Below are 48602 nucleotides of genomic sequence, written 5' to 3'. Positions count from 1 at the left end.
GTGTTTCACGTGAAACACGCTCGCCCGCGGTGGCGGCGGAACAGTCCGACGGCGGTGTTTCACGTGAAACACCGCCGTCGGGGACCGGTCAGGTGACGCTCAGAGGTTCTCCGCGCCCATCTGGTCGATGATGCGCGCCAGGTCCTCGGGCGTCGCGAACTCCACCACGATCTTGCCCTTCTTCCGGCCCATCTGGACCTTGACCGTGGTGTCGAAGCGGTCGGAGAGACGCGTCGCCCACTCGTCCACCTGGGGCGAGTTGGCGATCCGCTCCGAGGCGCGGCGGGGGCGGTCGTCGTCCGGCGTCTCCCGGAGCGCGACCATCTCCTCCAACGAGCGGACCGAGATCCCCTCCTGGACGACACGGCCCGCGAGCCGGTCCTGCAGCTCGGGGTCGTCCACGCCCAGCAGCGCACGCGCGTGCCCCGCGCTCAGTACGCCGGCGGCCACACGCGTCTGCACCTTGCCGGGGAGGTTCAGCAGACGCAGCGTGTTGGTGATGTGCGAGCGCGACTTGCCGACCTGGTGGGCAAGCTCCGCCTGCGTGGTGCCGAAGTCGTCCAGCATCTGCTGGTACGCGGCCGCCTCCTCCAGGGGGTTGAGCTGCTGCCGGTGGAGGTTCTCCAGGAGCGCCTCCCGGAGGAGTTCGTCGTCGTCCGTCCTGCGGACGATCGCCGGGATGCGCTCGAGTCCCGCGAGCTTGCTCGCCCGGAAACGCCGCTCCCCCATGATCAGCTCGAAACCGACCTCCGAGCCGACCGGCAGTTTGCGGACGACCACCGGCTGGAGCAGGCCGACCTCGACGATCGACTCCCGCAACTCCTCCAGGGCCTCGTCGTCGAAGTACTTCCGGGGCTGGCGGGGGTTGGGCCGTACGTCGGAGAGTTTGACCTCCTCCAGGTACGTCCCGTCCGGCATCTCCACCGGACCGGGCACCGCGGTCGTGGTGCTCGCCTCCACCGGCTCCGGCGCGGGCGGCGGTGTCGTCTCCCGCTCTCTCTCCACCGGGGCGGGGGCGGGCGGCCCCTGCGGGATCAGCGCCCCCAGTCCCTTGCCCAGACCGCGCCGCTGCTGGCTCACCGGCAACTCCCTCCACACTTCTTGTGATTCCGCCCGGCCCCACCGGGCGGGCGGTGACCGTGTTTCACGTGAAACATCCGGCGTCAGCCGGTGATCCCCCGCGCCCGGTGGGCGATCTCCCGGGCGGCCTCCAGATAGGCGACCGCCCCGGTGGACGCCGGGTCGTAGGTCATCACCGACTGGCCGTAGCTCGGCGCCTCGGACACCCGGACACTCCTGGGAATCAGCGTGTCCAGGACGGTGTCCTTGAAGTGCGAGCGCACCTCGTCGGCGACCTGCTGCGAGAGTCGGGTCCGGCCGTCGTACATCGTCAGCAGGATCGTGCTGACGGCCAGCCCGGGATTCAGGTGGGACTGGACGAGCTCCACGTTGCGGAGCAGCTGCCCGAGACCCTCCAGGGCGTAGTACTCGCACTGGATCGGGATCATCACCTCGTCGCACGCCACCATCGCGTTGACCGTGAGGAGGCCGAGAGACGGAGGGCAGTCGATGAGGATGTAGTCCAGGTCCTCGGTGTCGTACGCGGCGAAGGCCCGCTTGAGCCGGGCCTCGCGCGCGACGAGGGAGACCAGTTCGATCTCCGCGCCCGCCAGGTCGATGGTGGCCGGGGCGCACCACAGGTTGGGGATGCCCGGAACCGGCTGGGCCAGCTTGCGGATCTCCTCGTCCTCGACCAGGCAGTGGTAGATGGAGCGCGTCTGCGTGTCGCGCTCCATCCCGAGTGCAGTGGACGCGTTGCCCTGGGGGTCGAGGTCGACCACGAGGACCCGCTGTCCGTGCATCGCCAGGGCAGCGGCGATGTTCACCGTCGTGGTCGTCTTGCCGACGCCGCCCTTCTGGTTGGCGACGCCGATCACCCGGCAGGACGCGGGACGGGGCCAGGCCTCGTCGTGCCCGCGGACCGCCATGGCCGCATGGGCCGCACGGGCGAGGGGGGTGTCGGGGACGCCGTAGTCGGTCTCGGTCGGTGTTTCACGTGAATCACCGAGCAGATCTCCATAGGCGCCCGGGGATGTTTCACGTGAAACATCGGCGTTGTCGGCTTGGTTCTGGGGCACGAATGAGTTCACCTCTTCCGTCCGCGCTTCTTCTTGCCGCCCCGCGTCTTCTGGGAACCTGCTGACGCGGGCGGACCACCGTCGGATGTCACCGTGACGCGAACGACCGTGGTAGCGGGATCGACTTTACCCCGCCCCACCCTGATCACATCGCTAACGCTAGGCCGCATTTGGGAAACGTCTTCCCGGCCGGCGGCCAGTTCGGCCTCCGCCTGCTCCCCCTTCAGCGCCAACAGGCTGCCGCCCTTGCGCAGAAGCGGGAGCGCCCACCCCGCCAACCGGGGCAGGGGCGCGACCGCGCGAGCCGTCACGAAATCGGTCAGCAGCTCCCCGTGCGCCTCCTCGGCCCTCCCCCGGCGCACCACCACGTTGGGCAGGTCCAGGAGCTCGACCGCCTCGTCGAGGAAGACCGTCCTGCGCAGCAGCGGCTCCAGGAGGACCATGCGGATGTCGGGGCGCATCAGTCCGAGCACCAGACCGGGGAGCCCGGCACCCGAGCCGATGTCCACGACCTCGGCGCCCTCGGGGATCAGTTCCTCCACGACGGCGCAGTTGATGAGGTGGCGTTCCCAGAGGCGCGGCACCTCCCGCGGGCCGATCAGACCACGGCGCACCCCGTCGTCGGCGAGCAGTTCGGCGTAGCGCCGCGCCTTCGGCAGGGAGTCACCGAAGACCGCCTCCGCCTGCACGGGGGCAGCGGGTAGCGCGGCACCGGGGTCCTCAACATCCGAGGTCATCGGTCACCCACCTGTCGGAACTCGTCCATCGTCACTTCCATACTCGGTCCGCCGCACCCGGGACTCCGCGCGCGGCGCGGCTTCGGTCGGCGAGGGAGATCCGCGCTGCGGATCGCTGTTCCGCGCGCATGAGAAAAGATCCTTCATGATCCTACGTGCGGGCGGCACCAGGGTTTCACGCGGAGCCGCCCCCGTGCGCGTGTCGCGGCGCGCCCCCACTCTCCCGCGGCGCCCCTGATGGCGCGTGTTTCACGTGAAACATTCTCGTTGCCCCGACCTGCCTCCCCCACCGTTTCACGTGAAACGTCGACACGCCGACGTGGCGACACCGCGACCGGGCGACGTGTCGACAAGCCGACCCGCCCCGGGGACGCCCGCCCCGAGGACGCCCGCCCCGGGGGGACGACACCTCCACCGCGGCGCCCATCGGGACACTGGACGGCGGCCGGCCCCGGAGCACACGTCCGCGCCGACGGAGGCGCCCGAGGGCCCCTCCGTCGCACTGAGGACTCCCGGGGGCGGTACCGCGGACAGGCCTCGGACGCACGGAACCGACCGCACAAAAGAAGGGGGTGACGGTGTTTCACGTGAAACACCGTCACCCCCCACGGGGGAAGCTCCCCTACGAGGCGGGATGCACCACGACGTAGCGGTTGGGCTCCTCGCCCTCCGACTCGCTGCGCAGCCCGGCGGCGGCGACGGCGTCGTGCACGACCTTGCGCTCGAACGGCGTCATGGGCTCCAGCGGGTAGATCTCGCCGGACTCCTTGACCTTGTCGGCAGCCTCGGTTCCGATCTGGAAGAGCACCTTGCGGCGGCCCTCGCGGTAGCCGCCGATGTCCAGCATCAGCCGGCTGCGCTCACCCGTCGCGCGGTGGACGGCCAGACGGGTCAGCTCCTGGAGGGCCTCCAGGACCTCGCCGTCCTCACCGATCAGCTCGTCGAGGGTGGACCCCACCACGGAGACCATCGCACGGTCCCCCTCGACGTCCATGTCGATGTCGCCGTCGAAGTCCCCGATGTCGAGGAGTCCCTCGATGTAGTCCGCGGCGATGTCGCCCTCGTTCTCCAGGGCCTCGACATCGACTCCGGTCTCAGGCGCCTCAGCCACCGCTACTCCACCGTTCTCTTCCTCGCTACTGCCCACAGCGATCCCGTCTCCTCATCCATCACGCCCTGGCCGTCGTACGCCTCAGGGGCATTGTCGCCTGCGCACTCGAAAGTCTCCGCAACCGACGCGAAGCAGGGAGGACCCTACTGGGATCCGCCACCGGAGCGCTTGGAACGCGACTGCTTCTTCGGCTGCTTGCGTTCGATCTTAGGCTGTTCCTCCGGCTCAGGAGCGGATTCGGCGGCCTTCTTTCGGCCGAGCATCCCCTTCGCCGAGCCGCTGGGCGCGGAGCCGCCCTTGGCCTTGTCGTCGGCCTGTCCGGGGAGGGGCTGCTTCCGGTAGAGGAAGTGCTGCTGGACCATCGTCCAGACGTTGGAGGTCACCCAGTAGACGAGCACACCCACGGGCATCGCCAGACCGAAGAGCCCGAAGAGGGGCGCCATGTACATCATGATCTTCTGGGTCTGCATCATGGGGTTGTCAGGCATCTGCGAGATGCTGCGCTTCATGCTCTGACGCATGGTGAGGAAGGTCGTCGTCCCCATCAGCACACAGGCGATGGCGATGATGATCTTGGCCATGATCGGGTTGGTGGCGCCCAGGGCCATCAGCTCTTCGGGGGAGCTGTTGAACTGCGCGGCGATCGGCGCGGAGAAGATCAGCGCCTGGCGGGCGCTCTCCACCAGCTCCGGCGTGAAGTTGTACTGGACGTTGCCCTCGGCGACGCTCCGCAGCACGCTGAAGAGCGCGAAGAAGACCGGCATCTGGAGGAGGAGCGGGAGGCAACCCATGATCGGGTTGGTACCGCTCTCCTGGTACAGCTTCATGGACTCCTGCTGGAGCCGCTGCTGGTCGTGCTTGTAGCGCTCCCGCAGCTTCATGATCTTCGGCTGGATGTCCTGCATCTTCCGCTGCGTGTTCATCTGCTTGACGAACAGCGGGACGAGCAGGAGCCGCATGAGAACGGTGAGCAGCACGATGGACAGGCCCCAGGCCCAACCGCTGTCTGTGTCGAGGCCGACGAAGGTCAGACCCGCGTGGATCTGGACCAAGATCCAGCCGACGATGTTGTAAAGCCAGTCCAGCACCGGCCAACTCCTATTTGCTTCGGTTCAGCTACTGGTCCCCGGGAGCGGTTCCGGCGTGACCGGCCTCGCCCGTAGACTCCTCGGACTCCTCGCTCCGACGCCCTCTGGGCGGCGGAACCGGATCAAGACCCCCCGGGTGGAAGGGGTGGCAACGGCCGATCCGCCTGATCGCCAGCCACGACCCGTAGAGGGCTCCGTGCACGCGCAGCGCCTGGACGGCGTACGTACTGCACGAAGGGTAGAAACGGCAGACCGGGGGGAAGAGCGGGCTGATGAAGCGTTGGTAGCCCCGGATGGGCAGGATCAGCACACGCGCGAACGCCGTCGGTCTGTGCTCGGTCATCGGCTCGCCCACCGTTCTCCACCCTCGTCCGGGCGGCGGTTCCCTGCTGTTTCGCTCTTCACCGGGTCCGCCTCGGGCGGCCGGGGTCCACCGCGGCCGCGCCGACGACGCGACGACGATCCACGGGAACGCATCACCGCGGCGATCGCGCTGTCGAGTTGCGAGGCCAGGTCCCCCTGCCGCAGGGAGGCGGCGACGGGCTTGGCACGCACTACCAGCAGGCTACCGTTTGGCAGAACAGCCAAGAGAGGCCGCATGGCGTGGCGCAGCCTGCGCTGGACGCGCTTGCGCACCACCGCTCCCCCGACCGCCTTGCTCACGACGAAACCGACGCGCGGCGGGTCCGCGGGAGCCGCCGGATCGGCGGCGCCGGGCGGGGGCGGAAGGTAGGCGACGCCCACGGCGTCGCGCGAGGAGCGCCGACCGGAGCGCATGACGGAGGCGAACTCGGCGCTGTGGCGCATCCGGTTTCTCGGCGACAGCATCCGCGCTCCTCCGGGTGTCGGGACTTCTCCCCACGAAAAAGGGACCGGCCGGCGAGAAGGCCGGACCGGTCCCGAAGAACTTGGGGCTGAGCGTGGCCTAGTGGCTCACGGTCAGCGCCGCGCGCCCCTTACGACGACGCGAGGCGATGATGGCGCGACCGGCGCGCGTACGCATGCGCAGCCGGAAGCCGTGGACCTTCGCGCGACGCCGGTTGTTCGGCTGGTACGTACGCTTGCTCACTACTGGCTCCAGGGGCGTGTCAGGAAAGTACTACGACGGACCCCCAGGATATGCGGGGTCTCAGGGTGCATGAACCGCAGCCGCGCGACCGTGATGACAGGTGCGCAGGCAGATGATCGGCATAAGCATAAAGAAGATATGACCTGGTGCGGTCGCGGTCAAATCAGACCTGTCGGCGGGCCGTCCGGGCGGTCTCCGGGGCGACGGCCGCCCCGCTCCCCCGCGCGACGCCCCGCACGCCACCAGCCTGTGGACAACTTGTTGTCCACAGGCGCCTCCGGCTTCCACACACCCCCGCCCCTGTGGATAACCTCAGCCTGTGGATAACTTCCGGCGCCGCCGCCCCCCGCGACGGCCGACCCCGGGCCCGACGCGCGTACACATCCCCTGACCTGCTGATTGTGGATAACTCTGCACTGTGCACAGAGATCTGCCATCCTGTGGATAAACCTGTGGACAACTTGTGGACAACGCCCCGGATCTGTGGATACCCCGTCGTGGCCGTCCTCGCGGCGACTCCCTGGCAGTGAGGTTGTCCACAAGCACAAACCACACCGAAACGCCTACGCCACCGCGTTCCCCTGCCCCGGCACTACCCCGGGGGGAGGACAATGGGAAGTCGCTCCCCGAGGCCTCCGGCCCCCGCGGGTGCATGACCGACGGCACTCCGCAGGCTCCCCGATCGCCCGTCCCCTCCCGCTCCACCCGCACCGCACAGATCCGCACCGAAGGGACAGCACCCATGGCAGGTCACCTTGGCTGACGCACAGGTCAACCTCGCAATGGTCTGGTCCAGCGTGTTGGACGGGATCGACAACGACTCCCTGCCAGCGCACCAGAGGGCATGGCTGCCGCAGACCCGTCCACTGGGCCTGATCGAGGACACCGCGCTGATCGCGGCGCCCAACGAGTTCACCAAGAAGGTGCTGGAGACGCGCCTCTACCCCGCCATCAGCAAGGCGCTCTCCGCCCACCTGGGCCGGGACATCCGGGTCGCGGTGACGGTCGACCCGACCGCCGTGCCGACCCCGCCGCCCACCCCGGTGGCCCCGGCGTCCTACGGTCACCCTGCCGCGCGAGGCGTGGAGTCGGAGCGCGCGCACACCTTCTCCCCCGGCACCCCCGGACTGGCCTCGGCCGGGTCGTCCTCGCCGACGGCCCCCGCGGAGCCCCACGGGTCGGCCCCGCAAGCACGGCCCGGGCCGCCCAGGGGCCAGCACGCGCGCCCCGCCGCGCCGCAGCCGGGCGGGCTCCCGGAGGGCGTGAACCCGCCGTCCGGACCGGGAACCGGGGACGCCGCCGCGGGAGCGGGCGCCCACCACACCCCTGCGCCGCAGGCCGCCCACCAGCCGTGGCCCGCCGGACCGACGGGGGAGGCCGCACGAGCCGACCTGCTCGGCCCCACCCCGCCCGCGGACGCCTACCCGCGCGACGGCGGCGCCGGCCCCCGGCCCCACCCGGCCGGGCAGGCCCCCGACCACGGCGCCCCGCACCCGGACCACGGCGCCGCAGAGGACGGCCAGGGGGCCCAGGCGTACACGGCCCAGGACATTCCGGCGCCCTGGGTCCAGCAGACGTTCGCGACCCCGCAGGAGACGCCGACCTCCCCCCTGTGGGAGCAGCCCTCCGCCAGGGAGCGCCACCGGGAGCCGGAGTCGTGGCAGCAGCAGAGCTGGAGCGGCCCCGGTTGGGACCAGCCCAACCGCTGGGAGACCCCGCGGGGCCCGGCCGTCGAGCCCGAGCGGTTCGCGGCGCCCGAGGACGGGGCGCACCAGGCCCCCGCCGCCCCGGAGCCCGCCCCCGAGCAGCGGCCCCAGCCGGTCCGGGCGTCGGCGCGGCCGAACCCGCCCTCCCCGTCACCGCCCCCCGGGCGCTCGCCGGAGGTCCCGCCGGGCGAGCACGCGCGGCTGAACCCCAAGTACACCTTCGACACCTTCGTCATAGGCTCCAGCAACCGCTTCGCGCACGCCGCGTCGGTCGCGGCGGCCGAGGCGCCCGCCAAGGCCTACAACCCCCTGTTCATCCACGGGGGCTCCGGGCTCGGCAAGACCCACCTGCTGCACGCCATCGGGCACTACACGCACCGCCTCTACGAGGGCTCGCGCGTGCGGTACGTCAGCTCCGAGGAGTTCACCAACGAGTTCATCAACTCGATCCGGGACGGCAAGGCGGACGGCTTCCGCCGCCGCTACCGGGACATCGACGTGCTCCTGGTGGACGACATCCAGTTCCTGGAGAACAAGGAGCAGACGCAGGAGGAGTTCTTCCACACCTTCAACACGCTGCACAACTCCGACAAGCAGATCGTCATCTCCAGCGACCGGCCGCCCAAGCAGCTGACCACGCTGGAGGACCGTATGCGCAGCCGGTTCGAGTGGGGCCTGCTCACCGACGTCCAGCCGCCCGAGCTGGAGACGAGGATCGCGATCCTGCGCAAGAAGGCCGCGCAGGAGGGCCTGGCCGCCCCGCCGGAGGTGCTGGAGTTCATCGCCAGCAAGATCTCCACCAACATCCGCGAGCTGGAGGGCGCGCTGATCCGCGTGACCGCCTTCGCGAGCCTGAACCGGCAGTCGGTCGACCTGGACCTCACCAGCCAGGTGCTGCGGGACCTGGTGCCCAGCACGGAGGTGCCTGAGGTCACGGCCGGGGCGATCATGTCCCAGACGGCCGCCTACTTCGGCCTGACGGTCGAGGACCTGTGCGGGACGTCGCGTTCCCGGGTCCTGGTCACAGCCAGGCAGATCGCCATGTACCTGTGCCGGGAGCTGACCGATCTGTCGCTGCCCAAGATCGGCCAGCAGTTCGGTCGCGACCACACCACGGTCATGCACGCCGACCGCAAGGTCCGCGCGCTGATGGCCGAGCGGAGGTCGATCTACAACCAGGTGCACGAGCTCACCAGCCGGATCAAGGACCAGCCCTCGCTGACCTGAGCCGCGTTCCGCGACCGTCGAGGGGCCCACCGGACGGTGGGCCCCTCCGTCGTGCCCGCCCCCGCCGGGCCCGCACGCCGTCCCGCGGACATGTCGCCCTGTCCACAAGGCGATCCGTCCACAAGGCGACGTGGCGACATGTCGGCCTCCAGCGCCCGTCCACGAGCCCCCGGCGGAGTTATCCACAGGCTTGTGTGCGCGAACACCCCTCCTCGGGCGGTTCGCCCCTCCTGGCACCGCGGGCGCGGTTCGTCCGCGACACTCTCCGTTTCCCCTGGTTCCCGGGCCTCGCGGCCCTCTGTTGCCATGCCCACACCGGCGCCCGGCGGTCTCGGATGCCGCTCCGGCCCTGATCACGGGGCATGTCGGGGAGAGTGCCTGTGGAAAAACCTGTGTACAGACTCTTTGTCCGTGTTCGGGAGGTCTGTGGGGGGAGGCGGAAAAAAACTTTGACGGATTCTCGCGGAGGTTATCCACAAGAGGGGGTCGAAATCTGTGGACAACTCTGTGGACAAGCTGTGGACAACCGCGCCGAAGCTGTGGGTAACCCACCCCTTCCCTGTGGACGCCCACGGGGGCCCTCGCGCTTCCACACCCCGCCCGGCTGTGGAGAACCTGGGGAAAACCTGTGGACGAACCTGTGGACGCGGTGTGGACAACCAGAAGGGGCCTCTGGTTGTCCACAGGGACCTTGAGTTACGCACAGGGTTACCCACAGGACCTGTGGACAGAAATTCGCGGTCTGACCTGCAGCAACGATGGTTATCCACACTATCCACAGGCCCTACTACTACTGCGCACCTTCATTAACCAAAGTGTGGCTTCACAACAGCTTCGCGGAAAATCTGTGGACAAAGGCCCGAGACGAGAGCGACGACAGACCGGAGCCGAGCTGTCAGCGGCAGGGGAGGAATCCGGGTAACGTGTGGTCTCGCCCCTGTCCTCCGCCGCCCACATCCGAGCGGTGACCCCTACGGGATCCGAGCCGGCTCCCAGGCGCTGTCCACAGCCCTGTCGACGGAGCACTCCGGCGGACCCACAGACACCCCACGAGCTGCAACGTTGAGGCTTCGACCGGTACGCCGGTCGTGCGGAAAGTGAGTCGGAAAGTGAAGTTCCGGGTCGAACGCGACGTACTGGCTGAGGCAGTCGCCTGGACCGCGCGCACACTGCCGACGCGCCCCTCGGTGCCGGTCCTGGTCGGCATCCTTCTGGAAGCCGGCGAGTTCGAGGGCCGGCAGCAGCTGCGCCTGTCCGGCTTCGACTACGAGGTCTCCACCCAGGCGGCGGTCGACGTCGACGTCGAGGAGCCCGGCCAGGTCCTGGTCACCGGCAAGCTCCTCGCCGAGATCACCCGCAACCTTCCTCCACAGGCTGTGCAGATCGCCACCGACGGGCCCAAGGTCGTCGTCACCGGCGGCAGCGCGAAGTTCACGCTGAACACCATGCCCGTCGAGGACTACCCCACGCTCCCGGAGATGCCCGGCGTGAGCGGGACCATCGGCAGCGACGCCTTCGCCGCCGCCGTCAGCCAGGTGGCCGTGGCCGCCGGCCGTGACGACACCCTGCCGATGCTCACCGGCGTCCGCGTCGAGATCGAGGGCGAGACGATCACGCTCGCCTCCACCGACCGCTACCGCCTGGCCGTGCGCGAGCTGACCTGGAAGCCGGAGAACCCCGACCTCTCCGCGGTCGCGCTGGTCCCGGCCAAGACGCTCCACGACACCGCCAAGTCGCTGACCTCCGGCGCCGAGATCTCCATCGCGCTCGCCAGCAGCGACTCCGGCGAGGGCATGATCGGCTTCGAGGGCGGCGGCCGCCGCACCACCTCGCGCCTGCTGGACGGCGAGTTCCCGAAGTACCGGGCGCTCCTGCCGGACACGTTCAACTCCGTCGCCGAGGTCGGACGCGCCGAGTTCATCGAGGCGGTCAAGCGCGTCTCGCTCGTCGCCGAGCGCAACACCCCTCTGCGACTCTCCTTCACCCAGGGCCAGCTGGTCCTGGAAGCCGGTACCGGCGAGGAGGCCCAGGCCGTCGAGGTCCTGGAGGCCGATCTGGACGGCGACGACATCCAGATCGCGTTCAACTCCGGATTCCTGCTGGACGGGCTCGGCGCCATCGGCACCGACGTCGCCCGCATGAACTTCACCACCTCGACCAAGCCGTCGATCCTCACCGGGAAGCCGGCGGAGGAGGGCTCGGCCCCCGAGTACCGCTACCTGATCATGCCGGTGCGTCAGCCCGGCTGATCCGGACAGGTTCGATTGACTGGCGTCCGCCGACCGGCCCGCGGCTTCCGCCCGGGCCGGTCGGCGTCCATCCACAGGTGGCGAAGGGGAGTACAACCATGCAGCTCGGCATGATCGGTCTCGGCAAGATGGGCGGCAACATGGCCGCCCGGCTCCGGGAGAAGGGCCACGAGGTCGTCGGTTACGACGTCGCCTCCGACGAGCGCGACGTCGACACCCTGGAGGCGCTGGTCGGCCGGCTGGCCGCCCCCCGCACCGTCTGGGTGATGGTCCCCGCGGGCGATCCCACCTCCGCCACGGTCGCCGAGCTCGGCGGTCTCCTGGAGGAGGGCGACCTCGTCATCGAGGGCGGCAACACCCACTACGTGGACGACCGCACCCGCGCGGAGTCACTGGCGGCCAGAGGCATCGGCTACGTCGACGCCGGTGTCAGCGGAGGCGTCTGGGGCCGACAGAACGGCTACGGCATCATGGTCGGCGGCGCGGCGTCCGACATCGAGCGGGCGCGCCCGGTCTTCGACGCGCTCACCCCCGACGAGGGCGGCGGCTTCGTGCACGCCGGCGGCGTCGGTGCGGGCCACTTCGTGAAGATGGTCCACAACGGCATCGAGTACGGCATGATGCAGGCCTTCGCCGAGGGCTACGAGCTCATGGCCGCCTCGGACGTCGTGGACGACGTGCCGGGCACGTTCGAGAGCTGGCGCGAGGGCACGGTCGTGCGGTCGTGGCTGCTCGACCTGCTCTCCCGGGCCCTGGAGCAGGACCCCGACCTGGCTGAGCTGCGCGGCTACGCCCAGGACTCCGGTGAGGGCCGTTGGACGGTCCAGGCCGCCGTGGACCTCGCCGTCCCGGCCCCGGCGATCACCGCGGCGCTCTTCGCCCGGTTCGCGTCCCGCCAGGAGGACAGCCCCTCCATGAAGGTCGTCGCCGCGCTGCGCAACCAGTTCGGCGGGCACGCCGTCACCAAGGCCGGCGCCGCCGACGACCACGACGAGCCCTAGAGCCCGTCCACCCTCCCGCCCCGGTCCCGCGGCGCACGCCCCGGCACGGTCGTGCCGACCGCCGCGCACAGGACCGGTGCCGGGCTGCGGCCCGGGGCGCGACGCGCCCGCACCGCACTCCTCCCCGGGGACGCGCTCCCGTGCCCGGGACCACCGCACCCTTCCCCGCCCGTTGTCCGCGCTCCCGCACCAGGAGGAAGGCCGGATGTACGTATCCCACCTGCAACTGGCCGACTTCCGCTCCTACGAGTCCGCGCTGCTGGAACTCGCGCCGGGCGTGAGCGTGTTCGTCGGCTCGAACGGCCAGGGCAAGACCAACCTCGTCGAGGCGATCGGCTACGTGGCCACCCTGGGGAGCCACCGGGTCTCCTCCGACACCCCGCTGGTCCGCCAGGGCGCGCCCCGGGCGATCGTCCGGGCGAAGGTGGTCCGCGACGACCGGTCCATGGTCGTGGACCTGGAACTCAACCCCGGCCGTGCCAACCGGGCCAGGATCAACCAGGCCGCCGCGGGTCGGCCGCGCGACGTCCTGGGGATCCTGCGCACGGTGCTGTTCGCGCCGGAGGACCTGTCCCTGGTCAAGGGCGACCCCGGTGAGCGGCGCCGTTTCCTGGACGACCTCCTGGTGGCCCGTACGCCCCGCATGGCGGGGGTCCGCTCCGACTACGACCGGGTGCTCAAGCAGCGCAACGCGCTGCTGAAGTCCGCCTCCACCCGCATGTTCAAGCAGCGTGCCGCGCCCGATCTGAGCACGCTGGAGGTCTGGGACGACCACCTGGCCGAGGCGGGTGCGGAGCTGCTGGCCGCGCGTCTGGCCCTGGTGGAGGAGCTGCGTCCGAGGATCGGTGCCGCGTACGCGGGGCTGACCGACTCGGGCGGGCCCGCCGTCCCCCACTACCGGAGTTCCGCGTCGGCGGAGGGAACCGGGCTCCCCGAGGGGCGCCCGCAGCTCGCGGACGTGCTCCGCGCGGCCATGGCGGAGTCGCGCGACAAGGAGCTCCAGCGCGGGATCAGCCTGGTGGGGCCGCACCGCGACGACCTCCACCTCCAGCTCGGGGACCTTCCGGCCAAGGGGTACGCCAGCCAGGGCGAGTCCTGGTCGTACGCCCTGTCGCTCAAGCTCGCCGCGTTCGAGCTGCTGAGGGAGGACGGGGACGACCCGGTGCTGATGCTGGACGACGTGTTCGCCGAACTCGACAGCGAGCGGCGCCGCCGGCTGGCCGAACGGGTGCGCGACGCCGAGCAGGTCCTGGTGACGGCCGCCGTCGCCGACGACATCCCCCAGGAGCTGGACGGCGCGCGGTTCGGAGTGCGCGAGGGGGCCGTCGAGGGTGAGTGACCGCCATCCACAGCCTGTGGACGCGCAGCGCGGATCCCCCGGCTCGGACCCGGGGGCGGGGGTGTCGGCCCTCGGGCAGGGTGTGCTTCGTCCACAGCCTGTGGACGAAGCACGCCACTCCCCCGACCCCGTCCCGGCCGCCCCGGCGGTCCCCGCCGAGCCCACGGCGTCCGGCGCCGACCTCGCGCGGCAGGCGCTCGCGCGGGCCAAGGCCGAGGCGCGGGACCGCGGCGCCGTGCCCCGCGGCTCCCAGCGCTCGCGGCGGCGTGGCCGGTTGCGGTCACGCAACGAGCCCCAGCTGTTCGGCGAGGCTGTCCGGACCTGGCTGATCGAGCACGGGTGGCAGGAGCAGGTGGCGATCGGTGGCGTGTTCGGCCGCTGGTCGGACATCGTGGGCGAGTTCAACGCGGAACACCTGCGCCCCGAGAGCTATGCGGAGGGCGAACTGGTCGTGGTGGCGGATTCGCCCACGATGGCCGCCCACGCGCGGGCGATGGTGAGGGACCTGATGCGCCGCCTCAACGAGGAGCTGGGCGACGGAACCGTGGTCGCGATCAAGGTCAAAGGTCCCGGATTCCGGCGTCGCTGAACCGCCCTCCCCCGCCTCCCGAGGGCGTGGATGCCCTCCCGTCTGTCCACAGGCTGTGGATAGTCGCAGGTGAGCGCGTTCTCCCCGGGGGTGCTGTGCTGCCGGGGGTACGGGGTGCGGGTGCGTGGACCGGTGCGGGTGATGCCGGTCCGGCGCCGTTCCCAACGCCACTGAAGCGCGCCGGGACTTGCGGGAGACCCCTCCCGCGTGTAGGGAGTCGGCTCCCTCCCTGAACGTTCGCTGTGATGCGGCACAGGGCCGCCAATGCCACTTTGTCGTACCGCGCGGGGTATCATGGAGACGGTTCTTCAGACGCCTGTAGCCGGTACCACGCCCCCAGTAGAGGGTGGGCGGACGGCCCATGCGGCTAACGGTGATCCCCCAGGTGTCGCGGCACGTCGACCCTCCGATCCCCGTGTCGCGGGCTTACCGTCGTCCGCTCGGCCACGGTCGGCAGGCGTCCCCAGCAGGAGGGTGTTCCCAGTTGGCCTACGACGCAGGTTCAATCACGGTTCTCGAGGGTCTTGAGGCAGTCCGCAAGCGCCCCGGAATGTACATCGGTTCAACCGGAGAGCGGGGCCTGCACCACCTGGTCTCCGAGGTCGTCGACAACTCCGTCGACGAGGCGATGGCGGGTCACGCCGACGCCATCGAGGTCACTCTGTTGGCCGACGGCGGGGTGAGGGTGGCCGACAACGGCCGCGGCATCCCGATCGATCTCCACCCGGTGGAGAAGCGTCCGGCCGTCGAGGTCGTGCTGACCACGCTCCACGCCGGCGGCAAGTTCGACGACAAGTCCTACGCGGTCTCCGGCGGCCTGCACGGCGTCGGCGTCTCCGTCGTCAACGCGCTGTCCACGGCGCTGGACGTGGAGATCCGCAAGGACGGGTTCGTCTGGCGCCAGCACTACGAGATGACCGCCCCGACGGGCGATGTCATCAAGGGCGAGGCGACCGACGAGACCGGCACCCAGATCACCTTCTGGGCCGACGGCAGCATCTTCGAGACCACCACGTTCTCGTTCGAGACGCTCGCCCGCCGGATGCAGGAGATGGCCTTCCTCAACAAGGGGCTGTCCATCACCATCCGCGACGAGCGGCCCGAGCACACCGACGGCGGCCCGACCGTCAGCACCTTCCACTACGAGGACGGCCTGTCGGACTACGTCCGGCACATCAACGCCAAGAAGGAGCCGGCGCACGCGTCGATCATCTCCTTCGAAGAAGAGGGCGACGGCATCGCGGTCGAGATCGCCATGCAGTGGAACCAGTCGTACACCTCGTCGGTCCACACCTTCGCCAACACGATCAACACGGCTGAGGGCGGCACCCACGAGGAGGGCTTCCGCTCCGCGCTCACCACCCTGGTCAACCGGTACGCCCGCGACCAGAAGCTGCTGCGCGAGAAGGACGACAACCTCACCGGCGACGACATCCGCGAGGGTCTGACCGCGATCATCTCGGTCAAGCTCGCCGACCCGCAGTTCGAGGGCCAGACCAAGACGAAGCTCGGCAACACCGAGGCCAAGTCGTTCGTCCAGAAGGTCACCAACGAGCACCTGCGCGACTGGTTCGAGCGCAACCCGGGCGAGGCCAAGGACGTCGTGTCCAAGGCCAGCCAGGCCGCCCGCGCCCGTGTCGCCGCACGCCAGGCCCGCGACCTGACCCGCCGCAAGACCCTCCTCGAATCCACCTCCCTCCCGGGCAAGCTGTCGGACTGCCAGTCCACCAACCCGGAGGAGTGCGAGGTCTACATCGTCGAGGGCGACTCGGCCGGCGGCTCCGCCAAGGGCGGGCGCAACCCGCACAACCAGGCCATCCTGCCCATCCGCGGCAAGATCCTGAACGTGGAGAAGTCCCGGATCGACCGGATCCTCAAGAACAACGAGGTCCAGGCGATCATTACCGCCCTGGGAACCGGCATCCACGAGGAGTTCGACGCCGAGAAGCTCCGGTACCACAAGGTCATCCTGATGGCCGACGCCGACGTCGACGGCCAGCACATCCGCACGCTGCTGCTCACCCTGCTGTTCCGCTTCATGAAGCCGCTGGTCGAGGCCGGGAACGTGTACCTGGCCGCGCCGCCGCTGTACAAGATCAAGTGGGACCAGAAGGGCAGCGACGCGAGCTACGCCTTCTCCGACGCCGAGCGGGACCGGGTCATCGAGTCCGGGATCGCCCAGGGGAAGAGGGACCCGCGCCCGCGCGACATGGTGCAGCGCTTCAAGGGTCTGGGCGAGATGAACGCCAACGAGCTGTGGGACACCACGATGGACCCGGACCGCCGCGTCCTGCTCCAGGTCAGCCTGGAGGACGCGGCCCAGGCCGACGACATGTTCAGCGTGCTCATGGGGGAGGACGTCGAGTCGCGGCGCGCCTTCATCCAGCGCAACGCCAAGGACGTCCGCTTCCTGGACATCTAGAGGGACCGTGCCCGGGACGCGGTCCCGGGCAGCGAACCACGCTCAACGCAAGCTTCGTAGAAGGGATCGACATCCGTGACGGATGCGAACAACCCGGACGCCCCCGAGGGAGCGGACTCCACCGTTGAGGCCCTCCCGCGCGTGACCGACCGGATCGAGCCGGTCGACATCCAGGTCGAGATGCAGCGCAGCTACCTCGACTACGCGATGTCGGTCATCGTCGGCCGTGCGCTCCCCGACGTCCGGGACGGCCTCAAGCCGGTCCACCAGCGCGTGCTCTACGCGATGTACGACGGCGGCTACCGCCCCGACCGCGGCTACTTCAAGTGCGCCCGCGTCGTCGGCGACGTGATGGGCAACTACCACCCGCACGGCGACAGCGCCATCTACGACACCCTCGTGCGGCTCGCCCAGTGGTGGTCCATGCGGATGCCCCTGGTCGACCCCAACGGCAACTTCGGCTCCCCGGGCAACGACCCGGCCGCCGCCATGCGGTACACCGAGTGCAAGCTCGCCCCGCTGGCCATGGAGATGCTCCGGGACATCGACAAGGAGACCGTCGACTTCCGGCCCAACTACGACGGCCGCTCCTCCGAGCCCGTCGTACTCCCGGCCCGTTTCCCGAACCTGCTGGTCAACGGCTCGTCGGGCATCGCGGTCGGTATGGCGACGAACATCCCGCCGCACAACCTGCGCGAGATCTCCGAAGGCGTCAACTGGTACCTCGACAACCCGGAGACCGAGGACGAGGAGCTGCTCGACGCGCTGATCCAGCGGGTCAAGGGCCCCGACTTCCCGACCCGCGGACTCATCGTCGGCAAGCGCGGCATCGAGGAGGCGTACCGCACCGGTCGCGGCTCCATCACCATGCGCGCCGTGGTCGAGGTGGAGGAGGACCCCCGGGGACGCCAGACCCTGGTCATCACCGAGCTGCCCTACCAGGTCAACCCGGACAACCTCGCCCTGAAGATCGCCGACCTCGTCAAGGACGGCAAGATCACCGGCATCGCCGACGTCCGGGACGAGAGCAGCGGCCGGACCGGCCAGCGTCTGGTCATCGTGCTCAAGCGCGACGCCGTCGCCAAGGTGGTCCTCAACAACCTCTACAAGCACACGCAGCTCCAGGAGACCTTCGGCGCGAACATGCTCGCGCTGGTCGACGGCGTGCCGCGGACCCTGCGCCTGGACCAGATGATCCGGCACTGGGTCAAGCACCAGGTCGAGGTCATCGTCCGGCGCACCAAGTACCTGCTGCGCAAGGCCGAGGAGCGGGCGCACATCCTGCGTGCGCTGCTGCGCGCCATGGACCGCATCGACGAGGTCATCAGCCTCATCCGGGCCAGCGCCTCCGCCGACGAGGCGCGTACCGGCCTGATGAACCTCCTGGAGATCGACGACATCCAGGCCCGCGCGATCCTCGACATGCAGCTGCGCAAGCTCGCCGCGTTGGAGCGCAACGCGCTGACCGCCGAGTACGACGAGCTGATGTCCCAGATCGCCGACTACAACGACATCCTCGCCTCGGACGTCCGCCAGCGGAACATCATCCGCGAGGAGCTCGGGGAGATCGTCGAGAAGTACGGCGACGAGCGGCGCACGCACATCATCCCGTTCGAGGGCGACATGCGCATGGAGGACTTCATCGCCGAGGAGGACGTGGTCGTCACGATCTCCCGCGGTGGATACGCCAAGCGCACCCGCATCGACAACTACCGGGCGCAGAAGCGCGGCGGCAAGGGCGTGCGCGGCGCCCAGCTCAAGCAGGACGACATCGTCCAGCACTTCTTCGTCACCACCACCCACCACTGGATCCTGTGCTTCACGAACCAGGGCCGGGTGTACCGGACGAAGGCGTACGAGCTGCCGGAGGCGGCACGCGACGCGCGCGGCCAGCACGTGGCGAACCTGCTGCCGTTCCAGCCCGGCGAGGAGATCGCGCAGATCATGGCGCTGCGCGACTACGAGGCCGCGCCCTACCTGGTGCTCGCCACCCGTGAGGGCCTGGTCAAGAAGTCCCGTCTGGAGGACTTCGACTCGGCGCGCGCCGCCGGCATCATCGCGATCAACCTCCGCGACGAGGACGAGCTGATCGCCGCCCGCCTGGTGTTCCCCGACGACGACCTGCTGCTGATCTCCAGCGACGCCCAGGCGATCCGCTTCCCGGCGTCCGACGAGTCGCTGCGGCCGATGGGCCGGGCCACCAGCGGTGTGATCGGCATGCGGTTCCTGGAGGGTGACTACCTGCTCAGCATGGACGTCATCCGCCCGGACGACGGTTCGACCGACGTCCTGGTCGCCACGGAGAACGGCTACGCCAAGCGCACCCCGTCCGAGCAGTACCCGGTGCAGAACCGGGGCGGCAAGGGCGTCCTGACGGCCAAGGTCGTCGAGGCCAGGGGCAAGCTGGTCGGCGCGATGATGGTCGACCCCGAGGTGGACGAGATCTTCGCGATCACGTCCGGGGGCGGCGTCATCCGCACCGGGGCCGCGGAGGTCAAGCAGTCGGGCCGCACCACCATGGGCGTCCGCCTGATGAACCTCGACAAGGGCAACAAGATCGTCGCCGTGGCGCGCAACGCCGAGGCGGCGGAGGAGGCCGAGGCGGACGCCGTCGCGGCCGAGGTCGCGGAGGCCGCCGAGGCCGCCGCCGACACCACCGACACGGGCGAGAACACGGTCGACGGGGATCGCAACCCTGAGGCCTAGACTGCGCGTTAAGCCCGATAAGGACCGTGGGGTTCGCTTCGCGAACCCCACGGGGTCCGAGCGCGCCGATAACCCGTTCCCAACGAAAGTCCAGCGGTAACGTTTCTATGTCTGACAACCAGCGGAACACCACCACGAACGAATCCGACTCGGACACGGCAGGAACCGCCGCGGTCGGGGACATGGAGACGGCCGAGAGGGACAAGGTCGAGGCAGAGGCCACCGGAACCGCCGAGACGCCCGCGAGCGAGGGCGTCGAGGAGTCCGGGGAGGAGGCGAAGGCCCCCGCCGAGGCCGAGGCCGAGACCAAGGTCGAGGCCGAGCCGGAGCCCGAGGCCGCTGTCACGGCCGAGGCCGAGGATCCCGTCGTCCCCGTGGCCGCGTCGTCCACGACGTCCGAGCCGTCGGAGGAGGAGCCTGTGGCGGAGAACCGCGCTGAGGCGGGGGGTACGCCAGTGACCGATACGAAGGCCTCGGTGCCCGAGGGCCCGAGCGCCGTGAAGGCGAGCTTGTCCAGTCGCAAGGCCCACCTGACGGTGTCCCGGGTGGAGCCCTGGTCGGTGATGAAGTTCAGCTTCGTCGTCTCGTTGGTCTGTTTCATCATCCTGTTCGTGGCGATCGCCGTCATCTACGCGACGCTGTCGATGCTGGGTGTCTTCGAGGAGCTGACCAGCATGATCGACGCCCTCCTGGAGGGTGACGGCGGTGACGGCGAGCTCGGTCTGAACCCGGCCGCGTGGTTCTCGCCGGGTCGCGTGCTCGGCTACACCGGTGTGGTCGGCGCGCTGAACATCGTGCTGATCACGGCGCTGTCCACCGTGGGCGCGATGGTCTACAACCTGGTCGCCGACCTGGTCGGCGGCGTGGACGTGACGCTGTCCGAGGCCGAGTAGGTCGTTCGTGCGGGCCCGGTCCTCCTTGGGAGGGCCGGGCCCGCACGCGTACCGAGCACTCCGGCACAGGGGTAAAATGGGAGGTGAAGAGGGGCGCGGAATCCGTGTCTCCCTTGGCTTCCGTGCCAGGTATCCGGTTCGCTCCGGGATCGCGGATACGGTAGAGTTCCCTCGGAACAAGGGCGTATAGCTCAGTCGGTTAGAGCGCATCCCTGATAAGGATGAGGCCCCAGGTTCAAGTCCTGGTACGCCCACACAGCTTGTTCACAGCAGAGCCTTGCTTCTCCGGTCGGAGAGCAGGGCTCTTCTTGTTGTGGCCGCCGTTCGGCCGCGGGAGCGCGGGGAATCCCCGGGCCCACGGGGCGCTCCCCCGCGGTGGAGGCGAACCGACTGGTCGACGAGTCGCCGTGTCTACAAGGGGCCGAAGCGCCGTGTCGCCCCGGATCCGGCCGACGTCCCCCGACGGGGCGTGCCCGGGGGCGCCCCGGTGACCATCCGGGCCGGTCCGGCCATGCCGGAGTACGCGACGTCGGCACGCTCCTGAGTTCCAGAAGGAACGTCACCAGCCGGACGGTGTCGTCGGTTCGCAGATGCAGTGGGGATTCGGTGGGGGCGTGCAACCTCCCCGCGGCGGGAGGCGCGGAGAGGCAGTCGAGGTGATGCCTTTCCCGTTGGCACTGACCTCTCGAGGTGTTGTGCGGCCCAAATTCCGGAGGCGTACCCCGTTCGCATACGGCCACCCCATTCCCGCCGTGAATGGCCAGGAATACCACTGCGTATCACTCTTTGTTTGCTGGTGATCACGCTTTGTTGGTGCGTGGCGGTTTTGCGGAGGGTCACAGGGTCATGACAACTCATGCCGCTCCAGGCGGCAGAGGAACCTCATCCTCCTCGTTTCCCCCGGCACTCGAAAGGTGACAGCACCATGGTGGTCTACAACGCGAGGGTCTTCGGCGAACTCGTCATCACCCACGTCGACAACGCCAGCTGGCATTGGGACGACAGGGGCGCGGGCGGGAGGAGGGCCAGCTTCTGGCAGCCCAACCTCCCCCCTGACTACCGTCGGCTCGGCACGATGGTCATCCCGGACAGGGGTACCCACAACCTCCCCTACGACGGACCGGAGAGGACCAAGGAACACACCGTGGCCCTGTGTGTGCGGGAGAACCATCCTGTTCCCCCGGCCGGGCGCAAGCCGGCGCTGGCCGACCCCGTCGACTACGAATGGGTCTGGGACGACTCCGACACCGGTTCCAAGTACGGGGGCGCCCTCTGGCGTCCCACGCCGCCGGAGGGCTATGTGGCCATGGGCCTGGTGGCCTCGGACAACTCCCACGACAAGCCTCCGCTGGACGCCGTGGTCTGCGTTCGCGAGGACCTCACTTTTCCCGCAGTCGCCTCCGACGAGCCGGTCTACGACGACAAGGGAGCCGGCGGCAAGCACACCCTGAGCGTCTGGCGCAACAACGTGCCCCCGACCTACTACGACAACAGCGACAGCACCCGTGTCCTGATAGCGCCCAACACCTACACAGGCCACGCCTCCCACGACAAGCCGACCTTCCTGCCCGAAATGCGCGTGCTGTGCCTGCCGATTCCCTCGGAGAAGTCCGCCAAGCCGCCTAAGCCCTCCCTGGAGGACCGCACCCGCCCGCACGGCAGGACCCCCGAGACGCTCACCAACCTCGTCTGGCTGCCCTTCACCGCGGTTGAGGACAAGCACAGGTCCACCGAGTGGAAGCTGGCCAACTCGCCGTTCTACCGGGTCGAGCGCAAGGTGTCCTGGTCCCTGCTGAGCTTCATCGACAACGACACCAGCACCACTCAGTCCGTCACCGACACCGTCACCACCGGCGTCGAGAAGGAGAGCACCAACACCTTCAGCGTCAACACCGGCCTAGAGATCTCGGCCACCAGCGGTGTGTCGGTCGGGATCATCAACGTCTCGGTCACCAGCACGGTGAGTCTGGAACTGGGTTTCTCCCATGCCCGGTCGGTCAAGGAGCTGGAGTCACACTCCGTGTCCCGCACCCTCCAGGCGCCTGCGGACCACGCCGCGGCCGTGTGGGTCGGTACCCACACGTTGCAGGTCACGCGCGATGACAGGAGCCTCGTCGCGGAACCGGTGACCTTCCACGGCAACAGCTTCCACTACGACCAGTTCCCCGACGCCCCCACGGCGGAGCCCGCGTCCGCGAACACCGCAGCGGCCCCGGCCAAGGCTGCCGAAGTCGGAAGTCCCACCAAGCCCATCGCGGCCGCGGGATCCGGCAAAGCCGCTGCGAACACCAAGCGGTCCTCCCGGACGTAACACCCAGGTGGCCCGATCCCGGGGTGCGGCAGCCGAGTGGGGAAGGGAGTCCGCTGCCACCTGGCCAGGCATGGGACTCGGGTGAGCGGTGCGGTCTCGGAGACCGTCTCTGCGCCGTGTCGCCCCGGATCCGGCCGACGCCCTCCCCCGGCAGGGGCACGCCCGGGGCTCCACGAGCTCTGCTGCGGCTCCCGGGCGGCTCCGCCGGAGTTCGCCCGTACCGCCCGGGTAACCCGCCGTCTCCGGCGAGGTGCGGGGGCGCTCCCCCCCCGCCGTGGTCGCGGCCGCCCCGGCGGGTCCGATCAACGCCCGGACCGCGCCGGCGGGGCCGGAGGGGACGCGCGAACATCCCCGCCGGACCCGCCTCCGCTCACGCAGGGCAGGTCCGACGGGGATGCTCCGCCCTCTCGGACGAGGGCCCGGTCGCCGCTTCGCGCAGCCGACCGCGGGCCCGGCGGTTTCTCAGGCGGCGGCCTGGTCCGTGACGCGCTGGATGGCCTCGACGGCGATCTCGGGCTGGTCGACGTGGATGTAGTGGCCGCTCTCGTCGGCGGTGCTGAGCCGGCTGTTGCTGGAGACCTCCGCCCACTTCTCCTGGCCCTCGGTCCACACGCGCTCCAGGTCGTCCCCGTACTCGGGGATCTCGCCGAGGTACTGGACGCCGTGCTGGATGATCTCCGTCGGGATGTCCCCCGCGGAGCGGACCGCGTCGCTCTCGATGAGGATGCTCTCCGGGTTCTCCCCCTCGAACACCGCGATGTTCTGGGCGCGGACCTCGGCGCCGGCGCCTGTGGCCGACTCGGGGATCACACCGGTGATGTCGTCGAGCATCGTCGGGGATGTGGCGTCCAGCAGAACCAGCCCCCTGACCCTGTCCGTGTGGTCGGGGGCGTAGCGTGCGGCGATCAGACCGCCCAGCGAGTGGCCTGCCAGGACGACCGGGCCGTCACCGGCGACGTCGTCGAGGACTGCGGTCAGGGTCTCCCCGATGTCGGCGATGCTCTGGGGGCCGGCCGGCTGGTCGCTCTCGCCCTCGCCGAACCGGTCGTAGGAGCAGACCCGGTCCGTTTCGCTCAGGGTCTCCTGAAGGTCGGCCAGGGTGTCCAGCCCGTCGCCCATCCCCGCCATCAGGACGATGACCGGCCGGTCGTCCGCCGGGGCGCCGGAGCAGGAGACGTTCACGGAACCGCCGTCGACGGCGAGCATCTTCGTTCCCGTGAACAGTTCCCCTTCGGTCATCACCTCCTCCGCGGCGGTTTCCAGGTCGGTCTGCGCCTCCTGCAGGCCGGACCGCACATCGGAGAGCGCCCCGCATCCGGTGAGCCCTGTGACGGCCAGGGTGCAGCAGAGTGCGGTCAGAGCGGTCGCCCGGACGGTGCGGGACATGAGGGCCTCCAGTGAGGGAAACGGGATGAGGGGCGAACGGAGCCGCGGGGCGGGAGGGGCGTTCTCGTCGGCGACGACCCCGCCGTACGGGCCGCGCGGTCGGCCGGGAGCAGAGGGTGTGGCCCCTGCCCCGCGAACGGAAAGCCGCGCCCGATGAGAACGCTACGGATTCGGCGCTCCGTGGTCATCACCGCACAGTGGACACCTGTGTGTCCCTCTTATGGGGGACAGGCCCCGACCCGCGGGCGGTGCGGGGCCCGCGCCACCCCGGTCCGTAGCGTCCTCTCGCGGGGGGCGCCGCGACAGAGTCGACGGATCGACGGGTCGACGGGTCGACGTGGCGACGAGTCGACATCGGGGCGAGTCGTCATGTCGACCCCGCACGCGCGGGTCAGTCCCGGCCGTCCCGCGCGGCGGCCTCCTTCTTCTCCTCCAGCCCGATCGAGATGCGGCGCATGACGTCGAGCTGGGCCGGGTTGTAGAGGTCCCTCATGGCGGCGACGACGGTCTCCGCGGCGAACCGGGGGTTCTTCGGCGCCATCGTTCGCACGTCGCCCAGAGCAGGGTGCTCCGCGAGGAGGTCGCGGACGGGCTCGATGAACCGTTCCGCCAATGCGCGCCGGGTCTCCTCGTCGGCATCGGCGGGCAGGTGGTTGAACTCGGCCTCTCCGGGGAGCAACTGCTCCTTCTGGATCACCTCCCGGTACTCGTCCAGGGCGGAGGGTTCCAGCAGCCTCGACATGACGACGGCGAGCGAGCGGTCGGCGTCGGGCAGGTTCGTGCCCGCGGGCAGGCCCAACTCGGGAGGAAGGTCGATGGGTGAGGACTTGCGCAGCACCAGGGAGAGTTCGAGGCGCACCCGCTGGAGCCGCTCGATGGTGCCCGCGAGTTCGGCGTCCAGCGCTCGCAGCGCCTCCTCGGGGTGCTCGTCGGCGTCCCCCATCTCCGCGATCTGGGCCAGGGTGAACCCCAGGTCCGCCAGGCGCTTGATCCTCAGGATCCGCACCAGGTGCGCCACGCCGTAGCTCTTGTAGCCGTTGGCCCGCCGCTCCGGCTCGTCCAGCAGGCCCACCTCGTGGTAGTGCCGCACCGCCCGCAGGCTGGTGCCGGCGAGCTCCGCCACCTGACGGGTGCTCCAGGTCATGGTCCCCTCCTCGCGTGTCCGGCGCCGTCGGCACGGGCGTGCCGACACAAGCCATTGGAAACCATGCCGTTACGGCACAGTCAAGTCCTGGCGTCGGGCACGGCCGACCAGGACGGGGTGTCGTGCCCGCCGGAGCGGTGGGGGAACCTCCGCGGTGGCGTGCGTGAGCCGCGGCAGGGGGTCTGCTCAGTCGACCGCGGTCGTGGAGGTCCGGCCCGCTGCGCAGGCGCACTCCGGCTCGCACGCGGGTTCGGAGCACTGTGGGCGGGGAGTGGGCACCGACGAGAGGGGGTCGGCGCTCGTGGTGTCGAGAGGGACCCGGTGGGTGTGCGCGTCCGGTCCGCCCTCGTCCCGGTCGTCCAGGGATCGGAACGCCGGGACGGCGAGAGCGACGACGGCCGTGACGCCGGTGAGCACCGCGAGGACGATCCCGGCGGCGTGGAGCCCCGCCGTGGCGGCCACGGCCGCGAGCGGGGCGGAGGCGAGGGCGGGTGCGGCGAGCATGAGGGAGTTCTGCGCCCCGAGCACGCGGCCGCGCATCGCGTCCGGGGTGGCCTCGATGGTCAGGATGCCCAGGACGGCGCCGACCGGGGCGTTGGTCAGGCCGATCAGCGCCGCTGCTCCGAGGACCACCCAGGGGGAGGACAGGGTGGCGATCGCGGAGAAGCCCAGCAGGAGGCCGACCATGCCGATCACGAACCACGTCCGGCGGCGCACGCGTCCGGTGAAGAGGGCGAAGACGGCGGAGCCGACGATGCTCCCGGCCGCGAGCGCGCTCAGCGTCATGCCCGCGAGGCCGGGGAGGCCCTCGGCGGTGAAGTAGGCGGGCATGAGGGTCGTCTGCAACACGCTGATGGCGGCCACGAACATCGAGATGACGAGCGTGGCGCCGAGGACGATACGGCTGGTGGCCAGGAATCTCCACGCCTGCGCCAGGTCGGTCGCCGCCCGGCGGACCACGCCCGGGGCGGGCGCGGTGCCGTCCGTCGCGGGCTCGGGGAGGGGGACGGTTCCGGCGCGCCTGTCGATGGTCAGTGTGAGCAGTGCGGCGAGGACGTTCGTCGCGGCGGTCGCGTAGAGCACCACGGGGGTCAGGCCGAGCAGCACGACGAGGAGGCCGCCCGCGCCGGGTCCGGCGAGCAGCAGGACGTTGCTCAGGGTCTCGCGGGTGGCGACCAGGCGGTCCAGCGTCCCCCTGCGGTCGCCGTCCAGCCTCGCCATGGCGGGGAGGAGGGTTTCCAGGGCGGTCGTCCCCGGCACCCGGATGACGGCGCCGACGACCGCCACCCCCACGAACCACGCCATGGACAGACCCCAGACGGCGTCCACGACGGGGAGGGTGGCCACGGACCCCGCTGCCAGGAGGTCGGAGGTGGCCGAGAGCCTGCGGCGGTCGACCCGGTCCACGAGCAGGCCGCCGAGGAGCCCCACCACGGCGGAGGTCGCCGTGGTGACCGTGGCGAGGATCCCGGCGGCGAGGACGTCTCCGGTGCGGTCCAGTACGAGCAGGGGCAGTACGGCGGCCGCTATGCCCTTGCCGAGGAGCGACAGCCCGTAGGAACTCAGGTAGATCACGGAATTGCGACGCACGCGGGTGCTCCTCGTCCTGGTTGTCGATGTCGATGCCGGTGCACGGGACCGGGCGGGAGCCGGGTGCGCGGCTCCCGGGGCCGCCCGGCGTCCCTCTGGCGGCGGCGCCGTCGCGGGGACGCGACGGCCGGCCGGGGCCGGGTGTCACCCACCGGCGTTGTGGGGGTGCGGTGGAACCAGCAGAAACGGTGCCCTCGCGGCACACTCAACCCCTGGGCCGGGTGATGGGCGTCACTTTCCGCGGGGCGGTCGGCCGGAGTCGACAACGGGACGAGTCGTCATGTCGATCCGTCGACGGGTCGACCCGCCGGGCCGGCCGGGTCCCGGTCGCGGACGCCCGCCCCCGCGTGGTCCCGACTGTCGGCTCGCGCGCATAGCCTTCCTGCGTCGCCGGGGGCGTGGGCGGTCTGGGCCCGCCTCCGGCCATGACCCCTCTCATATCTAGGAGCCCCATGTCGGAGCACGTGCCCTCACTCGTCTTTCACACAGAACGGCAGCGGACGGGGACAGGGCAGTGGACGTCGGACCACGGACTGGTCGTCGCGTTCGAGGCGGGGAAGGCCGTGCCGCTCGCCCGCCTCGACTGGCGGGACTCCCACGGCGCAGAGGCGGTGATCGGGTTCGATCCCGGGATGGCCGCGTTCGTCGGCCTGCGGATCGCCGCGGACGGCACGACCTACGAGTGGCGGGGCCGGCTCGTGGAGCGGACCCAGGGGCACCCCCACCGGTTCCGGGTCGAGGGAGGTGAGGGGAGACAGGACCTGTTCCTGCTCGTCGAGGACGGCGGGTCCCCGGTGGCACGGCTCGGCTGGGCCGACCGGGAGGGCGGGGGCGGCTCGGTCGTGCTGCGCTCCGTGGACCTGGAGGAGACCGCCACGGCGGGCGAGGTCACCGACCGGGTGCGCGAGGTGCGGGCCGGCAACGAGCACAAGAGGGCGGGAGAGGTCGCCCTCAACCTGCTCGACGCGACGGCCGCCAAGTGGCTGTCCTGGCGTGACGCCGACTGGCTGGAGTTCACTCTGGACGAGCCCGTCCGCGTCCGCCACTACGCCCTGGAGTCCGCCAACGACTTCGCCGACCGCGATCCCCGGGACTGGGAGCTCCAGGGGTCGTCGGACGGCGACACGTGGGTCGTGCTGGACTCCCGCTCGGGGGAGTTCTTCCCGCAGCGGCACCTCTCCCGCGACTTCCAGGTGACGGGCTCCGCGGCGGAGGCGTCCTACCGACACCTGAGGCTGGAGATCACCGGCAACTGCGGCGGGGGCGAGACCCAGCTCTGCCGGGTGCGGTTCTTCTCCGGGGAGCGCTCCTACGAGGCGTTCTCCGGTCACCGGTACGCGGCCGGGGAGGCCCCTGTGCCGTACGCCGGGATCGCCGCCGGCCTCGGGGAGGGCGTGCCGGCCACGGTCGAGGACTGGCGGGCCTTCCTGGCCGAGTACAGCGCCGACATGCTGCGCGTCCTGGAGCGCGGGGAGCTCGACGGCATCACCGAGGAACAGCGTGCCGGATCCTGGCTGGGCTACGACGCGGCACCGGACGAGCGGATCACGGCCCTGGAGGAGAGGCTGGGCGTCCCCCTCCCGCCCAGCTACCGGTCGTTCCTCGCGGCGTCCGACGGCTGGACCACGATGAGCACGTTCATGTACGAGATCCTCTCCACCGCCGAGGCGGACTGGCTGCACAACTGTCCGGACGATCTGCTCGACGAGGAGTACCTGGAGGAAGGCGGGCTGGTCGGCCCGCTCCTCCTGGTCTCCGGTGAGAGCGACGCCCAGTACTGGCTGCTGGACGCGGGGGACGTCTCCCCCGACGGGGAGTGGGCGGCCTACGTGTGGGCGAGCTGGTACCCCGGGCTGGGTGAGCGCCACCGGTCCTTCGCGGACCTGGTGGTCGCCGAGCGGGCCTCGTTCGAGGAGCTGAGCGGGGCGGAGGGGCGCCCGGTGCGCCCGGAGGGCGTCGCGGAGCTCCTCGGCCGCGGGCGCGCGGCGGCGCTGCGCGGCCGGGTGGCCGACGCGATGGACGCCTTCCGGCGGGCCGAGGAGAAGGGGTCGGGCGCCGCCGCCTACCTCAGGGCCGTGCTCTCGGCCTTCCTCGACGTCCACGGCACCCACCACGAGTTGCGCGGCCTCCTGCACCGCCCCCACGTGGTGGCCGAGGTCGGTGTCGAGCAGATCGAGGCGGAGGCCCTGCCGCTCTACCTGTACAGCGCCAGTCTCGACCACCACGGCAGCACGGCCTTCGCGGTCCGCTCCCTGGGCGGGACCTCGACGGGCCTCCGGCTGCCGTCGACCGACGAGGAGCGGGACGCCCTGCTGGCCGAGCGCCGGGCGCCGGAGCCGCCCGCCTTCGAGCTCGCCCTCGACCGGGCGAGGGACCTCGCAGCGCGGGGGGCCGACGACGAGGCCTGGGCCGTCATCGAGGAGGCGCTGGCCTCGTGGTACCCGGTGGCGCCCAACAGGGTCGCGCCGGTGGTGCTGCTCACCGACCCCGCCCTGCGCGGGGTGGTCACGCCCAGCCGTGCCCGCGAGGTGGTGTTCACCCCCCGCGGTTTCCGCGCGGACGAGTAGGGGCGGGCTGCCGCGGTGGGGCCCCCCCCCCCCCGGCGGCCCCCCCCCCCCCCGGCGCCCCGCCGGGGCTCGCGCGCGGCGGCGCGGCCTCCGGCCGGTGCGGCGTTCGGCGGGGTCCGGGGTCAGGCGTCCAGGGGCTCGGTGAGGTCGGGCCAGCGCACCGGCACGGGCAGGCGCAGGCGTTCGGCGGGGAGCGGCGTCCGGGGGCCTGCGGCGAGTCGGGCGAGCAGGAGGTCCGCCGCCTTCCGGCCGAGTTCCGCGCCGTCGACGTCGATGGCCGGTACGCCGCGCATCGCCAGGGACTCCACGACCATGCGCTCCGAACTGACCGTGACGGGGCGTCCGGCGGGTTCGGCGGCGAGCGCGAACATCAGGCCCAGCCCGATGGCGGTCGCGTAGGGCACCACGGCGGTCGCACCGGACTCCCGCACGGCGGAGGCGATCGCCACCCCCGCCGCGAAGGTCGAGGGATGGGGCCCCAGAACGGTCAGCTCGGCCCGGCCGGAGGCCGCGGCGGCGACGGCCGCCGAGCGCTGGCCGTCCTGCCACGATCCGGCCGGCCCGCCGACGTAGACGATCCGGTCGTGGCCGTCGTCCACCAGGCGCGAGACCAGGAAGCCGAAGGCGGTCGCGGTGTCGGCGACGACCGAGGTCATGCCCTCGATCTCGCGGTCGACGAGGACCGCGGGCTTGAGGGAACCCGCCGCGCGGACGCCGTCGTCCGGGCCGCGCGGGGCCACGACGATGAACCCGTCGACCTGGCTGGCGAGCCGGGTGAAGGCCCCCGTGGCGGCCGGGGAGTCCAGGGAGTGCACCGACACGGTGAGTTGGAGGTCGGCCTCCCCCGCCCGCGACTGCGCCCCGTCGATGATGGGTGTGAAGAAGCTGTTGTCCAGGGTGGGCACCACCAGGGCGATGATGCCGGTGCGCCCGCGGGCGAGGTGGCGTGCGGCGCGGTTGGGGACGAAGCCCAGTTGTTCCGCCGCGGCCCTGACCCGGGCAGCGGTCTCCGGGGCCACCAGTTCCTCACGGCTCAGGGCCCGGGACGCGGTCGCCTTCGACACCGCGGCGAGCGCGGCCACGTCGGCCAGAGTGGGCACGGATTCGCCTCCAGGTCTCGTCGGTCAACCCTAGCCCGGATGCGGCGGGGCTCCGCTGTCGCGTTCTCGCAGGTCGTTACACGGTGTTTACACGGATCATGATGCGTGGGCCCGTCTTCGCACCTTAGAGTGTGTGAAACCGGTTGTGCAACCGGTTTCATGACGCCCGAAGGAGGAAGGCCGTGCACTCACGCAAGTCGGCCCTCTTGCTCGTGCCCGGTCTGGCCTTCCTGCTCGTCGGATTCCTCGTTCCGACGCTGCTGATGCTCTTCTCCCCGCCCGGCACGGGAACCCCGGAGATCTTCGCCCGGGTCGGCCAGATGCTCACGGACCCCTACGACCTGCGCATCATCTGGCGCACGGTGCGCCTGGGGCTGATCGTGACAGCGCTCTGCGTCGGGCTCGGCTTCCCGATCGCCTACCTGCTGGCCCGCTCCACCTCCCGGTGGGCGGGCGTCCTGCTCGCCCTCGCGATCTTCCCGCTGCTCCTCAGCAACGTCGTGCGCACCTTCGGATGGCTGGTCATCCTGGGCGCGAACGGCGCCGTGGGGCAGGCCCTCGTCGGGCTGGGCCTCGTGGAGCAGGCGCCGCAGCTGCTCTACACCGAGCTCGCGATCGTCCTCGGCCTCACCCAGCTGTTCCTGCCGCTCGCGGTCATCTCCTGCTACTCGGCCGTCGCCCAGGTCGACCCCGGCCTCGACGAGGCCGCCCGGGGGCTCGGCGCGGGCAGGATCCGCACCTTCTGGAGCGTCGTGGTGCCGCTGTCGTCGCCCGGCATCGTCGTCGCCGCGACGCTCGTCTTCGCCGGCGCCGTCACCGCCTACACCACGCCCTACCTCCTGGGCGGATCGGGCCAGCGCATGCTCGCCACCCAGCTCTACGCCTACTCCAGCGTGACGGTGGACTGGGCGTCGGCCTCCGCCACAGCGCTCGTCATGACGGTGCTCGTCTTCCTCGTCTCCGGCCTGTCCTCCGCCTTCGGCCGCAAGGGGGCCACAGCGTGAACACCCGCCGCCCCGTCGCGGCCGCGCTCGCGGTCGCCGGATACGTCATCATGCTCGTGCCGATCCTGTTCGTGGTCGTCACCGCGTTCACCGCGGGCAGCACGCTCCGCTTCCCGCCGGAGGGCCTCTCCACGCGGTGGTTCGAGGAGGCGCTCGGCTACGAGCCCTTCCTCACCGCCCTCGTGTCGAGCCTCCAGCTGGCGGCGCTGGCCACGGCACTCGCACTGCTGATCGGCGTGCCCGTGGCCGTCGCGATCCACCGGGGCCGGATCCCCGGCAAGGGCCTTGTCGAGGGCATGTTCCTGTCGCCGCTCATCGTCCCGGAGCTGGTGGTGGGGCTCGCCCTCTACCAGCAGCTCATGATCGGGTTCGGGCTCGACAGCCTCTCCGCCCTCACACTCGGGCACACGGCGCTCATGATCCCCTACGCGGTGCGCGTCACGGGGGCCTCGCTGGCGCTGGCCGACCCGCACGTCGAGGAGGCCGCGCGGGGACTCGGCGCCTCTCCCCTGAGGACCTTCGCGACGGTGACCCTCCCGCTGCTGCGCCCCGGGATCTTCTCGGCCGCGCTCCTGAGCTTCGTCACCTCCTTCAACAACGTGCCCCTCTCGCTCCTTCTCCAGACCCGCGAGTTCCGGACCCTGCCCGTCACGATGCTCGACTACGTCCAGCAGAGCTACGACCCCATGGTCGCGGCCATGGCCACGCTCATCCTCGCGGGCACCGTCGTCCTCGCCGTCATCGCCGAACGCACCGTCGGCTTCGCCAAGATCTTCGGAGGTATCAACCGATGACCAGCGCTGCCGAGTTCATCGGCGTCAGCCAGAAGTTCGGCGACTTCACCGCCGTGGACGACCTCAGCCTGACCATCGCCGAGGGGAGGCTCACGACCCTCCTCGGCCCCAGCGGCTGCGGCAAGACCACGAGCCTGCGGATGCTCGCCGGGTACTCCCGGCCCACGGCGGGAACCATCCGCATCGCGGGCCGGGACTGCACGCGCGTCCCGCCGGAACGGCGCGACCTGGGCATGGTCTTCCAGTCCTACGCGCTCTTCCCGCACATGACCGTCGCGGACAACGTCGGCTACGGGCTCAAGCTCCGCCGGGTTCCGAAGGAGGAGCGCCGGAACCGGGTCATGGAGACCCTCGAACTGGTGGGCCTCGCCCATCTGGCCGGGAACAGGCCGAAGAAGCTCTCCGGCGGCCAGCAGCAGCGCGTGGCCCTCGCCCGCGCCATCGCGATCCGCCCCAAGCTCCTGCTGCTCGACGAACCCCTCTCCAACCTGGACGCGCGCCTGCGCGTGCAGATGAGGGCCGAGATCCGTCGCATCCAGGCGGAGACCGGCCTGACCGTCGTCCTGGTCACGCACGACCAGGACGAGGCGCTGGAGATGTCCGACGACATGGTCCTCATGCGCGCGGGGCGGGTCATGCAGCAGGGTCCGCCGCGCGAGGTCTTCCCCGCCCCGGCCAACCGGTTCGTCGCCGAGTTCCTGGGCTACGAGAACTTCCTCGCCGACGCCGACGGCCGGACCCTCACGGTCCGGCCCGAGAACCTCCGCGTCGCCGCGGGGGCCTCCGGCGCCGACGCGCAGAGCGACCCCGACGGGCTGCTCCTGCGCGGCACGGTGGCCCACATCGCCTACCGGGGGGCCGACCTCCTGGTCACGGTGGACACGACCGACGACGCCGGTTCCGCCGCGCGCCTGGTCTGCGACGTGCGCGGACGCGGGGCCGAGGGCCTCTCGCCCGGGGGCGACGTGACCGTGAGCGCCCACGGCGGCGCCCTGGTGCGCCTGCCCGACTGACCCCGATCCCCGCGGGCCGGATCCCCGGCCCGCTCCGACCCGCCCGGATCCGCCGGGCGACCGGTGAGAGGAATCCGCACGCCATGTCCCACGCCATTCGCCGTCCCGGCCCGATCCTGACCGCGGGCGTCGCGGCCGCGGTCGTCCTCACCGGTTGCTCCTCCTCGGACGACGAGAGCGCGAACGCCCTCGTCGTGAGCACCTTCCCCTTCGGGGTCGAGGAGTTCCAGGAGGCCGTCGTCGACCCGTTCACGGAGGAGACCGGGATCGAGGTCGTCCTCGACACGGGCTCGAACTCCGACCGCCTCTCCAAGCTCGACCTCGAGGGCGGGGGCGGGTCCGACGTCGTCCTCATCTCCGACTACTACGCGGCCCTCGGCCAGGAGAGCGGGCTCTTCCAGGAGGTGGACGCCGCACAGGTCCCCCACCTCGCGGAGATCGCGGACTTCGCGGTCGAGGAGGGCTACTCCGGTCCCGCGTACAGCTACCAGCTCAACGGCACGCTCTACAACACTGACGAGCTGGAGGCCGGAGAGGCCGCCGACTGGTCGCTCTACGGCTCCGACGCGCACGCCGGGCGGGTGGCCCTGCCCGACATCTCCGTCACCGCGGGCCAGCTGATGGTCTCCGGCGTGGCCGAGACGTACGGCGACGGCCCCTACGACATCGACACAGCGCTCGACACGCTGGGCGGCTGGGCCCCCGGGGTGCTCCAGTTCTACACGTCGACCACGGAGGTCACCAACCTCCTCGCCCAGGGCGAGATCGTGGCGGCCGACGCGCTGAGCGGCTTCGCGACCGAGATGGTCGCCGCCGGTGAGCCGGTCGCCTGGACCCCGCCGGCCAGCGGGTCCTACATGGCCACCAACCGGGCGATGATCCCCGTCGGCGCCGCCCACGCCGAGGAGGCGCACGCCTTCGTCGACTACCTGCTGTCCCCCGAGGCCCAGACCGCGTCCGCGGAGCTGGTCGGGGACCTGCCGGTCCACCCCGACGCCACCGTGCCCTCCACGATCACCGCCGTGGTGGGAGACGTCGCCGACGACCCGATCGCCGCGGGATACGCGACCCTCGACCCCGCCGAGCTCGTCCCCACGCGCGGCGAGTGGGTGGAGCGCTTCGCCCGCGAGGTCACCGCGGGCTGACGCGGTCCCCGCGGCGCCGCGAGCGCCGCGGGGCCGACCCCGTACCACTCGTTTCCCAACCAGAACGGGAGCCCATGAACACCCCGCACAGCCTTCCGGCCGACTACGTCGCCAGGATGCCGAAGGCGGACCTGCACTGCCACCTGATCGGGACCGTTCGCGCGTCGACCTTCGCCGAGCTGGCCCGGCGCGAGGGGCTCGACCTGCCGACGGAGCCCGAGCGCGTCTACGCCGACATCAACTCGCTGCCGCCCGACCCCGACCTGTACCGGAACACGCGCATCCCCGTTCCCCAGCACAGGTCCCCCGACGAGCCGGACGTGTCCTACTCGCTCTTCCAGGTCTCGCGCTGGGTCACGGAGGTGCTGCGCGACGCGGACGACCTGACCCGTATCGTCTACGAGGCCTTCGAGGCCGCGCACCGCCTCAGCTCCACCCGCCACCTGGAGCTCTTCTTCGACGCGCCGCCCCCGCACCTGGCCGGGCTCGGCTACTCGGGCTGCGTCGAGGCCTACGCCGAGGGCATCCGCATGGCCGAGCGCGACTTCGGCATGAGCGGGTTCCTGATCCAGGGCATCGACCGGAGCCGGAGCGGAGAGGACGCCCTGGCCCTGGTGCGGCAGGTGGTCGACCACCCGCACGAGTACGTCGCCGGGATCGGGCTCGACAACCTGGAGACCGCGGGGCCGCCCGAGCGCTTCGCCGAGGCGTACGCCCTCGCGGGCCGCGCGGGGCTGGGCCGCACCGCCCACTCCTCCGAGCACGCGCCCACCGCCGTCAACACCATCACCTGCCTCGACCTCCTCGGCTGCGACCGCATCGACCACGGGTACTACGTCCTGGAGGACGACGCCGTCGTGGAGCGGCTCCGCGAGCAGGGGGTCGCGTTCACCGTCGCCTCCACCACCTCGCGCCGGTCGTGGCGGCCGTGGCGGCGCGCCTCGATCAGGGCCATGCTCGACGAGGGGCTGAACGTCATCCCGTGCTCCGACGACCCGGGGATGTTCCCGACGAGCCTCGCCGCCGAGTACCGCATCCTGTCCGAGGACATCGGCGCCACCGCGGACCAGCTCCGCGCCATGGCTCTCGGCGGGGTCGACGCGTCCTGGCTCCCCGCGGACCGCAAGGCCGCCCTGCGCGCCCGGTTCGAGAAGGAGTTGGAGGCCCTGGACGCCGAGTTCGGCGTCGCCGGGGCCTGAACCGCACGGCGGATCCGGGCGCACGCGGTCGGCGGCGGATCAGGCCGGACGAGGAGGCGCCGCGCGAAGCGGCGCACACCGCAACGCATGTCGGAGGGGCCCATCGGGAGAACCGATGGGCCCCTTTGACGTGGGCGGACACGGCGCGCCCCGTCCGAACGGTGACGCGCCGACGGCCCCGGGGCCGTCGGCCACGGGGCGGCAGGCAGCGGCGACGACCGGGACCGGAGTCCGTTCCGTACCCGCTCCCTCACCGACCGTTCGGTCAGGAGATGGCCTCTCATCTGCGATAAAGGGGACCCGTTGTCAAAAGTGCACTGTGTCACATGGCATGGTGTTCTAGGGCGCATCATCTGCTCGGGCCGTGCCGTCCTCCGAGGTGACCGCGGAGGACGGGACAGGTGCCCGGGACCGCGCCCCGGACCGGCGGCCGTCCTCCCCGGCCCCGGGGGCAGAGCCCCTCAGCAGAATCCGACCCCCGGTCGGCAGAGAACCTACGGAGCAGCAATGGCACCTTCCGACCCCGCGGCCTCAGCGCCGGCCAACGCCGTCGAGACCAGAGAACGGCGCCGTGTCCTGGCGGGCACCATGGTCGGCACGACCATCGAGTGGTACGACTTCTTCATCTACGCGCAGGCCGCCGGCCTGGTGCTCGCGCCTCTGTTCCTCGCGCCGCTGTCCGAGGCCAACCCGGCGGTGGCCCAGGTCCTGTCGTTCGCCACCATCGGCATCTCGTTCCTCTTCCGACCGCTGGGCGCGATCGTCGCCGGAGCCCTCGGGGACAAGTTCGGCCGCAAGCAGGTGCTCGTCGCCACCCTCGTCATGATGGGGCTGGCCACCTTCCTCATCGGCGCGCTGCCCACCTACGCCCAGATCGGCGTGGCGGCGCCGATCCTCCTGATCTTCCTGCGCATCCTCCAGGGCTTCTCGGCGGGCGGCGAGTGGGGCGGCGCCGCACTGATGTCGGTGGAGCACGCGCCGGTCGAGAAGCGCGGCTACTTCGGCGCCTACCCGCAGATCGGCGTTCCCTGCGGCATGATCCTGGCGACCTTCGTCGTCTGGGCGATCACCATGGTCATCGGCCAGGACGCGTTCCTGGCCTGGGGCTGGCGCATTCCGTTCCTGCTGTCCTTCCTGCTGATCATCGTCGGCCACCTCATCCGCAAGTCCGTGGAGGAGTCCCCGGTCTTCAAGCTGATGCAGGACCGCCGCGCCAAGGCCTCCGCGCCGCTGCGCCAGCTGTTCCGGAGCAACACCAAGGAGGTCGTCCTCTCCGCGCTGATCTTCCTCGCCAACAACGCGGCCGGGTACCTCGTGATCGCGTTCCTCGCGACCTACGCGTCCCGCCCGGTCGAGGAGTTCGGCCTGGGGATGGACCGCGGGCCGGTGCTGCTGGCGACCACGCTCGCCTCGTTCGGCTGGCTGATCTCCACCCTGTACGGCGGCTGGCTGTGCGACCGGATCGGCCGGGTGCGCACCTTCCAGATCGGCTACGCGATGCTGGCCGCCTGGGCCGTGCCGATGTGGTTCATGATCGACACCGGCAGCGTCCTGATGTACTTCGTCGCGGTCTTCGTGTTCACCCTCGGCATGGGCCTCAGCTACGGGCCCCAGTCGGCGCTGTACGCGGAGATGTTCCCCGCCGAGATCCGCTACTCGGGCGTGTCGATCGGCTACGCGCTCGGCGCGATCCTCGGCGGTGCGTTCGCGCCGATGATCGCGGAGCTGCTGCTGACCAGATTCGACGCCTCGTGGACGATCGGCGCCTACATCGTGGTGGCCTGCGCCGTGTCGTTCGTCGCCGTCTCGATGGTCAAGGAGCCCCAGGGCGTCGACCTGCACGTGGACGACTCCGAGCCCACCCCCGCCGCATAGGTCGGGCGCCCGACGGGGCGGAGGACCGGTACGCCGGTCCTCCGCCCCGTCGTCGTGTCAGCTCCGGTCGAGCCATTCGTAGACGGCGCCGGTGGTGCAGGCGTAGACCACGTGGTGCAGCAGGTCCAGCCCGACCTCCCCGGCGCCCCACCGCCAGACGGGGGGAGCCTCGCCGGTGGCGGGGAGGGCGATCTGCTCGCCTCCCCACACCACGGCCAGGTGCGCCGCCGTGGCCGCCGGACCGTGCAGACCGGCGGCGCCGAGCAGCCCCCGGACCGCGCCCCACGAGGTGCCGTAGCCCCAGTGGACGACGGTGCCGAACCGGCTCTTCCCGGAGTTGCCCGTCGGCTGGACGCCGAGCACCTTCCCGGCGGCGTCGGCCGGCGCCGAACTGTTCGCCCGGTGCCGCAGCCGTGCCTCGACCGTGCTCGACACCGTCATGGCGGCGGTTCCGGCCAACCCGGCCAACAGGCCCCGGCCGACGGCCGACGAGACGTGCGAGAGCGTCGTTCCCAGTTCCACGGCGGCGGCCTCAGCGTCCGGTCTCGTGCCGCTGGTCGGGCACACAGTGGGTCATGGTCAGCCCCGCCACGTCGCGGGGCCCGTTCCTGCCCAGTGAGGCCAGACGCCGGCGCTCCTCCTCCGTCAGGGTCTGGCTCCGGAGCGGTCCCAGCTGGGCCACGTCGTCCGGGCCGATGCCCAGCCCCGCGCCGACGCGCAGACCCAGGTCGTCCTCGACCATGAGGAAGTGCCAGACCATGCGCTCCTGGATCGGCCGGTCGCACTGGGAGAGCAGCGTCGTGAAGTTGAGGACGAGGTCGTCGCGCTCCCACTGCTCCATCAGCAGGTAGCGCTGCCCCGCCTGCTCGTAGTCGTTGGTACGGGAGATGCGCATGCGGGTGAGCCTGCCCCGCAGCTCCGGCCCCTGTTCGTCGTGCGTGGGGTACTGCCCCTCGCGCAGGCCGCCGGTGATGGACGGCTCGTAGTTCACGTGCGGGTTCTCCCCGGCGGCGTCCTGGTAGTAGTTCATCAGGCCGTCGCGCTGGTTGGTGCGCACGTTCGCGTTCCTGGCCTGGTTCACCGGGAGCTGGAGGTAGTTGGGCCCCACCCGGTAGCGCTGGGTGTCGCTGTAGGAGAAGGTGCGCCCGACGAGCATCTTGTCGTCGGAGAAGTCCAGGCCGTCCACGAGCACGCCGGTGCCGAAGGAGATCTGCTCGTTCTCGGCGAAGTTGTTGGCGACGTTGCGGTCGAGGACGATCCGCCCCACCGGCTTCGGCGGGAAGTCCTGCTCCGGCCAGGTCTTGGTGTCGTCCAACGGGTCGAAGTCGAGTTCGGGGTGCGCGTCGTCGCTCATCATCTGCACGAGCAGTTCCCACTCGGGGTACTCGCCCCGCTCGATCGCCTCGTGCAGGTCCTTGGTCGCGTGGCCGGTCTCGGTCGCCTGGATGTTGGCGGCGTCGGCCTCGGTCATGCTCCGCACGCCCTGCTTGGGCATCCACGTGTACTTGACGAGGACCGTGTCCCCCGCGGAGTTGGCCCACTTGTAGGTGTTGACGCCGAACCCCTGCTGGTGCCGGTAGTCCGACGGGATGCCGCGCGGGCTGAACAGGTTGACCAGCATGTGCATGCTCTCGGGAGTCTGCGACATGAAGTCGAAGATGCGGTTCGGTTCCTGGCGGAAGGTCACCGGGTCCGGCTTGAGGGCGTGGATCACGTCGGGGAACTTGATGGCGTCGCGGATGAAGAACACCGCGAGGTTGTTGCCCACCAGGTCCCAGTTGCCGTCCTCGGTGTAGAACTTGATGGCGAAGCCGCGCGGGTCGCGGGCGCACTCCGAGGAGTCCCGGCCGCCGATGACGGTCGAGAACCGCAGCGCGACGTCGGTCCGCTTGCCCCTCCCCTGGAAGAGCTTGGCGCGCGTGTAGCGGTCGATCGGCTCGTCGCCCCACGAGCCGTAGGACTCGAAGTAGCCGAACGCGGTCGCGCCGCGCGCGTGCACCACCCGCTCCGGGATGCGCTCCCGGTCGAAGTGGCTGATCTTCTCCAGGAACTGGTAGTTCTCCAGGGTGGCGGGCCCCCGCTCGCCGACCGTGCGCTGGTTCTGGTTGTCGTAGACCGGGTGCCCCTGTCGGTTCGTGAGCACTTCGCGGTCGTCTCCCGGCACGGACCCCTGGCTGGATACGTCGGTCATGTGACTGGTCCCCCACCTGTCGTCATGGTCGCTCCCCCAGCCTCGCACCTGACCACCGCCGAGCCCGGTAACGCGCGGCAAAGGCTTCCTACCGTTCGGGGGCGTGTCGTCATGGTTCCTCCCGGCGGGCGCGCCGGGCCCTGCCCCGCGACGGCCGCGATGTTTCACGTGAAACCCCCGGACGCCCGGCCCTTCGACACGCCCGGGCCAGCCGCACCCCATGTCTGTCCCATGAGCGGCGTGTCATTCCCGCCGCCACCCGCGCCTCGCAGACGGTGGAGACCTGTGCCCGCGGGTCAGCGGGAGAGGTCGACAGGCCCCTGGGGCCGGTTCGGGGGCGAGCATGGGCGTGCGTACGTGGATCGAGTCGTGGCCGGTGTACCGGCAGGCCACCGGCGACGACCGCCTCGGCAGGGGCGCCGCGGCCAGGTCCGGGCGCACCGAGCACCTGAGGCCCCGCACCGCCGACGCCGACCGGGTGGTCAAGTCGGTCTGCCCCTACTGCGCCGTCGGCTGCGGCCAGAACGTCTACGTCAAGGACGAGCGCGTCATCCAGATCGAGGGTGACCCGGACTCCCCGATCAGCCGGGGCCGCCTGTGCCCCAAGGGGTCGGCCAGCCTCCAGCTCACCACGGGGTCCGCCCGCGAGGACAAGGTCCTGTACCGGCGCCCCTACGGGACCGACTGGGAGGAGATCGACCTCGACACCGCGATGACCATGGTCGCCCACCGCGTGGCGCGGACCCGGGACGAGACCTGGGAGGAGGAGTTCGACGGGCGGCGTGTGGCACGCACCCTCGGCATCGCCAGCCTGGGCGGGGCGACGCTGGACAACGAGGAGAACTACCTCATCAAGAAGCTGTTCACGGCGCTCGGGGTCGTCCAGGTGGAGAACCAGGCCCGGGTGTGCCACAGCTCCACGGTCGCGGGGCTCGGCACCTCCTTCGGACGCGGCGGGTCGACCACCTTCCTCCAGGACCTCCAGAACTCCGACTGCATCGTGATCGAGGGGTCCAACTTCGCCGAGGCACACCCGGTCGGCTTCCAGTGGGTGATGGAGGCCAAGGCGCGCGGCGCCGTCGTCATCCACGTCGACCCGCGGTTCAGCCGCACCAGTGCGCTCGCCGACCTGCACGTCCCCCTCCGGGCCGGCACCGACATCGCCTTCCTCGGCGCGATCGTCAACCACGTCCTCACCGAGGAGAAGTACTTCCGCGACTACGTCCTCGAGTTCACGAACGCGGCGACGATCGTCTCCGACGAGTTCCGTGACACCGAGGACCTGGACGGGCTCTTCTCCGGCTTCGACGCCGACGGCAGGTGCTACGACACCTCCACCTGGATGTACGACGGGGCTCCCGTGGCCGCCGCCGCGGGCGACCGCTCGAACTTCGACCGGGTGCACGGCACGGGCCGCCCCGAGCAGCAGGGCTCGGGGGGCGCGGTGATGAGCGGCGTCCCCCGCGAGGACCGCACGCTGACCGACCCCCGGTGCGTGTTCCAGATCCTCCGCAGGCACTACGCGCGCTACACCCCGGAGACCGTCGAGGAGGTGTGCGGGGTGTCCCGGGAGGTGTTCGCCACGGTCTGCGACCACCTCACCCGCAACTCCGGCCGGGACCGCACCAGCGCGTTCTGCTACGCGGTGGGGTGGACCCAGCACACCACCGGCTCCCAGTACATCCGGACCGCGTCCATCCTCCAGCTGCTGCTGGGCAACATCGGCCGGCCGGGCGGCGGCATCATGGCCCTGCGCGGCCACGCCAGCATCCAGGGGTCCAGCGACATCCCCACCCTGTTCGACCTGCTGCCCGGGTACCTGCCGATGCCCCACGTCGCGCACGAGGGGTCCCTGGAGCAGTACGTGAAGACCAACGGCGCCTCCTACAAGGGCTTCTGGACGCACATGGAGGCCTACACCGTCAGCCTGCTCAAGGCCTGGTGGGGAGACCACGCCACCGAGGAGAACGGCTACCGCTTCGGCCACCTGCCGCACCTGACCGGGTCGCACAGCACCTACGACACGGTCATGGCGCAGATCCGGGGGGAGTGCAAGGGCTACTTCCTCATGGGCGAGAACCCGGCCGTGGGCTCCGCCAACAGCCGTGCGCAGCGGATGGGCATGGCCAACCTCGAATGGCTGGTCGTCCGCGACTTCTCCCTCATCGAGAGCGCCACGTGGTGGAAGGACGGACCCGAGGTGGAGTCCGGCGAGCTCCGCACCGAGGAGATCGGCACGGAGGTGTTCTTCTTCCCCGCGGCCTGCCACACAGAGAAGGAGGGCACCTTCACCAACACCAACCGCACGGTCCAGTGGCGGGACCGCGCTGTGCTCCCCCGGGGCGACCAGCGCAGCGACCTGTGGTTCGTCCACCGGCTCGGCGCGATGCTGCGCTCGCTCCTCGCCGACACGGGACTCGACCGGGACCTCCCCCTGCTCGAACTGACCTGGGACTACCCGATCGACGAGCACGGGGACCCCGACGCGGAGGCGGTGCTGGCGGAGATCAACGGCCGCGGCCCGGACGGCGCCCCGCTCGGCTCCTACACCGACCTGAGGGCGGACGGCAGCACGAGCTGCGGCTGCTGGATCTACTGCGGGGTCTACGCCGACGGCGTCAACCAGGCGGCACGCCGCCGGCCCGGGTCGGAGCAGGACTGGGTCGCGTCCGAGTGGGCGTGGAGCTGGCCCTCCAACCGGCGGCTGCTGTACAACCGGGCGTCGGCCGACGCGGACGGCAGGCCCTGGAGCGAGCGCAAGGCCCTGGTGTGGTGGGACGCCGAACGCGGTCGGTGGACCGGCCACGACGTCCCCGACTTCGAGCGGGAGAAGCCGCCGGACTACCGGCCCCCGGAAGGGGCGAGGGGGGTGGAGGCCCTGAGCGGGACGGACGCGTTCATCATGCAGGCCGACGGCCGGGCGTGGCTGTACGCCCCGACCGGCCTCCACGACGGGCCGCTGCCCACCCACTACGAGCCGCAGGACACCCCGTTCGAGAACCCGCTCTACGGGCAGCAGCGCAACCCCACCCGGATCCTGTACCCGCACGCGTTCAACCGGTACCACCCGGACGCGGGGTCCCCCGGAGCGGACGTCTACCCGTACCTGGTGACCACCTACCGCCTCACGGAGCACTTCACCGCCGGGGGCATGAGCAGGTGGACGCCCTACCTCGCGGAGCTCCAGCCCGCCTTCTTCTGCGAGGTCGGCCCCGAGCTGGCCGCCGAGCGCGGACTGGAGCACGGGGGCTGGGCCACGCTGATCACCGCCCGCGCCGCGATCGAGGCGCGCGTACTGGTCACCGACCGGATGGCGCCCCTGCGGGTACAGGGGCGCGTCGTTCACACCATCGGTCTCCCCTACCACTGGGGCCCCAACGGCTACACGACCGGTGACGCCGCCAACGAGCTCATGTCGATCGCGCTCGAACCCAACACGCACATCCAGGAGGTCAAGGCGCTCACCGCCGACATCGTCCCGGGGCGCAGGCCGCGCGGCGCGGACCGGGCGGAGCTGGTGCGCGCGTACCGCGAGCGCGCCGGGGTCACCGAGCGGACCGGAACGGAGGTGTGACCGTGGTCGTGCGGAGCGAGAGGGACGGCGGGGACCCGGGAGAGGCAGGAACCGGGCCCGGCTACGGGGACGAACAGCGCGAGCGGGTCGGGTTCTTCACCGACACCAGCGTGTGCATCGGCTGCAAGGCCTGCGAGGTCGCCTGCAAGGAGTGGAACGCCGTCCCCGAGGACGGTCTGGACTTCACCGCGATGTCGTTCGACAACAGCGTCGGCCTGGGCGCGGACACCTGGCGGCACGTGGCGTTCGTCGAGCAGCGGCGACCGCTGGGACACCAGGACCCGGGTGTGGGGCGCCCCGCGCCCGTCGACCTCGGCATGCCCTCCCTCGAACTCCCCGGGGCCTCCACCGGTGAGGACGGGCGAGGGGAGTTCCGGTGGCTCATGGCGTCGGACGTGTGCAAGCACTGCACCAGCGCCGCCTGTCTGGACGTCTGTCCGACGGGCGCGCTCTTCCGTACCGAGTTCGGCACCGTGGTCGTCCAGCAGGACATCTGCAACGGCTGCGGGTACTGCGTCTCGGCCTGCCCCTACGGCGTCATCGACCGGCGCGAGGACGACGGCCGGGCCTGGAAGTGCACCATGTGCTACGACCGGATCGGCGACGGCCTGGAGCCCGCCTGCGCGAAGGCCTGTCCCACCGACTCCATCCAGTTCGGGAACCTGGACGAGCTGCGTGAGCGTGCGGCGAGTCGCCTGGAGGCCCTCCACGGGGCGGGGGTCTCCTCCGCCCGGCTGTACGGCGAGGACCCCGGCGACGGTGTGGGCGGCAACGCGGCCTTCTTCCTGCTGCTGGACGAACCGGAGGTCTACGGGATGCCGCCGGACCCGGTGGTCACCACCCGGGACCTGCCGTCGATGTGGGCGCACGCGGGCGTGGCGGCCGTCGCGTTGCTGGTCGGAGCGGCCGCCGCGTTCGCGGGGAGGCGACGGTGAGCACGTCGGACGTGACGAGGGAGGGCGTGCGCGGGCAGCGTCCGGGACGGGACGCGGTCACCGGGAGCGCGCGGGTGGTCGGGGAGGAGCAGCGCCGTCGGCACGGCGGGCGGCGGGGCGGGCGCGGCGAGCCCACACGGGTGCCGGACGCCGAGTTCCGCTCCTACTACGGGAGGCCCGTCCTCAACCAGGTGGTGTGGGAGGCCCCCGACATCGGCGGGTACCTCTTCCTGGGCGGACTGGCGGGTGCGTCCTCGGTCCTCGCGGCCGGGGCCGAGCTGACCGGCCGCGACGCCCTGGCGCGCCCGCTGAAGTACACGGCCCTCGCCGCGATCTCGGGTTCCGTGGTCGCGCTCGTCCACGACCTGGGTCGGCCCGAGCGCTTCCTGAACATGCTCCGGGTGGTCAAGCCGACCTCCCCGATGAGCGTGGGGACGTGGATCCTGACGGGGTACGGGCCGCTCGCCGGGGCCGCCGCGGTGACCGCCGCGACGGGGTGGTTCCCCCGGATCGGCCGCGCCGCCACCCTCGGCGCCGCCGCCCTCGGACCGCTCGTCGCCACCTACACGGCGCCCCTCGTGTGCGACACCGCCGTGCCCTCCTGGCACGAGGGGTACCGACACATGCCGTTCGTGTTCGCCGCCTCGGCCGTGGCCGCGGCGGGAGGGGCGGGGCTGGTGGTCGCGCCGACCGCGCAGAGCGGACCCGCGCGCCGGGCCGCCGTGGGCGGTGCGCTCGTGGAGACCGCGGTGTTCACCGCCATGCGGCGCCGCATGGGACTGGCCGGCGAACCGTACCGGCTGGGCACCGCGGGTGTCTTCGTCCGCGCGGCCGAGGCCCTGACCCTGGCGGGCGCGGCAGGGGCCGTGCTGGGGCGCCGGAGCCGGACGGTCTCCGCGCTGAGCGGCGCCGCCCTGCTCGCCGGTTCCGCCTGCACCCGGCTGGGGGTCTTCCACGCCGGCAAGCAGTCCGCCGCCGATCCGAAGTACACGGTGCTGCCCCAGCGGAGGCGGATGGCCGCGCGCGCCGAGGAGGCCCTGCGGACGGAGGGTGCCTTCGAGGCGGGGCGCGAGGCCGGCCGTGCCGGTCCCCGAGGCGAGGCCGAGGACTGAGCGCGCCTCCACCCGGCTTCGGGGTAGGAAGACGGTTCCAGGACAGATCCCCCAGAAAGGCCCGACGATGGCGTTCCACCGGCCAGGACTTCCCTCCGACCTGCCCGGTCCGGAGCTCCTCTGGGCGAGGACCGGGGTGTACGCGGCGGTGTGCGCCGGACTGGGCCTCGCCGACTGCGTGGCCGAGGACGGCGTGGTCCGGCGCGGCGACAGCGCGGACGGGGACGGGTTCCGGCTGGCCAGGGTGGCCGGGGGGCGGTTCCTGCTGGTCGGCGCCCACCGCTTCAGGTCGCCCGAGCGGGGGTGGCCGCGTCCGGTGGACCCGTTCGAGGGAGCGCCCGACTGGCTGCCGTGGGAGTGGCTCGAACGGGTCCCGTGCCCGGACTTCGCCTACTGGTGGGACGGCGCCTGGGCCCGTACCGCCTACCCCGACGACTGGGACGACGACGGCCTCGGCCCTGCGGTGGAGGGGGCTGACGCGGACATGCTGGTGTGGCGCATGGAGATCCTGGACCCGGACACGGACGGGTTCGGCCGGGGGCCGCTGCGGGAGGCGCTGGCGACCCTGGTGGCCCGCGCCGAGGAGCACGCGGTGGATGCCGCTTCCCTGGGCGCGGTGATCGGGTACCTGGAGCACACGGGGGACACCGACACGGAACGCGCGCTGGAGTGCGCGCGCGGGCTCGGGCTGACGGGGGACTCCGAGCCTCACGTGCTCCCGGCAGGTCAGGGCGGTCCCGCCTCCGGAGGCTGTCCGGCCGTCGGCCTGGGCGAGCAGCTGCTGTTGGTCGGCGACGCCATGCGGTCCGCAGGGGAGTTCACGCGGCCGGAGGCCGTGACGGTCCTCGGGGTGCCCCGGTCCCCGGACCGGGGCACGGGCCGGGGTGTCTCCGACGCCGAACCGTGGATCACGGAGGGGGCGGGGGAGGCGCGGTCCGCTCCCGGACCGGGGCCCTCCGGCGCACCGGGGGCCGCGGACGACGGCCCTCCGCGACCGGCGGAAGGGGTGGATCCGCCCGCGGGGTCCGCGTCCGGGGCGGCCCTCCTCTCCGAGGTGGCTGCGCTCGCCGCAGCGGTGGGCGACCGGGTCGCGGGCGGGAGCGGCGACGTCTGCGTCCTGGTCTTCCGCGCCCCCCATGCCTGGGGCCTCACCTCGGAGGACGGGTCCGACGTGCCCTCCGACACCGGCCTGCCCGAACTGCTGGAACGGTTGCGGCGGCAGGAAGCGCACCCCGAACGAGGCCGTTGGCTCTTCGCGCGGATCACCGCCTCCCCACGGGAGGTCCTGCTGGAGCGCGTCTACGACCACTGGCCGACCTGGGAGAACGGGGCGTCGGACGGCACCCCCGAGAACCTGGGGTTCCTGGCCGACGAGATGGCGGCGCGCTCACCCGGGTGGCGCCCCGCCTGGGCCGCGCTGCTGGACGACGCGTCCGCCTTCGACCCCCCGTGGCCCGGCCCTGCCGGGACGCCCAGCATCCCGCCCCTGCGGCCGGACCCGGAGGGGCGCGTCGCCCTGCTCGACCGGATCGGCTTCCTGCTGCGCGCAGCGGCGGGTCGGCGGGACTGGGACCGCCTGCGCCTGTCCTACCGGGCTCTGGTCGGCTACGCGGGCGGAACCATCGTGGCCACCGGCCCCGCGGGGGACGAGGAGCTGGGGCTGGACGAGGAGCTGCGCGCCGCGCTGGCGGACCTGCGGTCGGCCACCTACTCCGAGGGCCGGGGGGCCTGGTTCCGTGCGGAACTTGTCCTGGAGCGGGCCGGGGGCTGGCGGGTCGTCTACGACCGGGACGACGAGCCCGACTTCTCCGTGCCGCCGCCGGCGTTCAGCTACGCCCTGGACGCCCGCTACTACCCCAGGGACTCGGGGCGGGTGCCGCCCTGGCTGGCGGAACGGTTGCGCAGCGCCCGGGGGTGACCTCCGGGCCCCGGGCCTCCCCGCTGTTCCGTTGTCCCGTTGTCTTGCCGTTCTGCCGTTCTGCCGTTCTGCCGTTCTGCCGCGCTGATGCCGGAGACGGCACTCCGGTTCGGGCCGGACCCGGCCATCCGTGTGAGTACGCCTACTCACGGACGGCGGCCCCGCCGTCCCGAGTATGGGGACATGACGACGAAGAGACTTGTCCACGTACGTGCCGCCGCGCTCCTCGCACTGGCCCTCTCCACGACCGCCTGCCTGCCCCCGCTGGGCCCCGGAGAGGACATGTCGCCCACCCCCGAACCCGCCGCCGCGCCCTCCCCGGAACGTGAGGAGCCGGAGGCGGAGGGGGGCGCTTCGACGGACGCGTCGCCGTCCGCCGACCAGGCGGACCCCGGGCGCGCGGCCTGGGGGGTCCCGACGCCCGCCCCGGGCTGGGAGACGGTGGTCTTCGACGAGAACGGCATCCACCAGTTCCGACACGAGACCAGTTCCTGCCAGGTCACGCTCCAGCAGAACGCCGCCGAGAACGCCGAGGGCGCCACCGGGTACCCGGACGACACCATCGACGGGTGGGTCGGCGTCCTGGAGGCCGAGGTCGGCGAGGTCGGGGTCACGGAGGAGCCGTACGTGGCGGTCGAGGACGCGAGCGGGGACACCGCCCTGTTCCGGACGGTGGCGCTCGACTACACCGGCGTCGACGGGGAAGACTACGCCCTGCGCCTGTCCGCCCGGTGGTTCGCGGACGTCGAGATGATCATCGCCTCCTCCTGCCGGGCCGCGGAGTTCACCGACCGCGCCGGTGACCTCGACGCGTTCGTCGGCCTCCTGTCGGTGCAGCGGATCTGAGCCGCACCGGGGCCGTGTCCGCGACCAGGGCGCCCGCTCACACGCCGGGGCCGCCGCCGGCGGAGGGGCGCGCCCCGGGCCCGGTTCCCGGACGCGCCGCCGCGACGTCGGCGGAGCCCCGCGGACACCAAGCCCCCCGGGGTGGCCGCGACAGCCGTCGCCCGGGGAGGGCGGCACCCGTCAGGAGTCCCGGACCTGGTCCGGGCGGTGGACGACGGGCGGCTCCACCGACCACGGGAAGTTGATCCACCGGTCGGTGTGCTTCCACACGTACTCGCACTTGATGAGTGACTGCGGTTTCTCGTACACGACCGCGCTGCGCACCTCGGCGACGTGCTCGGCGCAGAAGTCGTGCACCAGCTTGAGGGTCCTGCCCGTGTCGGCCACGTCGTCCGCGACGAGGACCTTCTTGTTGCTCAGGTCCACCACGTTCGGGACCGGCGGCAGCATGACGGGCATGTCGAGGGTCGTGCCGACCCCGGTGTAGAACTCCACGTTGATCAGGCTCTCTAAAACACCACTAGATCCTGTGTTGTTCGGTTTCGTTCGGCATCTCCCGAGTGTCCGCCCGGGGCGGTAGGCTCGCGGTGATGCTCGACGAGCACTCAGGTGCAACAGGCCCC

The 48602-nt window shown here is 71.3% G+C and carries 35 protein-coding genes, 1 tRNA gene and 1 pseudogene; 22 read left to right on the top strand and 15 right to left on the bottom strand.

Features of this window, described 5'->3' with window-relative positions:
• Positions 1–99: 99 nt before the first annotated feature.
• The 8 genes from Q8791_RS28495 to rpmH all read right to left on the bottom strand — a co-directional run bounded on the left by Q8791_RS28495 (position 100) and on the right by rpmH (position 6143).
• A complete protein-coding gene (locus Q8791_RS28495) occupies positions 100–1080 on the bottom strand; it encodes a ParB/RepB/Spo0J family partition protein (RefSeq protein WP_330094926.1) in 981 nt (326 codons plus the stop codon).
• 83 nt (positions 1081–1163) lie between these two features.
• Entirely contained in the window at positions 1164–1988 is an 825-nt protein-coding gene (locus Q8791_RS28490) for a ParA family protein (RefSeq protein WP_330094928.1), read from the bottom strand.
• A 158-nt stretch (positions 1989–2146) separates the two neighbouring features.
• The gene (gene rsmG, locus Q8791_RS28485; RefSeq protein WP_330094925.1) at positions 2147–2875 is read right to left on the bottom strand and encodes a 16S rRNA (guanine(527)-N(7))-methyltransferase RsmG; all 729 of its coding nucleotides are present in this window, start codon (positions 2873–2875) and stop codon (positions 2147–2149) included.
• A gap of 622 nt (positions 2876–3497) precedes the next feature.
• Positions 3498–3986: a Jag family protein gene (locus Q8791_RS28480; protein ID WP_330094924.1), complete on the bottom strand. Its 489-nt coding sequence runs from the start codon at positions 3984–3986 to the stop codon at positions 3498–3500.
• Positions 3987–4129: 143 nt separating this feature from the next.
• Positions 4130–5074 carry a membrane protein insertase YidC gene (gene yidC / locus Q8791_RS28475; protein WP_330094923.1) on the bottom strand — a complete coding sequence of 315 codons (945 nt, stop codon included), beginning with the start codon at positions 5072–5074 and terminating at the stop codon, positions 4130–4132.
• Between the two features lie 28 nt (positions 5075–5102).
• Entirely contained in the window at positions 5103–5417 is a 315-nt protein-coding gene (yidD, locus tag Q8791_RS28470; protein WP_330094922.1) for a membrane protein insertion efficiency factor YidD, read from the bottom strand.
• Positions 5414–5902: a ribonuclease P protein component gene (gene rnpA, locus Q8791_RS28465; RefSeq protein ID WP_330094921.1), complete on the bottom strand. Its 489-nt coding sequence runs from the start codon at positions 5900–5902 to the stop codon at positions 5414–5416. Before rnpA ends, yidD begins: the two co-directional genes overlap by 4 nt.
• Positions 5903–5999: 97 nt before the next feature.
• Positions 6000–6143, bottom strand: a complete 144-nt coding sequence (rpmH, locus tag Q8791_RS28460; RefSeq protein ID WP_013155858.1) for a 50S ribosomal protein L34 — start codon at positions 6141–6143, stop codon at positions 6000–6002.
• A gap of 782 nt (positions 6144–6925) precedes the next feature.
• On the opposite strand from rpmH, the gene dnaA reads away from it, so the two are divergent.
• The 10 genes from dnaA to Q8791_RS28410 all read left to right on the top strand — a co-directional run bounded on the left by dnaA (position 6926) and on the right by Q8791_RS28410 (position 22586).
• Complete coding sequence (gene dnaA / locus Q8791_RS28455) at positions 6926–9076, top strand: chromosomal replication initiator protein DnaA (protein WP_407942066.1); 2151 nt, start codon at positions 6926–6928, stop codon at positions 9074–9076.
• 1109 nt (positions 9077–10185) lie between these two features.
• Positions 10186–11325 (top strand): DNA polymerase III subunit beta, encoded by a 1140-nt coding sequence (gene dnaN, locus Q8791_RS28450; protein ID WP_330094919.1) that lies wholly within the window; start codon positions 10186–10188, stop codon positions 11323–11325.
• Between the two features lie 98 nt (positions 11326–11423).
• Entirely contained in the window at positions 11424–12326 is a 903-nt protein-coding gene (gene gnd / locus Q8791_RS28445) for a phosphogluconate dehydrogenase (NAD(+)-dependent, decarboxylating) (protein WP_330094918.1), read from the top strand.
• Between the two features lie 205 nt (positions 12327–12531).
• Positions 12532–13665 (top strand): DNA replication/repair protein RecF, encoded by a 1134-nt coding sequence (gene recF / locus Q8791_RS28440; protein ID WP_330094917.1) that lies wholly within the window; start codon positions 12532–12534, stop codon positions 13663–13665.
• A 100-nt stretch (positions 13666–13765) separates the two neighbouring features.
• Complete coding sequence (locus tag Q8791_RS28435; RefSeq protein WP_330094916.1) at positions 13766–14254, top strand: DUF721 domain-containing protein; 489 nt, start codon at positions 13766–13768, stop codon at positions 14252–14254.
• A 484-nt stretch (positions 14255–14738) separates the two neighbouring features.
• Positions 14739–16676, top strand: a complete 1938-nt coding sequence (gyrB, locus tag Q8791_RS28430) for a DNA topoisomerase (ATP-hydrolyzing) subunit B (RefSeq protein WP_330094915.1) — start codon at positions 14739–14741, stop codon at positions 16674–16676.
• A 75-nt stretch (positions 16677–16751) separates the two neighbouring features.
• Positions 16752–19382, top strand: a complete 2631-nt coding sequence (gene gyrA, locus Q8791_RS28425; RefSeq protein WP_330094914.1) for a DNA gyrase subunit A — start codon at positions 16752–16754, stop codon at positions 19380–19382.
• Between the two features lie 107 nt (positions 19383–19489).
• Positions 19490–20275, top strand: a complete 786-nt coding sequence (locus Q8791_RS28420; RefSeq protein ID WP_330094913.1) for a DUF3566 domain-containing protein — start codon at positions 19490–19492, stop codon at positions 20273–20275.
• A 180-nt stretch (positions 20276–20455) separates the two neighbouring features.
• Positions 20456–20529, top strand: a tRNA-Ile gene (locus Q8791_RS28415).
• A 671-nt stretch (positions 20530–21200) separates the two neighbouring features.
• Complete coding sequence (locus Q8791_RS28410; RefSeq protein ID WP_330094912.1) at positions 21201–22586, top strand: Vps62-related protein; 1386 nt, start codon at positions 21201–21203, stop codon at positions 22584–22586.
• Between the two features lie 462 nt (positions 22587–23048).
• On the opposite strand, the gene Q8791_RS28405 is transcribed toward Q8791_RS28410, so the two are convergent.
• The 3 genes from Q8791_RS28405 to Q8791_RS28395 all read right to left on the bottom strand — a co-directional run bounded on the left by Q8791_RS28405 (position 23049) and on the right by Q8791_RS28395 (position 26706).
• Complete coding sequence (locus tag Q8791_RS28405) at positions 23049–23972, bottom strand: alpha/beta fold hydrolase (RefSeq protein ID WP_330094911.1); 924 nt, start codon at positions 23970–23972, stop codon at positions 23049–23051.
• A gap of 391 nt (positions 23973–24363) precedes the next feature.
• Positions 24364–25116, bottom strand: coding sequence for a MerR family transcriptional regulator (locus Q8791_RS28400; RefSeq protein WP_330094910.1), 753 nt, complete (start codon positions 25114–25116; stop codon positions 24364–24366).
• Between the two features lie 186 nt (positions 25117–25302).
• Complete coding sequence (locus Q8791_RS28395; protein ID WP_330094909.1) at positions 25303–26706, bottom strand: MFS transporter; 1404 nt, start codon at positions 26704–26706, stop codon at positions 25303–25305.
• Between the two features lie 452 nt (positions 26707–27158).
• On the opposite strand from Q8791_RS28395, the gene Q8791_RS28390 reads away from it, so the two are divergent.
• On the top strand, positions 27159–29273 hold the full coding sequence (locus tag Q8791_RS28390; protein WP_330094908.1) for an SMI1/KNR4 family protein: 2115 nt from the start codon (positions 27159–27161) through the stop codon (positions 29271–29273).
• A 122-nt stretch (positions 29274–29395) separates the two neighbouring features.
• On the opposite strand, the gene Q8791_RS28385 is transcribed toward Q8791_RS28390, so the two are convergent.
• On the bottom strand, positions 29396–30373 hold the full coding sequence (locus Q8791_RS28385) for a LacI family DNA-binding transcriptional regulator (RefSeq protein WP_330094907.1): 978 nt from the start codon (positions 30371–30373) through the stop codon (positions 29396–29398).
• A 182-nt stretch (positions 30374–30555) separates the two neighbouring features.
• Here Q8791_RS28385 and Q8791_RS28380 point away from each other — a divergent pair, with 182 nt between their 5' ends.
• From Q8791_RS28380 to Q8791_RS28355, 6 genes are all read left to right on the top strand, one after another.
• Positions 30556–31377, top strand: a complete 822-nt coding sequence (locus Q8791_RS28380) for an ABC transporter permease (RefSeq protein WP_330094906.1) — start codon at positions 30556–30558, stop codon at positions 31375–31377.
• The gene (locus Q8791_RS28375; protein WP_330094905.1) at positions 31374–32171 is read left to right on the top strand and encodes an ABC transporter permease; all 798 of its coding nucleotides are present in this window, start codon (positions 31374–31376) and stop codon (positions 32169–32171) included. The genes Q8791_RS28380 and Q8791_RS28375 overlap by 4 nt, the downstream gene beginning before the upstream one ends.
• Complete coding sequence (locus Q8791_RS28370; RefSeq protein ID WP_330094904.1) at positions 32168–33184, top strand: ABC transporter ATP-binding protein; 1017 nt, start codon at positions 32168–32170, stop codon at positions 33182–33184. Before Q8791_RS28375 ends, Q8791_RS28370 begins: the two co-directional genes overlap by 4 nt.
• 83 nt (positions 33185–33267) lie before the next feature.
• A complete protein-coding gene (locus Q8791_RS28365) occupies positions 33268–34329 on the top strand; it encodes an ABC transporter substrate-binding protein (protein ID WP_330094903.1) in 1062 nt (353 codons plus the stop codon).
• Between the two features lie 74 nt (positions 34330–34403).
• Complete coding sequence (locus Q8791_RS28360) at positions 34404–35528, top strand: adenosine deaminase family protein (protein ID WP_330094902.1); 1125 nt, start codon at positions 34404–34406, stop codon at positions 35526–35528.
• 507 nt (positions 35529–36035) lie between these two features.
• Positions 36036–37403 (top strand): MFS transporter, encoded by a 1368-nt coding sequence (locus Q8791_RS28355; protein ID WP_330094901.1) that lies wholly within the window; start codon positions 36036–36038, stop codon positions 37401–37403.
• Between the two features lie 57 nt (positions 37404–37460).
• Here Q8791_RS28355 and Q8791_RS28350 read toward each other — a convergent pair whose 3' ends face one another.
• The gene (locus Q8791_RS28350) at positions 37461–37925 is read right to left on the bottom strand and encodes a hypothetical protein (RefSeq protein ID WP_330094900.1); all 465 of its coding nucleotides are present in this window, start codon (positions 37923–37925) and stop codon (positions 37461–37463) included.
• A gap of 10 nt (positions 37926–37935) precedes the next feature.
• On the bottom strand, positions 37936–39594 hold the full coding sequence (locus Q8791_RS28345; protein WP_330094899.1) for a catalase: 1659 nt from the start codon (positions 39592–39594) through the stop codon (positions 37936–37938).
• Positions 39595–39937: 343 nt separating this feature from the next.
• On the opposite strand from Q8791_RS28345, the gene fdh reads away from it, so the two are divergent.
• From fdh to Q8791_RS28320, 5 genes are all read left to right on the top strand, one after another.
• Positions 39938–43168, top strand: a complete 3231-nt coding sequence (gene fdh / locus Q8791_RS28340; protein ID WP_330094898.1) for a formate dehydrogenase — start codon at positions 39938–39940, stop codon at positions 43166–43168.
• 8 nt (positions 43169–43176) lie between these two features.
• Positions 43177–44103, top strand: a complete 927-nt coding sequence (locus Q8791_RS28335) for a 4Fe-4S dicluster domain-containing protein (protein ID WP_330094927.1) — start codon at positions 43177–43179, stop codon at positions 44101–44103.
• Positions 44100–45215, top strand: coding sequence for an NrfD/PsrC family molybdoenzyme membrane anchor subunit (gene nrfD, locus Q8791_RS28330; RefSeq protein ID WP_330094897.1), 1116 nt, complete (start codon positions 44100–44102; stop codon positions 45213–45215). The genes Q8791_RS28335 and nrfD overlap by 4 nt, the downstream gene beginning before the upstream one ends.
• Before the next feature lie 67 nt (positions 45216–45282).
• On the top strand, positions 45283–47133 hold the full coding sequence (locus Q8791_RS28325; RefSeq protein WP_330094896.1) for a hypothetical protein: 1851 nt from the start codon (positions 45283–45285) through the stop codon (positions 47131–47133).
• A gap of 183 nt (positions 47134–47316) precedes the next feature.
• On the top strand, positions 47317–47979 hold the full coding sequence (locus Q8791_RS28320; protein ID WP_330094895.1) for a hypothetical protein: 663 nt from the start codon (positions 47317–47319) through the stop codon (positions 47977–47979).
• Between the two features lie 180 nt (positions 47980–48159).
• On the opposite strand, the pseudogene Q8791_RS28315 reads toward Q8791_RS28320, so the two are convergent.
• Positions 48160–48483 (bottom strand): annotated as a pseudogene (locus Q8791_RS28315) (phosphoribosyltransferase); the annotation flags it as partial.
• Positions 48484–48602 lie beyond the last annotated feature (119 nt).

Source organism: Nocardiopsis codii (genome assembly GCF_036327455.1).
GTDB classification, from domain to species: Bacteria; Actinomycetota; Actinomycetes; order Streptosporangiales; family Streptosporangiaceae; genus Nocardiopsis; species Nocardiopsis codii.
Note: the sequence above shows the minus strand (reverse complement) of the source record. Positions and strands in the feature narration are given on the sequence as shown.

Excerpts from the sequence above, each read along its gene's own strand:
- gnd (WP_330094918.1), top strand. The coding sequence starts at position 11,424 with ATGCAGCTCGGCATGATCGGTCTCGGCAAGATGGGCGGCAACATGGCC.
- rnpA (WP_330094921.1), bottom strand. The coding sequence starts at position 5,902 with ATGCTGTCGCCGAGAAACCGGATGCGCCACAGCGCCGAGTTCGCCTCC.
- Q8791_RS28410 (WP_330094912.1), top strand. The coding sequence starts at position 21,201 with ATGGTGGTCTACAACGCGAGGGTCTTCGGCGAACTCGTCATCACCCAC.
- fdh (WP_330094898.1), top strand. The coding sequence starts at position 39,938 with ATGGGCGTGCGTACGTGGATCGAGTCGTGGCCGGTGTACCGGCAGGCC.
- Q8791_RS28405 (WP_330094911.1), bottom strand. The coding sequence starts at position 23,972 with ATGTCCCGCACCGTCCGGGCGACCGCTCTGACCGCACTCTGCTGCACC.
- Q8791_RS28325 (WP_330094896.1), top strand. The coding sequence starts at position 45,283 with ATGGCGTTCCACCGGCCAGGACTTCCCTCCGACCTGCCCGGTCCGGAG.
- recF (WP_330094917.1), top strand. The coding sequence starts at position 12,532 with ATGTACGTATCCCACCTGCAACTGGCCGACTTCCGCTCCTACGAGTCC.
- rsmG (WP_330094925.1), bottom strand. The coding sequence starts at position 2,875 with ATGACCTCGGATGTTGAGGACCCCGGTGCCGCGCTACCCGCTGCCCCC.
- Q8791_RS28360 (WP_330094902.1), top strand. The coding sequence starts at position 34,404 with ATGAACACCCCGCACAGCCTTCCGGCCGACTACGTCGCCAGGATGCCG.
- Q8791_RS28355 (WP_330094901.1), top strand. The coding sequence starts at position 36,036 with ATGGCACCTTCCGACCCCGCGGCCTCAGCGCCGGCCAACGCCGTCGAG.
- Q8791_RS28320 (WP_330094895.1), top strand. The coding sequence starts at position 47,317 with ATGACGACGAAGAGACTTGTCCACGTACGTGCCGCCGCGCTCCTCGCA.
- Q8791_RS28365 (WP_330094903.1), top strand. The coding sequence starts at position 33,268 with ATGTCCCACGCCATTCGCCGTCCCGGCCCGATCCTGACCGCGGGCGTC.
- Q8791_RS28420 (WP_330094913.1), top strand. The coding sequence starts at position 19,490 with ATGTCTGACAACCAGCGGAACACCACCACGAACGAATCCGACTCGGAC.
- Q8791_RS28390 (WP_330094908.1), top strand. The coding sequence starts at position 27,159 with ATGTCGGAGCACGTGCCCTCACTCGTCTTTCACACAGAACGGCAGCGG.
- Q8791_RS28370 (WP_330094904.1), top strand. The coding sequence starts at position 32,168 with ATGACCAGCGCTGCCGAGTTCATCGGCGTCAGCCAGAAGTTCGGCGAC.
- Q8791_RS28345 (WP_330094899.1), bottom strand. The coding sequence starts at position 39,594 with ATGACCGACGTATCCAGCCAGGGGTCCGTGCCGGGAGACGACCGCGAA.
- Q8791_RS28400 (WP_330094910.1), bottom strand. The coding sequence starts at position 25,116 with ATGACCTGGAGCACCCGTCAGGTGGCGGAGCTCGCCGGCACCAGCCTG.
- Q8791_RS28490 (WP_330094928.1), bottom strand. The coding sequence starts at position 1,988 with ATGGCGGTCCGCGGGCACGACGAGGCCTGGCCCCGTCCCGCGTCCTGC.
- dnaA (WP_407942066.1), top strand. The coding sequence starts at position 6,926 with ATGGTCTGGTCCAGCGTGTTGGACGGGATCGACAACGACTCCCTGCCA.
- yidD (WP_330094922.1), bottom strand. The coding sequence starts at position 5,417 with ATGACCGAGCACAGACCGACGGCGTTCGCGCGTGTGCTGATCCTGCCC.